General features: G+C 57.5%; 48 protein-coding genes, 2 tRNA genes and 2 riboswitches. Of the genes, 43 read left to right on the top strand and 7 right to left on the bottom strand.

Annotated features, from left to right (window positions below):
• Positions 1–77 precede the first annotated feature (77 nt).
• From ACFFK0_RS28935 to tadA, 3 genes are all read right to left on the bottom strand, one after another.
• A tRNA-Pro gene (locus ACFFK0_RS28935) sits at positions 78–151 on the bottom strand.
• Between the two features lie 297 nt (positions 152–448).
• Positions 449–523, bottom strand: a tRNA-Arg gene (locus ACFFK0_RS28930).
• 79 nt (positions 524–602) lie between these two features.
• Positions 603–1,085 carry a tRNA adenosine(34) deaminase TadA gene (tadA, locus tag ACFFK0_RS28925; protein ID WP_377474592.1) on the bottom strand — a complete coding sequence of 161 codons (483 nt, stop codon included), beginning with the start codon at positions 1,083–1,085 and terminating at the stop codon, positions 603–605.
• A 231-nt stretch (positions 1,086–1,316) separates the two neighbouring features.
• On the opposite strand from tadA, the gene ACFFK0_RS28920 reads away from it, so the two are divergent.
• The 6 genes from ACFFK0_RS28920 (at position 1,317) to ACFFK0_RS28895 (ending at position 8,036) form a co-directional block, all read left to right on the top strand.
• The gene (locus ACFFK0_RS28920; RefSeq protein WP_377474590.1) at positions 1,317–1,988 is read left to right on the top strand and encodes a glucosaminidase domain-containing protein; all 672 of its coding nucleotides are present in this window, start codon (positions 1,317–1,319) and stop codon (positions 1,986–1,988) included.
• A 136-nt stretch (positions 1,989–2,124) separates the two neighbouring features.
• Positions 2,125–2,211: riboswitch (cyclic di-GMP riboswitch) on the top strand.
• A gap of 140 nt (positions 2,212–2,351) precedes the next feature.
• Positions 2,352–3,056, top strand: coding sequence for a flagellar brake protein (locus ACFFK0_RS28915; RefSeq protein ID WP_377474588.1), 705 nt, complete (start codon positions 2,352–2,354; stop codon positions 3,054–3,056).
• A 95-nt stretch (positions 3,057–3,151) separates the two neighbouring features.
• Complete coding sequence (locus ACFFK0_RS28910; RefSeq protein WP_377474586.1) at positions 3,152–4,417, top strand: aminotransferase class V-fold PLP-dependent enzyme; 1,266 nt, start codon at positions 3,152–3,154, stop codon at positions 4,415–4,417.
• A gap of 115 nt (positions 4,418–4,532) precedes the next feature.
• Positions 4,533–5,633 (top strand): redox-regulated ATPase YchF, encoded by a 1,101-nt coding sequence (gene ychF / locus ACFFK0_RS28905; protein ID WP_377474584.1) that lies wholly within the window; start codon positions 4,533–4,535, stop codon positions 5,631–5,633.
• An 87-nt stretch (positions 5,634–5,720) separates the two neighbouring features.
• Positions 5,721–6,794, top strand: a complete 1,074-nt coding sequence (gene prfA / locus ACFFK0_RS28900; RefSeq protein WP_377474582.1) for a peptide chain release factor 1 — start codon at positions 5,721–5,723, stop codon at positions 6,792–6,794.
• Positions 6,795–6,920: 126 nt separating this feature from the next.
• Entirely contained in the window at positions 6,921–8,036 is a 1,116-nt protein-coding gene (locus ACFFK0_RS28895; RefSeq protein ID WP_377474580.1) for a N5-glutamine methyltransferase family protein, read from the top strand.
• 480 nt (positions 8,037–8,516) lie between these two features.
• On the opposite strand, the gene ACFFK0_RS28890 is transcribed toward ACFFK0_RS28895, so the two are convergent.
• From ACFFK0_RS28890 to ACFFK0_RS28880, 3 genes are read right to left on the bottom strand one after another with little or no spacing between them, the layout of a single operon-like run.
• Positions 8,517–9,524, bottom strand: coding sequence for a hypothetical protein (locus tag ACFFK0_RS28890; RefSeq protein WP_377474579.1), 1,008 nt, complete (start codon positions 9,522–9,524; stop codon positions 8,517–8,519).
• Entirely contained in the window at positions 9,521–10,495 is a 975-nt protein-coding gene (locus tag ACFFK0_RS28885; protein ID WP_377474577.1) for a GyrI-like domain-containing protein, read from the bottom strand. Before ACFFK0_RS28885 ends, ACFFK0_RS28890 begins: the two co-directional genes overlap by 4 nt.
• Positions 10,496–10,516: 21 nt before the next feature.
• Positions 10,517–11,335: an RNA polymerase sigma factor gene (locus tag ACFFK0_RS28880; RefSeq protein ID WP_377474575.1), complete on the bottom strand. Its 819-nt coding sequence runs from the start codon at positions 11,333–11,335 to the stop codon at positions 10,517–10,519.
• A gap of 226 nt (positions 11,336–11,561) precedes the next feature.
• On the opposite strand from ACFFK0_RS28880, the gene spoIIR reads away from it, so the two are divergent.
• Entirely contained in the window at positions 11,562–12,407 is an 846-nt protein-coding gene (gene spoIIR / locus ACFFK0_RS28875) for a stage II sporulation protein R (protein ID WP_377474572.1), read from the top strand.
• Positions 12,408–12,464: 57 nt separating this feature from the next.
• Here spoIIR and ACFFK0_RS28870 read toward each other — a convergent pair whose 3' ends face one another.
• Entirely contained in the window at positions 12,465–13,013 is a 549-nt protein-coding gene (locus tag ACFFK0_RS28870) for a GrpB family protein (RefSeq protein WP_377474570.1), read from the bottom strand.
• Between the two features lie 219 nt (positions 13,014–13,232).
• On the opposite strand from ACFFK0_RS28870, the gene ACFFK0_RS28865 reads away from it, so the two are divergent.
• The 36 genes from ACFFK0_RS28865 (at position 13,233) to ACFFK0_RS28690 (ending at position 48,828) form a co-directional block, all read left to right on the top strand.
• Positions 13,233–14,330 carry an L-threonylcarbamoyladenylate synthase gene (locus tag ACFFK0_RS28865; protein WP_377474567.1) on the top strand — a complete coding sequence of 366 codons (1,098 nt, stop codon included), beginning with the start codon at positions 13,233–13,235 and terminating at the stop codon, positions 14,328–14,330.
• 89 nt (positions 14,331–14,419) lie between these two features.
• A complete protein-coding gene (locus tag ACFFK0_RS28860; protein ID WP_377474565.1) occupies positions 14,420–14,983 on the top strand; it encodes a manganese efflux pump MntP in 564 nt (187 codons plus the stop codon).
• A gap of 125 nt (positions 14,984–15,108) precedes the next feature.
• Positions 15,109–15,687 carry a low molecular weight protein arginine phosphatase gene (locus ACFFK0_RS28855; RefSeq protein WP_377474563.1) on the top strand — a complete coding sequence of 193 codons (579 nt, stop codon included), beginning with the start codon at positions 15,109–15,111 and terminating at the stop codon, positions 15,685–15,687.
• 48 nt (positions 15,688–15,735) lie between these two features.
• A riboswitch (ZMP/ZTP riboswitch) is annotated at positions 15,736–15,815 on the top strand.
• Positions 15,816–15,926: 111 nt separating this feature from the next.
• The gene (gene rpiB / locus ACFFK0_RS28850) at positions 15,927–16,385 is read left to right on the top strand and encodes a ribose 5-phosphate isomerase B (protein WP_377474561.1); all 459 of its coding nucleotides are present in this window, start codon (positions 15,927–15,929) and stop codon (positions 16,383–16,385) included.
• Between the two features lie 15 nt (positions 16,386–16,400).
• Positions 16,401–16,997, top strand: a complete 597-nt coding sequence (locus ACFFK0_RS28845; protein WP_377474558.1) for a TIGR01440 family protein — start codon at positions 16,401–16,403, stop codon at positions 16,995–16,997.
• Positions 16,998–17,019: 22 nt separating this feature from the next.
• Complete coding sequence (glyA, locus tag ACFFK0_RS28840; protein WP_377474556.1) at positions 17,020–18,270, top strand: serine hydroxymethyltransferase; 1,251 nt, start codon at positions 17,020–17,022, stop codon at positions 18,268–18,270.
• A gap of 1,168 nt (positions 18,271–19,438) precedes the next feature.
• Entirely contained in the window at positions 19,439–20,068 is a 630-nt protein-coding gene (gene upp, locus ACFFK0_RS28835; RefSeq protein ID WP_377474554.1) for a uracil phosphoribosyltransferase, read from the top strand.
• A 17-nt stretch (positions 20,069–20,085) separates the two neighbouring features.
• Positions 20,086–21,228: a non-hydrolyzing UDP-N-acetylglucosamine 2-epimerase gene (gene wecB, locus ACFFK0_RS28830; protein ID WP_377474552.1), complete on the top strand. Its 1,143-nt coding sequence runs from the start codon at positions 20,086–20,088 to the stop codon at positions 21,226–21,228.
• A gap of 173 nt (positions 21,229–21,401) precedes the next feature.
• A complete protein-coding gene (locus tag ACFFK0_RS28825) occupies positions 21,402–21,635 on the top strand; it encodes an AtpZ/AtpI family protein (protein ID WP_377474550.1) in 234 nt (77 codons plus the stop codon).
• A gap of 1 nt (position 21,636) precedes the next feature.
• Positions 21,637–22,005, top strand: a complete 369-nt coding sequence (locus ACFFK0_RS28820; RefSeq protein WP_377474548.1) for an ATP synthase subunit I — start codon at positions 21,637–21,639, stop codon at positions 22,003–22,005.
• A 25-nt stretch (positions 22,006–22,030) separates the two neighbouring features.
• Positions 22,031–22,789, top strand: coding sequence for a F0F1 ATP synthase subunit A (gene atpB / locus ACFFK0_RS28815; RefSeq protein ID WP_377474546.1), 759 nt, complete (start codon positions 22,031–22,033; stop codon positions 22,787–22,789).
• A 109-nt stretch (positions 22,790–22,898) separates the two neighbouring features.
• Entirely contained in the window at positions 22,899–23,114 is a 216-nt protein-coding gene (atpE, locus tag ACFFK0_RS28810; protein ID WP_377474544.1) for a F0F1 ATP synthase subunit C, read from the top strand.
• An 86-nt stretch (positions 23,115–23,200) separates the two neighbouring features.
• Positions 23,201–23,680 carry a F0F1 ATP synthase subunit B gene (gene atpF / locus ACFFK0_RS28805; protein WP_377474542.1) on the top strand — a complete coding sequence of 160 codons (480 nt, stop codon included), beginning with the start codon at positions 23,201–23,203 and terminating at the stop codon, positions 23,678–23,680.
• A 2-nt stretch (positions 23,681–23,682) separates the two neighbouring features.
• Entirely contained in the window at positions 23,683–24,234 is a 552-nt protein-coding gene (locus ACFFK0_RS28800; RefSeq protein WP_377474540.1) for a F0F1 ATP synthase subunit delta, read from the top strand.
• A gap of 15 nt (positions 24,235–24,249) precedes the next feature.
• A complete protein-coding gene (gene atpA, locus ACFFK0_RS28795) occupies positions 24,250–25,764 on the top strand; it encodes a F0F1 ATP synthase subunit alpha (protein WP_377474538.1) in 1,515 nt (504 codons plus the stop codon).
• A 71-nt stretch (positions 25,765–25,835) separates the two neighbouring features.
• On the top strand, positions 25,836–26,693 hold the full coding sequence (gene atpG, locus ACFFK0_RS28790) for an ATP synthase F1 subunit gamma (RefSeq protein WP_377474536.1): 858 nt from the start codon (positions 25,836–25,838) through the stop codon (positions 26,691–26,693).
• Positions 26,694–26,729: 36 nt separating this feature from the next.
• Entirely contained in the window at positions 26,730–28,115 is a 1,386-nt protein-coding gene (atpD, locus tag ACFFK0_RS28785; RefSeq protein ID WP_377474534.1) for a F0F1 ATP synthase subunit beta, read from the top strand.
• 62 nt (positions 28,116–28,177) lie between these two features.
• Positions 28,178–28,582: a F0F1 ATP synthase subunit epsilon gene (locus ACFFK0_RS28780; RefSeq protein ID WP_377474596.1), complete on the top strand. Its 405-nt coding sequence runs from the start codon at positions 28,178–28,180 to the stop codon at positions 28,580–28,582.
• A 407-nt stretch (positions 28,583–28,989) separates the two neighbouring features.
• On the top strand, positions 28,990–29,376 hold the full coding sequence (locus tag ACFFK0_RS28775; RefSeq protein ID WP_377474532.1) for a GntR family transcriptional regulator: 387 nt from the start codon (positions 28,990–28,992) through the stop codon (positions 29,374–29,376).
• A 14-nt stretch (positions 29,377–29,390) separates the two neighbouring features.
• A complete protein-coding gene (locus ACFFK0_RS28770) occupies positions 29,391–30,782 on the top strand; it encodes a DUF5808 domain-containing protein (RefSeq protein WP_377474530.1) in 1,392 nt (463 codons plus the stop codon).
• 610 nt (positions 30,783–31,392) lie between these two features.
• Positions 31,393–31,761, top strand: a complete 369-nt coding sequence (locus tag ACFFK0_RS28765) for an NADH-quinone oxidoreductase subunit A (protein ID WP_377474528.1) — start codon at positions 31,393–31,395, stop codon at positions 31,759–31,761.
• Positions 31,743–32,264, top strand: a complete 522-nt coding sequence (locus tag ACFFK0_RS28760; RefSeq protein WP_377474526.1) for a NuoB/complex I 20 kDa subunit family protein — start codon at positions 31,743–31,745, stop codon at positions 32,262–32,264. Before ACFFK0_RS28765 ends, ACFFK0_RS28760 begins: the two co-directional genes overlap by 19 nt.
• Positions 32,261–33,385: an NADH-quinone oxidoreductase subunit C gene (locus ACFFK0_RS28755; protein ID WP_377474524.1), complete on the top strand. Its 1,125-nt coding sequence runs from the start codon at positions 32,261–32,263 to the stop codon at positions 33,383–33,385. The genes ACFFK0_RS28760 and ACFFK0_RS28755 overlap by 4 nt, the downstream gene beginning before the upstream one ends.
• Positions 33,386–33,388: 3 nt before the next feature.
• A complete protein-coding gene (locus ACFFK0_RS28750; RefSeq protein ID WP_377474521.1) occupies positions 33,389–34,669 on the top strand; it encodes an NADH-quinone oxidoreductase subunit D in 1,281 nt (426 codons plus the stop codon).
• Positions 34,669–35,685 carry an NADH-quinone oxidoreductase subunit NuoH gene (gene nuoH / locus ACFFK0_RS28745; protein WP_377474519.1) on the top strand — a complete coding sequence of 339 codons (1,017 nt, stop codon included), beginning with the start codon at positions 34,669–34,671 and terminating at the stop codon, positions 35,683–35,685. The genes ACFFK0_RS28750 and nuoH overlap by 1 nt, the downstream gene beginning before the upstream one ends.
• The gene (nuoI, locus tag ACFFK0_RS28740; protein ID WP_377474517.1) at positions 35,682–36,134 is read left to right on the top strand and encodes an NADH-quinone oxidoreductase subunit NuoI; all 453 of its coding nucleotides are present in this window, start codon (positions 35,682–35,684) and stop codon (positions 36,132–36,134) included. Before nuoH ends, nuoI begins: the two co-directional genes overlap by 4 nt.
• Positions 36,127–36,657, top strand: a complete 531-nt coding sequence (locus ACFFK0_RS28735) for an NADH-quinone oxidoreductase subunit J (RefSeq protein WP_377474515.1) — start codon at positions 36,127–36,129, stop codon at positions 36,655–36,657. Before nuoI ends, ACFFK0_RS28735 begins: the two co-directional genes overlap by 8 nt.
• Before the next feature lie 2 nt (positions 36,658–36,659).
• Positions 36,660–36,965: an NADH-quinone oxidoreductase subunit NuoK gene (gene nuoK, locus ACFFK0_RS28730; protein WP_377474513.1), complete on the top strand. Its 306-nt coding sequence runs from the start codon at positions 36,660–36,662 to the stop codon at positions 36,963–36,965.
• Positions 36,966–36,980: 15 nt separating this feature from the next.
• On the top strand, positions 36,981–38,852 hold the full coding sequence (gene nuoL / locus ACFFK0_RS28725) for an NADH-quinone oxidoreductase subunit L (RefSeq protein ID WP_377474511.1): 1,872 nt from the start codon (positions 36,981–36,983) through the stop codon (positions 38,850–38,852).
• Positions 38,845–40,464: a complex I subunit 4 family protein gene (locus tag ACFFK0_RS28720; RefSeq protein WP_377474508.1), complete on the top strand. Its 1,620-nt coding sequence runs from the start codon at positions 38,845–38,847 to the stop codon at positions 40,462–40,464. Before nuoL ends, ACFFK0_RS28720 begins: the two co-directional genes overlap by 8 nt.
• Positions 40,465–40,468: 4 nt before the next feature.
• Positions 40,469–41,980 (top strand): NADH-quinone oxidoreductase subunit N, encoded by a 1,512-nt coding sequence (locus ACFFK0_RS28715; RefSeq protein ID WP_377474507.1) that lies wholly within the window; start codon positions 40,469–40,471, stop codon positions 41,978–41,980.
• A gap of 278 nt (positions 41,981–42,258) precedes the next feature.
• A complete protein-coding gene (locus ACFFK0_RS28710) occupies positions 42,259–44,898 on the top strand; it encodes a S8 family serine peptidase (protein ID WP_377474504.1) in 2,640 nt (879 codons plus the stop codon).
• A 16-nt stretch (positions 44,899–44,914) separates the two neighbouring features.
• Positions 44,915–45,169: a DUF1146 family protein gene (locus ACFFK0_RS28705; RefSeq protein ID WP_377474503.1), complete on the top strand. Its 255-nt coding sequence runs from the start codon at positions 44,915–44,917 to the stop codon at positions 45,167–45,169.
• A 230-nt stretch (positions 45,170–45,399) separates the two neighbouring features.
• Positions 45,400–46,728, top strand: coding sequence for a UDP-N-acetylglucosamine 1-carboxyvinyltransferase (gene murA / locus ACFFK0_RS28700; protein ID WP_377474594.1), 1,329 nt, complete (start codon positions 45,400–45,402; stop codon positions 46,726–46,728).
• Positions 46,729–46,987: 259 nt separating this feature from the next.
• Positions 46,988–48,028, top strand: coding sequence for a stage II sporulation protein D (spoIID, locus tag ACFFK0_RS28695; protein ID WP_377474501.1), 1,041 nt, complete (start codon positions 46,988–46,990; stop codon positions 48,026–48,028).
• Between the two features lie 77 nt (positions 48,029–48,105).
• Complete coding sequence (locus ACFFK0_RS28690; RefSeq protein ID WP_377474500.1) at positions 48,106–48,828, top strand: peptidoglycan DD-metalloendopeptidase family protein; 723 nt, start codon at positions 48,106–48,108, stop codon at positions 48,826–48,828.
• Positions 48,829–48,944: the final 116 nt, after the last annotated feature.

Here is a 48,944-nt window from a genome sequence, read left to right as displayed (position 1 = left end):
CGAAAATCTACTTATTTTCTTGCTGAGGGTGTTCCAAAAGCTGCTTTTGGGACAGCTCCATCCTAAGTAAATCAATATCGAGACGACAGGATTCGAACCTGCGACCTCTTGGTCCCGAACCAAGCGCTCTACCAAGCTGAGCCACGTCTCGGAAGTAAACGTTATTGTGAAGACAATGGATATTATAGCGCGATTTTATTCGCTCGGCAAGTCTGTAAAATAGGCGATAAACGCCGGGATCCGAGAATGCCGGCCTCTACTACAATATCATAGCAAACCGTAAACCGGGGTTAAGGGCTTGCCCATTGCGTGGATCGATTCGCATACAAAAAGCCCTCCCGCATGATCCAATCTGCGAGAGGGCTGTCATTGTCATTGTCATTGTCATTCCAAGCCAACAGTCCGAGTTCATGTCTACAGTTCACGACACAAAGCTTTGTGGGGAACGCGCGCCACGCCGGGACTCGAACCCGGGACGCACAGTTTAGGAAACTGTCGCTCTATCCTGCTGAGCTACGGGCGCATAGCAAAAATAATATAGCACGATTCAAGCGCTGATGCAATAGAGCAAAGCCGGTTGTCGAGGGTAAGGCCCCGCACCTTCAGACTTTGCCCCGCAGCGCTCGAAAGAACCCTGACAGCATCGCCGAGCACTCCTCTTGAAGCACCCCGCCGATGACTTCCGCCCGATGGTTAAACCGGGATTCCTCCAGCAAATTCATCAGCGTGCCGGCGCATCCCGCCTTCGGATCGGGGGAAGCGAATACGACCCGCGGCAGACGCGATTGGACGATGGCCCCGGCGCACATCGGGCACGGCTCGAGCGTGACGTACAGCGTACAGTCGAGCAATCTCCAGGCATCCAGCCGCTCGCTGGCTTCGCGGATCGCTATCATTTCCGCATGCAGCGTAGGATCCTTGGAGGTTTCCCGGAGGTTATGGCCTCTCCCGATAATCGCTCCATTCTTCACGATGACAGCTCCGATAGGTACTTCGCGCAGCGCTTCGGCTTTGCGGGCTTCGGCGATCGCCTCTCTCATCCAAAACTCGTGGTTCTCGTTCTCCACGTGTGGACAACTCCTCATCCTGATTTATCCCCATGTGGATAATCCACGAACAAGCATTCGTTGTTAACATGTTGTGGACAACCTTGTGGATAATCGTTATCAACAGGGTATAATCTTCCACTAATCATAGGGGAAGAGCCGCGGCTGCGCAAGCTTTCAGCTGGGCTGGGCAGCTGCCCGTACGGATTCCGAAGGCTGTGCATAAACTAGCAGGGGATAACTCTAACTCAACATGAGGGGGAAAATGCTATGGCATATGTTGGCAGCGGGACGCCGATCCTTGGCGCACCTACCATGACCGCCGATCAAATGCGCCAATATGTTCGCAGTGTGAACCCATCAGCTCCTGATTATGCAGAATTGTATTTATCCATTGGGCGCAGATACCATGTGCGCGGGGACCTCGCCTTCGCACAATCGATTTTGGAAACGAATTATTGGCGGTTCGGCGGTTCGGTGAACGCGTCGCAGAACAATTTTGCCGGCTTGGGAAGTACGTCGCGTACGGAAGCGGGGGCCTCCTTCCCGACTCCGGAGCTAGGTATCGAGGCTCAAATTCAGCACCTGTACGGGTACGCGACGGCGGCGCCGCTTCCGGCGGGGACGACGCTCGTCGATCCGCGGTTCTCGATTTTGCAATCGGCGGGCCTGCGGGGGACGGCACCGAACTGGGAGGATTTGAACGGCAAGTGGGCCGTACCGGGGACGACATATGGGCAAGATATTTTGCGGATCGGCGAACAAATGCAAGCCATTTCGACAGGTTCGGCCCCGACGGCGCCGGTAACGGATTGGAAGCAGGAGGCTATGCAATGGCTGTCCCGGCAGGGCTTGATCAATCAGCCGCACGACCCGGATGCCCCCTTAACCTGGGCTGAATTCGGCACCGTGCTGCGGAGGCTGACAGGCGGCGGTCAATAGCGCAGCATGCACATTTTATATAGGATCAAATTACTATAAAATTTCTTTGAATCGATTGAATTTGTGACTTGCAGTAGGTATACTTACAGTACAATCTAGTTCAGGATGCCTAATAACTTGTCGAATGAAATATGAATACCGATAATGGCAAACTTACCGAAAGGTAAGGACGCAAAGCCGAGGGTCTAAAGCTCAAACGAGTCATGATCGCCTGGTTACCGAAGTATGGCGTAGCTGCCGTTTCTTCGTAACCGGGCAGATCCTCAACAAGAGGATCTGGTCCGGGTTTTTATTTTGAAGAAGAGAGGTGGTTACCCAATGTCAGCTGTTCCAACCCCACCAATCCAAAGAAGCGTGAAAACTATGTCGGGCAATAAGCCAAATCCGTTCGGAATCAAATTGAACAGCAACACGGTCGTCATGAAGAAGGACTACGTCTCCACAGGCCAGCTGACCTATGTCGAAGGCGATATCATCGAGGTAGAAATGTCCGACCTGAAATCGTTTAATCTTGGCGACAAGGTGAAGATTACGATTTATTCCACCGGGGGCATTCATGTGTTCGAGTCGCATGTCGTGGCGAAGGCCAACGGTTCGCTCATTATCTTGAATCCGCCGGAAAATAATAATAAATTCGCGGAACGCCGGGAGCACCCGCGGATTGAAGTGGCGGAGGAAGGCCTGCTTCAGGCGATTACGGAAGCGAAGTCGCAGGAGCGCCGCGAGCTGGAAGAGCCGGTGAATCTGACGATCAATAACATCTCGATAAGCGGGATCGGGTTCTCCATGTTCGGTCATTTTGAGCTGGCGAATGCGACACAGCTGGAGATGGAGATGAAGCTGAGCAGTACAGTGCCGATCCAGGCGGAAATCGTGCGCCGCGAAAAGAAGGAGTACGGCTACTATTACGGAGCGCAGTTTACGAATATGTCCGCGGATCAGATGAACAGTCTGAGGGCGTATGTGTTGAAGCAGCAGGTGGAGACATATTACCGGACAAAGGAAGAGAACAAGAAGCGGGAAGCGCTGAATCAAGCGAAGGCTCAAGCCAAAGCGGCGCGAGCGTAACGGAAACGGCAGCGATTGCGGTGCATAAGGATAGCCCAGCCCAGGGAAAATAGGTCAGGACATGTGGCGGAACAGCCTTGGGAGGGTACATCGTTATGGAAATCGTTTCTCCAGTTCAGGAGCGGGCAGCAAGGAAAGCGTCGGACGATCACGACGGAACATGGAACTGGGATACGGTTCGTCGGCAATTCGAGCTATCTACGGATTACATACATTTAGGTGCGTCACAATTTATAGCTTCCCACCCGAAGCCGGTGAGGGAAGCTATTGTTCGTTATCGGGACAAGCTGGACAGCGATCCGGTTTCATACGTGCTGGATCACGAGAATCAGTATTCGCAATCGGTGCGGATTGCCGCGGCGCGGTATTTGGGGGTGGACGACCCTGGGCGGATAGCCCTAACCGACAGCACGACCATGGGGCTCGGACTGGTTTACCATGGATTTAAGCTAGGTCCGGGTGACGAGGTCATCGCGACCCAGCATGATCATTACAGTCATCTGGAAGCGATACGGCTGGCAGCGGAGCGGGCGGGGGGAAAACGCCGGTTTGTCGAATTGTACAAGGACTTGAGCCGGTTAACTGAGGAGCTGATCGTTGAATCGGTTACCGGAGCCATTACGGAGCGTACGAAAATATTGGCGTTAACCTGGGTGCATTCCAGTACGGGACTCAAGCTTCCGATTGCGAAAATTTGCCGTGCGGTCAAGGCGATGAATCGGGAGCGGGACGAGGAACGGCGTATCTGGGTCGTCGTAGACGGCGTACACGGCTTCGGAATCGAAACGGAGGAGTTTGGCGAGCTTGGCTGCGATGTGTTTGTCGCCGGCTGCCACAAGTGGCTGTACGGTCCCCGCGGGACCGGCCTGATCGCGGCTACGGAGGAAGCTTGGCAGATGATGCGGCCGACGATCCCGAGCTTTACGTACGTCATGGATGCGATGACATTCGGATTGCCAAGGCCGGAGAAGATGGACGGGCTGCAAATGACCCCGGGGGGCTTTCATTCCCTCGAGCATCGCTGGGCGCTCAAAGACGCTTTCGATTGGGTGGAATCGATCGGAAAGCTCCGCATTCGCAGCAGAGTGGCGGAGCTGCATCGGCAGGCTAAGGAAGGGTTGCGGGAAATTAACGGTGTTACGGTGCATACGCCGATGCAGGGCGAGCTGTCCTCGGGGATCGTCGCGTTCGAGGTTCAGGGGTATACGACCGAGCAAACGGTGAACCGGCTCAAAGAGAAGAAGATCATTGCGACGTCTTCGCCGTATCAGGTGAGCTACGCTCGTTTCACACCGGGTATTTATAATACTCCGGAGGAAGTGGAGCTTGGGCTGAAGGCGGTGCGGGAGCTTGCGAGGTGAGGAGCGCTTCCGGATGCCGGAATCACAGCGAAGGGTGACTTTGCGGCTCAGATACTATATAATTGTGTAGTTGAAGAGAGCAAGATTGCTAATTGGGCTGGGAGCGTGTCTATAGATGGCGTTAAAAGCAGGCATTGTCGGATTGCCGAACGTCGGTAAATCGACCTTATTCAATGCGATTACTCAAGCGGGGGCCGAATCGGCCAATTACCCGTTCTGTACGATTGATCCGAACGTCGGCGTCGTTGAAGTGCCGGACGAGCGTCTGCAGAAGCTGGCGGACATCGTGACACCGGAGCGCATTGTCCCGACGGCATTCGAATTCGTCGATATCGCGGGTCTGGTGGCCGGCGCAAGCAAGGGCGAAGGACTGGGGAACAAGTTTCTGGCGCATATCCGCGAGGTGGATGCGATCGTTCACGTCGTCCGCTGCTTCGAGGATGAGAATATTACGCACGTGGCAGGCAAGGTCGATCCGCTCGGCGACATTCAGACGATCAATCTGGAGCTTATCCTTGCGGACGTCGATACGGTGGAGAAGCGCATTGAACGCTCCCGTAAAAATATGAAGGGCGGAGACAAGAAGTACGCCCAAGAGGTCGAGTGCCTGGAACGCATCAAGGAGGCGCTTTACAACGACCAGCCGGCGCGCAGCGTCGAGCTGACGGACGAAGAGCGGCTGCTCGTGCGCGACCTGCACCTGATCACGATGAAGCCGGTGCTGTTCGCGGCGAACGTCAGCGAGGCCGAAGTGGCATCTGCGGACGACAATCCGTACGTACAGAAGGTGAAGGAGTACGCGGCCGCCGAAGGCGCGGAAGTGGTGCCGATCTCGGCCAAGGTCGAGTCGGAGATCGCCGAGCTGGAAGGCGAAGACAAGGAGATGTTCCTGGCGGAGCTGGGGCTGCAGGAATCGGGGCTGAACCGTCTGATTCGCGCGGCGTACAAGCTGCTTGGCTTGTATACGTATTTTACCGCGGGCGTGCAGGAGGTTCGCGCTTGGACGATTCGTCAAGGAACGAAAGCGCCGCAAGCGGCAGGTGTTATTCACTCCGACTTCGAACGCGGCTTTATCCGGGCGGAGGTTGTCGCTTACGAAGACCTCGTCGCGGCCGGTTCGATGAACGCGGCGAAGGAAAGAGGCCAGCTGCGGCTGGAAGGCAAAGAATACGTAGTGCAGGACGGGGACGTCATGCATTTCCGTTTTAACGTGTAAGATTATGGACGCCCGGGGATATGGACTTCTCGCGGCGTTTTTCATATGATGTAGGAACAGAATTTATCGATTAGAGGTGAACCGAACATGTTGGATCAATTGCAGGCTCTGGCCGACCGGTACGACAAGCTGAGCGAGCTGCTCTGCGATCCGGACGTCACGAGCGATACGAAACGGCTGCGCGAATATTCGAAGGAGCAGTCTGACCTTCAAGAAGCGTACGATGCATATATGGAGTATAAGACGGTACTGGAGCAGTATGACGCGGCAAAGCAGATGCAGCAGGAGAAGCTCGACGACGAGATGAAAGAGCTGGTCAAGATGGAGCTGGAGGAGCTCTCGACGCGGAAAGAGGAGCTGGAAGCGAAGCTGCACGTCCTTATGATGCCGAAGGACCCGAACGACGACAAGAACGTAATCGTCGAGATTCGCGGCGCGGCCGGCGGCGACGAGGCGGCGTTGTTCGCGGGCGATCTGTACCGGATGTATACGAAATATGCGGACGCGCAGGGTTGGCGGACGGAGGTGCTCGACGCGAACTTGAACGATCTCGGCGGCTTCAAGGAGATTGTGTTCCAGGTGAACGGCAAGGGCGCTTACAGCAAGCTGAAGTTCGAGAGCGGGGCGCACCGCGTGCAGCGGGTGCCGGTGACGGAGTCGGGCGGACGCATTCATACGTCGACGTCGACGGTCGTTGTGATGCCGGAGATGGAAGAGTTCGATATCGAGATTAAGGACAGCGATATTCGCGTCGATACGTTCTGCTCGAGCGGAGCGGGCGGACAGTCCGTGAACACGACGAAATCCGCTGTGCGCGTGACGCACGTGCCTACGGGCATTGTGGCGACCTGTCAGGACGGCAAATCCCAGAACGACAACAAGGTGAAGGCGCTGCAGGTATTGCGGGCGCGCATCTTTGACATGAAGCGGCAGGAAGAGGAAGCGAAGTATGCCGGCGAGCGGAAGAACAAGATCGGTACGGGCGATCGCAGCGAGCGGATCCGGACTTACAACTTCCCGCAGAGCCGCGTGACGGACCACCGAATCGGTCTTACGCTGCACAAGCTTGACATGGTGCTGAACGGGGATATGGACGAGATCGTAAATGCGTTGACGCTAGCGGCGCAAACGGATTCGCTGGATATCAAAGAAGAGGTATAAGCTGGGCGTTTGTGGCGCTATAGGGGCTGGGTGCAGTTGGTTTTGTGACGGCTGCTGATAGGCTTCCGGATAGCGGGGAATGGATGATTGGAATAGGGGGCGGCGGAAATCGGCGATTGGTCGGACGTGACGTATTTGAGCGGCCAGGGCGATGCGGATTGGACGCGGTCGAGTGCCGGGGGCGGCAAGACGATTCGCGAGGCATACGCCGAAGCGTGTACGTGGCTTGCCGGCCGCGGAGTAGCGGAGGCTGCCGCTAATGCTGAGCTGCTGCTGCAGGAGCTGTTAGGCTGGAGCCGGACAAAAATGCTGCTGAACTGGAGCGAGCCGTTTCCCGAAGATGAGAAAGGCCTTCAATGGCAGCAGTGGCTTGGCCGCAAAGCGATGGGCGAGCCGGTGCAGTATATTATCGGCGAGCAAACGTTCTATGGGCTGGATTTTCGTGTAGGGCCGGCGGTGCTGATCCCGCGGCCGGAGACGGAGCTGCTGGTCGAGCGGGTATTGAAGCTGGGCGCGCAGCTATGGCCGGACGCTCCCCGGGATGATGGTGCCGGCGGTGCGGCTGGCAGCAGCCGGGGTGCTGCGGTGGCGATGAGCGATGCAGGCGACGGAGAGCAGAGTAATGCGGCGGCGACGAGCGGCGGGGCTGCTGGAGGCGCGACGGCGCCGACGGTCGGCGGCGCTGCGGGCGCAGTCGCGGAGGAAAGTCCGGCGGCCCGGCGGCCGGTGCTCGGCGATGTCGGCACGGGTAGCGGTGCGATCCCGGTGACGATCGCCGTCAAGCGCCCGGATTGGCGCGTGTACGGCTCGGACATCTCCGCGGCGGCGCTGGAGATGGCCCGCGGCAACGCGGCGCGGCACGGCGCGCGCGTGGAATGGCTCGAGGGAGACCTCCTCGAGCCTTACATCAGCGGCGGGGTCGACCTCGACATCCTCGTGTCGAACCCGCCGTATATCCCGGCCGGCGACATGGCCGGGCTGCAGCCGGAGGTGCGGCTGTACGAGCCGCAGCTGGCGCTCGTCGGCGGTGAAGACGGGCTCGTCTTCTACCGCCGCCTGGCGGACGAGCTGCGGCGCCTGCCGCGCCTGCCGCAGCTCGTCGCCTTTGAGGTCGGCCAAGGCCAGGCCGACGGGGTGCTGGCGCTGCTGCAAAGCGTGCATGCGTGGCAAGAGAGCGAGATCGTGCTGGATCTCGCCGGCATTTCGCGGCACGTGATCGTGTACGACCGCGTCAGAGCATAGCGGAGAAGCCGTCTCGTCGAGAACGGCCGTTACGGTTAGGTAAATGGACCTCGGATCCCGCGGTGATATGGGAGACGAGGCCCTTTTTTTGATTTTAAGCGCTATGATTTATACCGCTTCGTTAAGTAAGTTGGCAAATATTTTACTGGGGAACACCGCCTGTGCAGTGAGGACGGCGAAAGCTGGTTCCTCTTCATACATCATATACGCTCGCAAAGTGACGAGATGCTCCGCAATGGGGTTCCTAGCGAACTCTCCAAGCCGATAACGATGTTTTACATCGTTACGGCGGCCACTCCAACGGCTCCAAGGAGGGTTAACGATGTTCCACATCGCTAACGGCTTGGAACTCTTGCCCTGCGACACAGTTCCATTCCTAAATGGAAACCGCGGCACCGGAATGTTTTAACGAAACAAACCCGGCCCCCTCCCTGCCGACAGCAGCAAAGGCGGACCGGGTCTCCTTTTTACTAGATGCCCCTAGTTAACCCACACCTCGGACCAATACGCCTTCATAAAACCAAGCAAGCGCTCCAGCACGGCGACACCCGCCGTCTCCGCATCGCGAGCCCGCCGCAGCAGCTCCACCGCGCGGTCGGCCACGGCCGGCTCCTTCGGCGAGCCGCCTTGCGGGAAGGGGAACATGCCCCGCAGCTCCACCAGCGCTCCCGCCACAACCCCATAGTGCTCCGCCGCCTCCGCCGCCAGCTTCCTCACCGTGCGCTCAACGACGTTATCGCCGTTCCAGCGGACGACGAGCTCGCGCAGAAACTGTGCCGCAAATTCCCGCGCATCCGAGACGACTTCGGTATTATACGCATTCCCGTACTCGTCGGCCGCACGCCGTTCCATGACGCCGATCCAGGCGTCGTAGCCGGCCAGGCCATGGACATAGCGGTCCTTAAACACATGCGTCCATTCCCGGCCGCGGGCGTGGTCCACAATCATATCCAGCGCCATACGCAGCATTTCGTACTTGGAGTGGGGCAGACTTTCGCTGATCGTCGTCACGAATACGATCCCTTTCCCATCGGCGAACTTGGCGTAGCTCAGCTCTCCGTCCTTGGACACATCCTTGGCGTAAAATACCTGCTTGTCGTCGTCATAACCGTATATAAGTCCGAATTCCGGAATAAACAGGTCCCAGGCGATGGCCGGTACACCGCGGTCTATCGATTGCTGCACCAGCTCGATTGTCCGCTCCAGCTTATCCGGGGGAATCGGCGTCATCGCATCGGCCAAACAGCTGATAAAACCGAGATTGCAAAGATTCCGCCGCAAAATGTACCCGCCCGGGAAAGACGTCGGACCGGCGATATTCACTTCCTTCGGATCGATATTGATGCGGAAGGCGTGGCCGGTAAAGCCCATGACATCGACCAGGGACAGGTGGCGTTTGTCCGTGTATTGAACCGCGCCATAGATCGCTCCTGCAGCTGTAGTGAACGTGCGGCTCCAGTCTTTGACAGAGGAGGGGTTCGTCGTCATGAACGGGCGATGCCCTCCTTCTCTCCATCAGCCGCAGACGCGTAATAGGCCTCGAGCAGCTTGGAAATATCGACGCCGTTAATGCGCAGTCCGCGAATATCGCAATCGTCCAGCTGCACATTGACCAGCTGGCAGTGGCGGAACGTGCTGCCGTTCAGATCGCAATGCTCGAAGCGCAGCGGACGCTGCACGGCATTAGGATCGTAGGCCGGATGGCCGGCAGGCGGCATGCCGATGGAATGAATGTAAGCGCCGCCGAGCTGGGCGCCGTCAATCTCGAGGTCGCTCAGGTTCGCGTCGGTGATTTTCAGCCCGTACAGATTCACGTTCTCAAAGCGAAGCTTCTCTGCGGATACGCAGCGGAATTGGGAGCCGGTTAAGTCGGAAAATTCCGCATGAATCGGCTGCCGTGTATGCTTCAGATACAGCTTGTCGGAGCCGGTTACGCTGTCGGTCGGTGCTGCCGGCTTGTTGACCTCCGGACCGCTGAGAATGGGAGCATGGATGTGGTAATCGAACCAAGCGATCTCGTCGGCCGAAATATCGAACGGATTGACCGGATGGAGCGAATTCGCCTCATAGGAGAAAGACCCTTCCCCGGTATTGCGTGTATAACCGCTGCGGCCGAACCAGGCGTCGAGCTCTCCGTAAGCGCGCTGCATCGTATCCCGGTTGCCGTACACGTGAACGACCGCGTAGCTGCATGCCGGCAAAGTCAGGGCCTCCACGCCATCCGGCAGCTGCAGGCCGTCCAGCGACTCGACCTCGACACCGACCCACAGCTCCTTCACGCCATCCGCCCATTGCCACTCCGGTACGAATACATGACCGACGCCAGGCTTCACGCCGGGTAACCGGGCGATCCGCTCCTGCAGCTCCCGCCAGCCTCGGCGAACCTCATGTCCGTTTTGCGGGACTTTAACGACAAGCGCTTTCATTTCCGCTTTGTCTACGACGTTAACTTGAATCATTCGTCACAACACCTTCCTTGATTAGTAATCTGGAGGAGGGGCCAAAATGCGGCGTTTGGGAAGACCGAGCGCGGCGCGCCGCTGAACATAAAGGCAAAGGGAAACACGGATGCGCTCCTTCTGCACTTTGGCCCGGGAACGGGACAGCAGATTGTACACGTTCGCCTTGGAGGTGCCGAGCAGGGAGGCGATCTCCTCCGGCGGCAGCTCCCCGAAGAAGTGCGCTTCGAACACGCTTCGTTCCCGCGCGCTTAGACAGTGCAGCAGCTCATGCAGCCCCCGCAGCATCTCCTGACGGAGCAGAGCTTCGGTCGGGTCGCCCCGTCGCTGCGCTTCGTCCGCGGCATGCCGCGACAGGTGGAACAAGATGCGGTCGATATCGCCCCAATCAGCGGGATGGGGGTCGGAGTCAGCCTGCTCCTTCGCCCGGCCGGCGCTTCGCGGGAGGCTCGTCATCGGCTGTTCCTTGGCGTAAGGTCCGCCTCGCCGCAGCCGTGTGTAAGCCTGGTTGCGGACAATCCGGTGCAGCCAGGGCAAGAATCGGCCGCTGTCCATTAAGGACCCGAGATGCAGGAACGCGCGAATGAGCGCATCCTGGACGATGTCCTCGGCCAAGTACGTATCCTGCGCCAGCGCATGCGCCCAGCCGAGCGCCTGTGCCCGGTGCATCCGCACGAGCTCCCCGAACGCTTCATGGTCGCCGGAGCGGGCCCGCTCGACAAGCGCCCGCTGTGCCCGTTCGCGGTCGGCTTCGGAAGGGAGCAGCATACCGCTTTCGGCCGTCCGTCCGGCGAGCAGATTCGGTTTAGTGTCGATATTGATGTCGGTTCCCTTACGCACGATGCTGGAACGTCCCTCCTTGGAACGCGCTGCGTGGAGTCGCTTGGCGCCCCATATCGATATAGATGCCGGAGATAGGGGAAACCTATCGCGGTATCGGAATTATTTTCCATGTACGATCTAGTATACACGATTCCGCGAGAAAAAAATCAATAGATTGATAGGTTTAGAGACGGCCGGAGCGGGACATACTGAAGCTATCAGGATCTGGAAGGGGCTGCTTCAAATGATCTTAAACCGACTGCAATCATCCTCTCGTTCTCGTTTATTTATTTATTTGACTCTAGCACTATTTATATTAATGGCGTCTTGGGAGGCGAACCGCGGCGCGGCTGTTTTTGCCGCCGGCGAAATTCCGCAGGAGGCGATCCGGCTGCGTATTCTGGCAAATTCCGATTCCGCTTCCGATCAATGGATCAAGTATAAAATCCGCGACGCGATCGTTGAGCAGATGAACGGCTGGGTGACGGGGCCGCAAACGCTGGACGAAGCGCGGGAGACGATTCGCGGGCATTTGCCGGAGCTGAAGGCGCTGGCGGACGATTTGCTGGAGAAGTATGGCTATGATTATGAAGCGTCGGTTGAGCTCGGTGTTGTGCCGTTCCCGACCAAGATGTATGGAGAACAGGTTTACCCTGCCGGAGATTATGAAGCGCTGCGCGTTTCGCTCGGTAACGCGGAAGGGCAGAACTGGTGGTGCGTGCTGTTCCCGCCGCTTTGCTTCGTCGATGCCGTCACGAATGAAGCGGTAGCGAAGGATGACAAGAAGAAGGATACGGCTGCCGGTGAAAATGACGCGACGCCTGCAGCGGCTGCAGCGCCCGAAGCGAAGCCTGCCGGAGCAAAGCCGGTCGCGCTCGGCAAAGCCGGTGACGGGAAGGCCAGCGTTAAAGAGACGTCCGTGAAGAGCGAGAAGGCCGGCAAACCGGCTGCCTTGGGTACGGCTAACGCAGCGAAAGCGGCGGTGGATGGCGAGGGCGTAACAGCCGCCGAGAAGCAGGCGGAGGGCGAGACGGAGTATAAATTTTTCCTGTGGGAAATGCTGAAGAAGCTGTTCTCGTTGTTTAAGTAGCATGGCGGAAGAGACTTGCGGTGTGAGGTAAGGGCCATGAAGCGGTCAATGATCCGGCTATTCCCATACCTTCTGTAGAGGGAGTCCCTTTGCGGTTCGAGCCAGGTCGACAACACGTTGAATAAAGTCGGTTTTGGCACGGGTATAGGCCTCATGGTCGGTGGGATACGTTTCGGCCAGCATCCGTTTCAGATCGCCGTATTCTTTGACGAGCTGGGGATGGCTGCGCAGGAAGTCGCGAAATAGCAATTCGTTTCGTTCGTAAAATCCGCCGGCCGGCAAAATATGCAGATGATGCGTGCGCTCGCCGTCCGTTTCCTTGATGAATAAATGCCGTCCGGCCATGCCGGTTGTCACGTGCCGGTAACCCGAAGAGCTGAGCAGCTTCTCATAGACCTGCTCATGAAGCAGCGCAGGGACGGCGGCGAACATATCGATGATCGGTTTGGCTTCCTGGTTGGGGATCGAGGTGCTGCCGACATGCTCGATGGTTACGATGCGGGGGGCGAGGATACCAAGCAGGCGCTCTTTCTCTTCTGCGAATTTCTTTGCCCACATGGAGCTGTATGGAACTACATGGATTGCATATCGATTTTGCTCGGACATTGGCTTCAGCTCCTTCCGAATTCGGACGACAGATGGCGATGAGCATGATTTGAAACTACCATTTGAATGTCGCACTGTCAATTATTACCTGACGGCCGTTGGCCTGTCCTAAGGAACGTGGTTGCCCGTGCAGATGCGGAAGGCTATAATGGCTGTAAACTATGTGGCTGCCGGATGATAACCGGCTCCAACGACCACCTTACAGAAGGATACGTAATCATGATGCAAACTTTTACGAAATTCTGGACAATCCCACCGGGGACGCTCGACATGCCGGCCTCTGAGCAGGCTGTGACGGAAGCGGCCCTTTTGCTGCGGCAAGGTGGAATCGTCGCTTTCCCGACCGAGACGGTGTACGGACTCGGCGCCGATGCGACCCGGACGGAAGCGGTGGGGCGCGTGTTCGAGGCGAAGGGACGGCCGTCGGACAATCCGCTGATCGTGCATATTGCCGATCCGTCGCAGCTGGCGGCGTTCGTCGACGCGGACGCCGTAGGCGAGGCCGAACGCCGGCTGATGGCGGCGTTCTGGCCCGGGCCGCTCACCGTCGTCCTGCCGGTGCGGCCCGGCGCGCTGTCCCCGCTCGTGACGGCGGGGCTGACGACGGTCGGGGTCCGTATCCCCGACCACCCGCTGGCGCTCGCGCTGCTTCGCCGCGCGAACGTGCCTGTTGCGGCGCCGAGCGCCAACCGCTCCGGCAAGCCGAGCCCGACGTCCGCGCAGCACGTCGCGGACGATCTCGCAGGCCGCATCGACGGCCTGCTGGACGGCGGCACGACCGGCGTCGGCGTCGAGTCGACGGTCGTGCGCGTGGACGCCGGGGCGCTGCATGTGCTGCGTCCCGGCGGCGTGACCCGGCAGCAGCTGGCCGCCGCGCTGCCGGAGCTGCCCATCCGCGACGCTACGGCGGCGGATGCGGAAGTGCCGCGCGCGCCGGGCATGAAATATGCCCATTACGCGCCGCAAGGCCGGCTGACCGTCGTTCAGCCGGCTCAACCCGCGGACCGCAGCGCCGTCCGCGACTACATCCGGGCGCAGCTGCGCGCTGCCCGCGAGGCCGGCGAACGTTCGGGCGTCCTCACGTTCGACGAGCACGTGCACGACTTCGCCGCCGAGGCGGACGTCGTGCTCAGCTACGGCCCGCTCGGCGCGCCCGAGCAGGCGGCGCAGCGCCTCTACGACGCGCTGCGCGCCTTCGACGCCGCCGAAGCGGCCTGCATCCTCGCCGAAGCCGTGCCGGAGGCCGGCGGCGGCATCGGCGAAGCCGTCATGAACCGGCTGCGCAAGGCGGCCGGTCACCGCATCGTCTTCGTGTAAACTCCGTTCGAATGAATGCCAGTCATGTTCCCCGTCTTGTCCGCATAGGTTAGGAAAGAACCAGCGGACAAGACAGGGGGGCATATGCCATGATGGCGGCAGTTCCGGCCTTCGGGCAAATTATTACGATTACAATCATGGCGATTGCCCTCGGTATGGATGCGTTCTCGCTTGGCCTCGGCATGGGCATGAGAGGAATTCGGCTTCGCGACATCCTCAAAATCAGCCTTGTGATCGGATTTTTTCATGTGATCATGCCGCTGATCGGGATGTTCATGGGCCAATATGTCAGCGCTTTGCTCGGGAATGTGGCTACGGCCGCAGGGGGCACGCTCCTGATCCTGCTCGGCGCCCATATGGTGTACAGCTCGATTAAGGGCGAATCCGTCCAAAGCTTTGACCACCGTACGCTCTGGGGTCTATTGGTGTTTTCGCTCAGCGTCAGTATCGATTCCTTCTCCGTCGGCGTGTCGCTGGGGATGTTTTCGGGCGATCAGTTCTTGACGGTAATGGCGTTCGGGCTGTCCGGGCTGGCGATGTCGATGGCGGGGCTGCTGCTGGGCCGCAATGTGGCGAACTGGATCGGCGAGTGGGGCGAAGCGATTGGCGGCGTCATTTTGCTGGCGTTTGGATTGAAATTTTTGTTCTTATGACTTTGGCACGCCCGCTAGCTTCGCATTGCTCTACCGCATTTCCGCCTTGCGGGGTTTGGAAACGGCCCCGAAAGGAGTAAAATAAACTCATCGACCTCAAACCACAGCAAAGGCAGGGAGGACGTATGCGCATCCTATTCGTTTGTACCGGTAATACGTGCCGCAGTCCGATGGCCGAAGGGTTGTTCCGCGACCTGGCGCGTAAAGAAGGGCTCGAGGCGGAGGTTCGTTCGGCGGGCGTAGCCGCTTTCGACGGCGACCGCATCTCCCGCCATTCGGCGACCATTCTGGAGCAGCGGGGCATCCCCGCGGACATGAGCTCGAGTGCGCTGACGAAGGAGCATATCGCTTGGGCGGATCTCATCCTGACGATGACCCTCAGCCATAAGCGGGCCGTTGTGCAGCGGCACCCCGACGCCATTGACAAAACCTACACGCTCCGCGAATATGTCGAGCAAGGCGGCGGGTCGGACGATGCGCTGCAAGCGCAAGAGCAGCTCATCGCCGAGATGGAGCTGAAGCGCGCCCTCGGCCAAACGATTCCTGCGGACGATTATTCGAAGCTGCGCGACCTGCAGCGGCGTGCGCCGGAGACCGACATCGCCGATCCGTTCGGCGGCTCGCTGAGCACGTATCAGGCGGCGGCGCAGGAGATCGAGGCCAGCCTGCGCAAGCTGATCGCCAAGCTGCGAAATCAGCAATAACCGGCTTTACAACAGCCGAATGTTCAGCTATCATGGAAAGTAAGGAATACGCCTCGATGTAACTGGCGACGAAGTGGGATACCACGGTGGAGCATCGAGGGATACGGCCGGTCGCCTGGGCAGAAGAGCAACGCTACGGAACCATCCGTGCGTCCTGCTCTTTTTTTCATTTCTCGGCGCGGCAGCTGGGTACACTACCTTCCATAAACCAATTCATTCTAGGAGGTCGGCACATCGCTATGAAAATCGCAATCGGAGCAGATCACGCAGGCTATCGACTGAAAGACGTACTCGTCCCTTTCCTTAAGGAGCTTGGTCATGAAGTGATCGACGTAGGCAGCCACGGACCGGATTCGGTCGACTACCCGGATTACGCGTTCAGCGTCAGCGAGAAAGTCGTATCGGGTGATGTGGACAAAGGCATTTTGCTGTGCGGCACAGGCATCGGCATGTGCATTGCGGCGAACAAAGTGCCGGGCGTTCGCGCCGCACTCGTTCACGATCTGTTCTCCGCCAAAGCGACGCGCGAACACAACGATACGAATGTGCTGGCTATGGGAGAACGCGTAGTCGGCCCCGGCGTCGCGCAGGACATCGTCAAGGTGTGGCTGGAGACCCCGTTCTCCGAAGGAGAGCGCCATCAGAACCGCATCAACAAAGTAAAAAGTATCGAAGAGCGTCAACTGCTGCATCCTTAAGGCGGTGACCGGACTATGAGCGAGCAGCCGCTGGACCTGCAATTGTTGACGAGTCAAGCCGACGTTTTGCTCCGCGAGCTCGCCGCTGTCGGCAGCCTCCGCCGCGGACACATCGTCGTTATCGGCACCAGCACGAGTGAAGTAGCCGGAGCGCGGATCGGCACCGCCGGTGCGGCGGATGTCGCCGCTGCGTTATTCGCAGGCTGGAAGCCGGCTGCGGACGAGCTGGGGCTGCACCTCGCCTTCCAATGCTGCGAGCATCTGAACCGCGCGTTGGTCGTGGAGGAGGCGCTGCTGGAGCGCTACCCGCACTTTGAGCCCGTCAGCGTCGTGCCGGTCCCGAAAGCGGGCGGGTCGATGGCCTCTCACGCATACCGCCGACTGACGGCCGCGCGGGTGATCGAGACGATTGAAGCGCATGCGGGTATCGACGTCGGCGACACGCTGATCGGCATGCATCTCCGGCGCGTTGCCGTACCGGCGAGACTGTCCGTCCGCGCCATCGGCCACGCGCACGTTACGGCGGCGTACACGCGGCCGAAGCTGATCGGCGGCGCCCGCGCCGTCTATGAACCGGAGCATGAGCCCGATTCATCGGGAAACTGCAACTAAACCTAATGGGGAGGAACCATACATGTTAGAGAACCTGAACAAGCAAGATCCGAAAATCGTTGAAGCACTGAACCTCGAGCTGGGCCGCCAACGCGACAAAATCGAGCTGATCGCCTCCGAAAACTTCGTCTCCCGCGCCGTTCTGGAAGCCGCAGGCACCGTCCTGACGAATAAATATGCGGAAGGCTATCCGGGCAAGCGCTACTACGGCGGCTGCGAATACGTCGACATCGTGGAAGATATCGCCCGCGACCGCGCGAAGGAGCTGTTCGGCGCCGAGCACGCGAACGTGCAGCCGCACTCCGGCGCGCAGGCGAACCTTGCCGTTTACCTGGCGGCTCTGAACCCTGGCGACACCGTTCTCGGCATGAACCTGGCGCACGGCGGTCACCTGACACACGGCAGCCCGGTTAACGCTTCCGGCTTGCTCTATAACTTCGTCGCATACGGCGTAAGCGAGACCGATTTCCGCATCGACTACGAAGACCTGCGCAAAGCGGCGTTCAAGCACCGCCCTCGCCTGATCGTAGCGGGCGCTTCCGCTTACCCGCGCGTGATCGATTTCGAAAAGATCGCTTCGATCGCTAACGACGTCGGCGCTCTGTTCATGGTCGACATGGCGCACATCGCCGGCCTCGTTGCTGCAGGCCTGCACCCGAATCCGGTGCCGCATGCTCACTTCGTGACGACGACGACGCACAAGACGCTACGCGGTCCGCGCGGCGGAATGATCCTGTGCCGCAAGCCGTGGGCTGCTGCCATCGACAAGGCTGTGTTCCCGGGCACGCAAGGCGGTCCGCTGATGCACATTATCGCCGCGAAGGCCGTTGCTTTGGGCGAAGCGCTGCAGCCGGAGTTCAAGACATACGCGCAGAACGTTGTGCACAATGCGAAGGTGCTGTCCGAAGGCTTGCTGGCGGAAGGCATTAACCTGGTGTCCGGCGGTACGGACAACCACTTGATGCTGATCGACCTGCGTAATCTGAACATTACCGGTAAAGACGCCGAGCATGTTTTGGACGAAGTTGGCGTAACGGTGAACAAAAACGCCATTCCGTTCGACCCGACGAGCCCGTTCATCACGAGCGGTGTCCGCGTCGGTACTGCAGCCGCTACTTCTCGCGGTATGAATGCAGAGGCGATGAAAGTGATCGCCAAGATCATCGCCCTGACGCTCAAGAATCCGAAGGACGAAGCGAAGCTGGAAGAAGCGCGCGGCATGGTTCGCGACTTGACCGCTCAGTTCCCGCTGTACGCAGGTCTCGGTTATTAATCTGCATAGCAATGTTAGCCCCGCGCAGGTGTACTGCGGCGGGGCTTTTTTATGGGCCGCCTTGCCAGCGCAGAGCCGCCACAGCAGCTCAAGACCGCCCCAAAAGAGCCGTCTTTACGGCACCGTGCCACCGCAGCAGCCCAAGATCGCCCAAAAAGGGCCGTCATGCCAGCATTGATCCACCATAGCAGCCCAAGACCGCTCAAAAAGGTCCGTCTTGGCAGCGCTGAGCTACCACAGCAGCTCAAGACCGCCCAAAAGGGGCCGTCTTGCCGTCACCGAGACACCACAGCAGCCCAAGACCGCTCAAAAAGGGCCGTCTTCGCGGCGCTAACCCGCCACAGCAGCCCAAGACCGCCCAAAAAGGGCCGTCTTCGCAGCGCTGAACCGCCACAGCAGGTCAAGACCGCCCAAAAAGGTCCGTCTTGGCAGCGCTGAGCCGCCACAGGAGCCCAAGACCGCCCAAAAGGGGCCGTCTTGCCGTCACCGAGCCGCCACAGGAGCCCAAGACCGCCCAAAAGGGGCCGTCTTGCCGTCACCGAGCCACCACAGCAGCCCAAGACCGCCCTCAAAGGGCCGTCTTGCCGTCACCGAGCCTCCACAGTCGCCCAAGGCCGCCCTTGAAGGGCCATCCCCCCGGCGCTAAAATGGCGGCATTTCACATCTACTCGTTGATGTTCTCTGCGATACATGACGTTAAAGCGAAGGAAGAGTGACCTGTGCATCAATTGTTTAACTTCCTGTTGATCTTGGTTACACCTGTTGCCGTGGCGGCGGGGTTATAGTTTCTCTACAAGCGGCTGACAAAATCCCGTAGAAACCCCGTTTCCGATGCAAACGCCGCCCAAGCCGCGAGGGAAGCAGGGTTATTTTGCATGATGTCCTTGAGGAAATGGAATGGGAGAACTGTCCGGCGCCTTTCCGGGTGAGCTGTCGAGAACTACGGCTATATTTTCGCCTTTATTTCTCTGACGGTTTGACAACGAAGCAGCTGCAACATTATGAAGTGTTGTTCCGTTTCGTAATCGCATGGAAAACAAGATGCGAAGGAGGAGTAGGATACCGCCAACTATAAATTTACGGGGGGACAAGCCCCGTTAGGACTTGCTCCCAAGGTATGCTATAATAATCAACGTTTACCGATTACCGCCAAGATGGGGGCTACCTTATGGGGAAAGTATACATAACCGACCACCCGCTGATTCAGCACAAGCTGACTTACATCCGCGACGAAGCGACGAAGACAAAGGACTTCCGCGATCTGGTCGACGAAGTCGCCACATTGATGGCGTACGAAATTACCCGCGATCTCCCGCTCGAGAACATACAGGTGAGGACACCCGTCGCTACGGCGGACAGCCGCATCATTTCCGGACGGATGCTCGGGCTCATTCCGATTCTCCGCGCCGGTCTGGGCATGGTTGACGGCATTCTGAAGCTGATCCCGGCAGCGAAGGTCGGGCATATTGGCCTCTACCGCGACCCAAACACCCTGCAGCCTGTGGAATACTATGTAAAGCTGCCGACTGACGTGCAGGAGCGGCTGCTGATCGTCATCGACCCGATGCTCGCTACCGGCGGTTCGGCGAACATGGCGATTGAAGCGCTCAAGAAACGCGGTTGTACGCAGATCAAGCTCATGTGCCTGATCGCGGCTCCCGAAGGCATCCAGGCCGTGCAGCAGGAGCATCCAGATATCGACATCTACGTAGCGGCGATTGACGATTATTTGAACGATCATGGCTATATCGTACCGGGATTGGGAGATGCCGGCGACCGATTATTCGGTACTAAGTGAGGGGGAAACCGTAACCAATGAACCGTTTGAAAATCATGACGATCTTCGGCACACGCCCCGAAGCGATCAAGATGGCTCCGCTCATTAAGGAGCTGGAGAAGCGGCCCGATCAGATCGAGTCGCTTGTTTGCGTGACCGCACAGCACCGGCAGATGCTCGATCAGGTGCTGGACATATTCAGTATTAAGCCGGACTACGACCTCGACGTCATGAAGGACAGACAAACGCTGAACGAAATTACGATCCGCGTGCTGCAGGGGCTCGATCCGGTATTCCGCGAAGCGAAGCCGGACATGATTCTGGTGCACGGCGACACGCTGACAACGTTCGTGGCAAGCTATGCGGCGTTCCTGCAGCAGATCCAGGTGGGCCATGTCGAGGCGGGACTGCGGACGTGGAACAAAATGTCCCCGTATCCCGAGGAGATGAACCGCCAGCTGACGGGTGTGCTCTCGGATGTGCATTTTGCCCCGACGAATCAGTCCGCGGACAATTTGCGCAAGGAGAACAAACCGGAGGAACGCATCTACATTACCGGCAATACGGTGACCGACGTGTTCCAGTACACAGTGAAGAAGGAATTTGCTCATCCGATGCTGGAATGGGCGCAAGGCAAGCGCCTCATTCTGATGACGGCGCACCGCCGCGAGGCGCAGGGAGAACCGCACCGCCGCATTTTCCAAGCGGTTCGGAAGCTGGCGGACGAGTTCGAGGACATCGCCATCGTGTATCCGGTGCATCTGAGTCCGGCGGTCAGGGAGCCGGCGCACGAGCTGCTCGGCGGCCACCCGCGCATTCAGCTGATCGAGCCGCTCGATGTGTTCGAGTTCCATAATTTTTACCCGCATGCCTACATGATCTTGACCGATTCCGGCGGTTTGCAGGAAGAGGCGCCTTCGTTCGGCGTACCGGTGCTCGTGCTTCGCGATACGACGGAACGTCCGGAGGGCATTGCCGCAGGAACGCTGGAGCTCGTCGGTACGGACGGGGAGAAGGTTTACGAGCGGGCGAAGGCGCTGCTGACGGACAAGAATTTGTATGAGAAAATGAGCAACGCGGCGAATCCTTATGGGGACGGCAAAGCGTCCGAACGCATCGTCCATGGGATTTTGCACCATTTCGGCAGGTCGTCCGACCGTCCGGCACCGTTCCAACCGTGACAAAATCATGACAAACGTTGCACCATACAGTTGCACTGTTTGGTTTGCAGCGCCGCAAACCCTTGGCACACAAGGGTTTTGCGATTTTTCGAGAGAAATTGAAAAATGCGCTTCAATTGACAAACGAAGTAGGTCTTCGATAAAATTAGTGAGGGTTGTGAGGGAATCGGCTTATGCAGCAGAAGGATCCGAACAATCAATCGCCTTGGCGGGCCGCCGGATTGGTGACCGCTCTGGGTCTGGACATTGTAGTGTGCACGATGATCGGGTATTTCGCGGGCAGCTATGCCGGGAAATATTTCGGCAGCCCGACAGCTTGGACGGTCGGAGGGGTTCTGGTCGGATTTGCGATCGGAATCATAACGGTCGTGCTGATGCTGAAGAAGTTTCTGGAGGACAATGCCTAAGATGAACGTCCACATGAAGCCCATCGTAAGAGCCGTGCTGCTGGCGATGTCTGTGAGCCTGGTGATCTGGGCGGTATTCCCCGCTTACCGGAGTTATGCGACCGGTTTCATACTAGGAATGATGGTCAGCCTGATCAACGCCTGGCTGCTTATGATCAAGATTGAAGCGATTTCCAAAATGGTTGCCGAAGGAACAAAGAAACGCGTCAATCTTGGTTTCGTATCCAGAGTTTGTATGGCAATTCTCGCGGTGATGGTCGCCGTGAAGCTGCCGCAGGTCGATCTTGTTTTTACCATCATTGGATTATTTTCCGTCCAATTGGGGACACTCGTGATGGGTCTCGTTACAAAGAAAGGCAATCATCCTTAGTACATGGAAAGGAGGGGAAAGTTTCATGCATGGATTTCCTACGCTCCACATCGGTTCGCTGAACATCGACGTTTCGACGTTCCTCGGGATTATCGTATCCTGTTTGGTGGTGTTCATTCTAGCGATGGTATCCGTACGGAATTTGTCGGTAACGAATCCGTCCAAGATGCAGAACTTCTTGGAGTGGGTTGTCGAGTTCGTACATAACATCGTGGCGAGCGCGATGCCGATTAAGAAAGCGAAGCCTTACGTGTCGCTGGGCATGACGCTGATTATGTTTATCTTCGTCTCGAACTTGCTCGGTTTGCCGTTCGGTATCGTAACGGAGCATCATGAGCCGGTCAAATTGTTTGGTTTCGAAGTCATTTCGGCTGAGATGATCAGTCATCATCATGAGTACGCTTGGTGGAAATCGCCTACAGCTGACGTATCCGTCACTTTCGCTCTGGCTTTAATCGTAATCGTTTTGGTCCACTTCCTGGGCCTGACGCAGAACACCAAGCACTACCTGAAACACTATTTCGAGCCGTACGTGTTCTTCTTCCCGCTGAACGTCATCAAGGAGATTTCCAAGCCGCTAACGCTCGGTCTTCGTCTGTACGCGAATATTTTCGCAGGGGAAGTACTGATCGCTACAATCTTGATGGCAGGCTGGGCCGGTATTCCGCTGCTCGCCGCTTGGCAGGGCTTCAGTATTTTCGTCGGTGCGATTCAGGCGTTCCTGTTTACGATGCTGACGATGGTTTACATTTCGCAGGCTACCGTTCACGAAGAGCATCACTAAGCTTCATCTGAATTATTCCTTGCCCGCGCAAATGCGCGAAAGCGGGGTTAAGATCAATACAGGCAAGTAAAATATTAATCCAAAAGGATCTTTGAGGAGGATTTCTACAATGGAATTTTTGGCAGCAGCTTTGGCAATCGGTCTGGGCGCACTTGGCGCAGGTATTGGTAACGGTATGATCGTAAGTAAGACAGTTGAAGGTATCGCTCGTCAACCAGAGCTTCGCGGTACGTTGCAAACGACAATGTTCATCGGTGTTGGTATCGTCGAGGTCGTTCCGATTATCGGTGTCGTAGTCGGCTTCCTGATCTTCTTCGGAGCTTAATAGCGGATGATGACAGGTATGGCGCGGAAGGCCTACAGCCATCCACGCCTTCGTTTTGCTTGAACTGACCGAAAGGAGTGACTGGGATGAGTTGGCATTGGGAATCGTTTGTATTTGCGATGATCGCATTTCTGATTCTGTATTGGCTCCTTAGCAAGTATGCCTTCGGACCTCTGATGGGCATCATGGAGCAGCGCAGACAGCACGTACAAGAGCAGCTGCAAACTTCCGAGCGCAGCCGCAGCGAAGCGGAAGAGCTTCTGAAGCAGCAGAAGGAAGCTCTGCAGCAAGCGCGCAAGGAAGCTCACGATATTATCGAGCAAGCCAAGACGACGGCTGCCCGTCAAGCGGACGATCTGGTTGCTCAGGCGAAGGCCGAAGCAACCCGTCTGAAGGACGAAGCTGTTCGCGATATCGAGAACGAGAAGAACAAGGCGGTTGCCGCACTGCGCAGCCAAGTGAGCGCGATGTCGGTATTGATCGCTTCGAAGATCATCGAGAAGCAAATCGATGAGAAGACGAACGAGGAGCTCATTAACCATTACCTGAAAGAGGTAGGGGGCTGAGCATGAGCAGTGAGTACACAGTAGCCAAGAGGTATGCGAAGGCGCTGTTCGATCTGGCTCAGGAGCAGGGGATCGTTTCGCAGGTGGAAGAGGATCTCAGCGCCGTTATTACGATTATCAAGGAAAACGTCGAGCTGAACCAGCTGCTCCTGCACCCGAACATCGAAAGCAGCGCAAAGACGAACATGCTCAAGCAGCTGTTCGAAGGGCGAGTATCGGAAGCCGTGCTGGGCACGATTATTCTGCTCGTTACCCGCGGACGCGAGGAAGTGCTTCCTTACGTGCTGGCGGATTATGTACAGATCGCAAGCGAAGCGTTGAACCAGGCCACTGCATACGTTACGGCTCCCTACGAGCTGTCGGACGCGGACAAGGCGTCAGTCGCCGAGCATTTCGGCAAGCTGAGCGGGAAAACGATTCGTGTTCATACGACCATCGACAAGAGCCTGCTAGGCGGCATCAAGGTCCGGATCGGCGATCGTCTGTATGATGGAAGCTTGTCCGGCAAGCTGAACCGGCTGGAGAAAAAATTGACTGAAACTCAAGCACTGTGATAGGGGTGAGGTTCGTTGGCTATTAGACCTGATGAGATCAGCACGCTGATCAAACAACAGATTGAACAATATAAGTCCGATATTCAAGTTGTCGAGGTAGGTACGGTCATCACAGTCGGTGACGGTATCGCGCGCGCGCACGGTCTGAGCAACGTTATGGCCGGTGAGCTCTTGGAGTTCTCGAGTGGCGTTCTCGGTTATGCGTTCAACCTTGAAGAAAACAACGTCGGTATCGTTATCTTGGGCCCTTACACGGACATTCGTGAAGGCGACCAAGTGAAGCGTACGGGCCGCATTATGGAAGTACCGGTAGGCGAAGCGCTGCTGGGCCGCGTTGTCAACGCGCTGGGCCAGCCGGTTGACGGCCGCGGTCCGATCGAGACGACGCACAGCCGTGCGGTTGAGTCTCCGGCACCGGGCGTTATGGCTCGTAAATCGGTACATGAGCCGATGCAGACGGGTATCAAAGCGATCGACGCGATGGTACCGATCGGCCGCGGACAGCGCGAGCTGATCATCGGCGACCGTCAAACAGGTAAAACTTCCGTAGCGATCGACACGATCATCAACCAGAAGGGCAACGGGGTAAAATGTATCTACGTTGCTATCGGCCAGAAGCAATCGACGGTAGTAGGCGTCGTTGAGCAGCTCCGTAAAGCTGGCGCTCTCGATTACACGATCGTCGTTACGGCATCGGCATCCGAGCCGTCCCCAATGCTGTGGCTGGCTCCATATGCAGGCTGCGCAATGGGCGAATATTTCATGTACAAGGGCGAGCATGCCCTGATTATCTATGACGATTTGTCCAAGCAAGCTGCAGCTTACCGCGAGCTGTCCTTGCTGCTCCGCCGCCCGCCGGGCCGCGAAGCGTATCCGGGCGACGTATTCTATCTGCACTCCCGTCTTCTCGAGCGCGCAGCGAAGCTGAGCGACGAAATGGGCGCAGGCTCGCTGACGGCGCTGCCGTTCATCGAGACGCAAGCCGGCGATATCTCGGCATATATTCCGACGAACGTAATTTCGATTACGGACGGCCAGATTTTCATGGAGACCGACTTGTTCTACTCCGGTCAGCGTCCGGCCGTAAACGTCGGTAACTCGGTATCCCGCGTAGGCGGATCCGCACAGACGAAGGCAATGAAGAAGGTTGCCGGTACGCTCCGCGTCGACTTGGCGCAGTACCGCGAGCTGGCTGCATTCGCAGCGTTCGGCTCCGACCTCGACAAGGCGACGAAAGCTCGTCTCGACCGCGGTATCCGTACGCTCGAAATTCTGAAGCAGGGTGTTAACCAGCCGCTTGCGCTGGAGCGCCAGGTTGCGTCGCTCTACACCGTTGTTAAGGGCCACCTTGACGATCTGCCGGTGGAAGACGTGCGCCGCTTCGAAGCCGAGTTCCTTGCATACCTTGACTCGAACCGCGCTGAGATCCTCGCGAGCATCCGCGACACGAAGGATCTGACCGCCGACAATGAGAAAGCACTGATCGAAGCCATTCAGCAGTTCAAGAAGAGCTTCGCTCGTTCGGAATAAGAATCAGGGTCGCGGGCTTCTCACCCTTGAGGAGCTCCGATCATTTCGTCTCGAAAGAGAGGTGAGCACGAATGGCTAAAGGGATGCGCGAGATTAAGCGCCAGATCAAATCGACGCAGAATACGAAGCAGATTACGCGGGCGATGGAGATGGTCGCTGCCGCCAACCTGAGAAGAGCTCAGCAGGCTGCCGAAGCGGCTAGGCCTTATGCGGATAAATTGAAGGAAGTTATCGGCAACATTGCAGCAGGCACGAAGGGTGTGAGCCACCCGATGCTGCAAAGCCGGACCATCAAGAGAACCGGCTACCTGGTTATCACGTCGGACCGCGGTCTTGCTGGCGGCTACAACGCGAATATTTTGCGTAAAGTCGCTACCGAGATCAAGGAGCGGCATAAGAGTCCGGACGAGTATTCGATCATGGTAATCGGCCGTAAGGGCCGCGATTATTTCCGCCGCCGCAATATGCCGATTATCGAAGAGATTACCGGTCTGCCGGATCAAGTGAATTTCTCGGATATCAAAACCATCGCATCGACGGCCGTTTCGAACTTTGAGAGAGGCTTGTACGACGAGCTGTACTTGTTCTACAACGAGTTCAAGAATGCGATGACCCAGGTTCCGACCATGAAACGCCTGCTTCCGATGGAGGACGTTACGGTTCAATCGGCGGCAAGCTACGAATACGAACCGTCTGCAGAAGGCGTGCTTGAGGTGCTGCTCCCGAAATATGCGGAGACACTCGTATACAGCGCGGTACTGGACGGCAAGGCAAGTGAGTTCGGCGCACGGATGACGGCGATGAACAGCGCCACGAAGAATGCGACGAAGATGATCAACACGTACACGCTGGCCTACAACCGTGCGCGTCAAGCTTCGATTACTCAGGAAATTTCCGAGATTGTCGCAGGGGCGAACGCACAGGCCTAATTTTCGCTATCGGGCGAAATCTATAAGGAGGGAAACATGAGCAAAGGTCGCGTAGTTAATATTACAGGGCCGGTTGTCGACATTGAGTTCGAACGTGGACACCTCCCTGATATCCTTAATGCTATTCGCATCCAATCGGGCGAGATCAGCCTCACGGCTGAAGTAGCCATTCACCTTGGCGACAACCTCGTTCGCTGCATTGCGATGTCTTCCACGGACGGACTTGTCCGCGGCATGGAAGCCGTTGATACAGGTGCGGCTATTACGGTTCCGGTAGGACCGGCAACGCTCGGCCGCGTATTCAACGTACTGGGTGACCCGATCGACGGAGTCAACGAAGTGGACCGTTCGATTTCGAGCCCGATCCACAAACCGGCTCCAGCGTTCGACAACCTGTCGACGAAGGCTGAGATTCTGGAAACCGGCATCAAGGTTATCGACCTGATGGCTCCGTACGTTAAGGGCGGTAAGATCGGCCTGTTCGGCGGTGCGGGTGTAGGTAAGACGGTAACGATGCAGGAATTGATTCACAACATCGCTCAAGAGCACGGCGGTATTTCCGTATTCGCCGGTGTAGGCGAGCGTACCCGTGAAGGTAACGACCTGTATCACGAGATGAAAGACTCCGGCGTTATCGCGAAGACGGCGATGGTGTTCGGTCAGATGAACGAGCCGCCAGGCGCGCGTCTGCGCGTTGCGCTGTCGGGTCTGACGATGGCCGAGTATTTCCGCGACGTCGAGGGCCGTGACGTTCTTCTGTTCATCGACAACATCTTCCGCTTTACTCAAGCGGGTTCCGAAGTATCCGCCCTGCTCGGCCGTATGCCGTCCGCGGTAGGTTACCAGCCGACGCTGGCAACCGAGATGGGTCAGCTGCAAGAGCGGATTACATCGACGAAGAAAGGTTCCGTAACTTCCATTCAGGCGATCTACGTACCGGCGGACGACTACACCGACCCGGCTCCGGCAACGGCGTTCGCTCACTTGGACGCTACGACGAACCTGGAGCGTTCGATCGCAGCTGCCGGTATTTTCCCTGCGGTAGACCCGCTTGCATCGACATCCCGCGCTCTGGCGCCGGAAATTGTAGGCGAGGAGCACTACCAAGTCGCACAAGGCGTGAAACGTATTCTGCAGCGTTATAAAGAGCTGCTGGATATCATCGCGATCCTGGGTATGGATGAGCTGTCCGACGAGGATAAAATGGTCGTACACCGCGCTCGCCGCCTCCGTCTGTTCCTGTCCCAGCCGCTTCACGTAGCCGAGCCGTTCAACGGCTTCCCAGGCTTGTATGTATCGGTTAAGGACACTGTGCGCAGCTTCAAGGAAATTCTTGAAGGCAAGCACGACCATCTTCCGGAGGTCGCGTTCCACAACGTCGGCTCTATCGAAGGTGCCATCGAGAAAGCGAAGACGCTGTAATTGGACTATAACGCAGGCCATGCCCGTTCCCCTCGGGGTACGGGAGGAGGAGGGGAATGCAAGTGAGCAGCTTCCTGCTGGAAATCGTTACTCCGGACCGTAAAGTATTCGGTGAAGAAGTGTCGATGATCGTAGTGGAAGGCGTTGAGGGTCAGCTTGGCATTCTGCCGAACCACATTCCACTGGTCACTCCGTTGAAGATCGCCCCGATTACTGTCAAGAAGCAAGGTCAGAAAGACCAGCTTCTCGCGGTACACGGCGGGTTCATGGAAGTGCGCAAGGACAAGGTGGTTATTCTGGCGGAATCCGCCGAACTGCCTGGCGATATCGACGTCGATCGCGCCAAGCGGGCCAAAACCCGTGCCGAAGAACGTCTGAAGCAAGCCAAACGCGACGAATTCGATTTTCGCCGTGCCGAGCGTGCGCTGCAGCGTGCAACGGTTCGTCTGGACGTATCAAATAAATAGCATGTGTAAGAGAAGGGCTGACCTGATTATCGCTTAGGCGATGAAGGTCGGCCCTTCTTTTTGCATGCCAGACGTATAAGCTTCGCTCATATCTTGGCTGTGATTCGGCTAAGAGTTGAGTAGGGCGATTGTGAATGACATGTAGGAAGTCGTCAATCCTTTGCCCAGTTAAGCTGAAGGTAGGCCTATACTTGATGTTTGAATAACTCGGTCTCCCCTGGGAAATATGCCCCAATCGACGGTGGGCAAATCAAAGGGGGGTTCCCGGTATTAAGGTGCTGGAGCAGCTTGTCCCGGTATTTTCAGCAGCAGGCCAGTGCCACTGTCATTGTCGTTAAGTATTATATGTATTATAATAGATAATACAAAACAAGAAACGTTAGAAGGTATTAGGAGTTGATAAGCATATGGTCATTACCTTACAATTGGACAGCAGCACTCCGTTGTATGAACAGCTGCGCAATCAGATCGTCATCGGCATCGCAACGGGTGAGTTAAAACCGGAGGAGAAGCTGCCGACTGTTCGTCAGCTGGCCGATGATCTAGGCATTAATACGATGACCGTCAACAAAGCTTATGCGCTCTTGAAGCAGGAGGGTTATATTGTCATCGATAGGCGGCACGGCGCAAAAGTCAGAATCCCCACGCTTCCCGCAAGTTCCGATCCGTCTCCTCAAATCGAAGAGCAGCTGCAGCTCATCATTGCGCAAGCGACGATTCAAGGCGTCGATCAATCCCGGTTTCAAGCGATCTGTTCCCAAATTTTCGCCAAAATGGTTTATCGGCTTCCCTAGATTGAAGAATCGAGGTGATCATCGTGATAACCGTCATTTTGCTCATGACTGGTTTGCTTTGTTTCCTTGTAGTTGTGCTTACCTATAATAGCCAAGCGAGATATAAGAACGGTATGTTGTTTGCAGTGACGCTGCCGGAGCAAGCTGCGAATTATGAGGATGTCCGGCTGATTCAAAACCAATTTCGCAGAAGGTTTACGTTAACATGGATAGGGATGTTAATCTGCGCAGCGCCTGTAGTCTTGTTGCATGAGCGGCCGGCATATCAAATCATCTATTTTTTCGTATGGCTGGCTGTATTATTTACTGTTATAGTTGTCCCGTTCCGTCACGCGTTCCGCGATACTTTGGCGTTGAAACGCAAGAATGGATGGTATGTCGGAGTGAAGCGTGTGATCCGGAGCGATCTGCATGCGGTTCAAGCCAAGAATCGAAGGGCCGCTCCGTTCTGGTTATTTGCGATTCCATTCGCAATGTCCGGCGGCATAACCATGGTGGCGGCTCGTCAAGGGGAGCTGCAGTGGGTAGTATCTGTCAGCGGCATCGCCGTGACGCTCCTTTTCATGCTCGTCTCCGTTTCCATGCGTAGAACGAAAGCCAAAGTGTACAGCATGAACAGTGAGTTAAACGTCGCGCTGAATCAGGAGAGCCGCCGGGCCATTTCCTACATGTGGCTATGGCTGGCGATTTTGGAGAATATTCATCTGCTGTTTGTAAACTTGATGATGTCTAACGAGAATGCCGAGCTGTTCGGCTTGTGGCTGTCTTGCGCGTTGCTATTTACCGCAGCACCGGTAGGCTGCGTGGTGTATACGTACCGGAGCATTCATGCCCGCGAGCAGGAGCAGCTGTCGAACGATGGCAAAGTGATTTACTCGGACGATGACGAATACTGGGCGAACGGGTTTACTTATCACAATCCGAATGACAAGAGCGTTTGGGTGAGTAAACGAATCGGGGTAGGAGAGACGATCAATACGGCGACTACAGCTGGAAAATGGATGGTGGGGAGCATTATCGGGCTTATGGTTATCGTTGTGTTCTTTGTATCTTTCATGCTGATTCGCGCGGAGACGACATCGCCGAGTCTCAGCGTCACACCGGAGCGAAGCATCCGAATCGACTATCCCATGTATTCGTATGACTTCCGGATCGAAGATGTTGAGCAGCTGGCACTTGTGGATCAAATCCCTTCGGGAACCAAGACAAATGGCGAAGCAACCGGCAAGTATGCAAGAGGGCATTTTCGCTTGAAGGAGCTCGGTAAGGCTAGAATGTATATCTTTCGAGACAGCCCGCCATATATTCAAATCAAATTGAAGGATGGGTACATCTTCTACAACGAGAAGGAAGCGTTCCAGACCGAGCGGATATTCAAGGAGCTGAAGGAGTTGGATACAAAATAACGAAAAAGCGGGCCGGGGATTACTTCGGCCTCTTTTTCCGCAGAACGCATTTACACCGGGTTTATCCGGAGTCCAAGAGATTTCCTTCTACTTCGCCGAACTGAGCGATCTTGACGCCGGTATTCATCTTTCAAGACTTTCACGATACGAGCGGTCTCTCGAGCGGCCGCATTCGTAACCCGATCAAGCAGTACGGGGCCTGGCTTCTCAGTCACGACATCGCCGCAGAGAGAGTTGCAGTTCACGAATTCGGCAAAGTAAATTTGAATGGAAACCGTTTGCGTAAACGTATGACTGTTACGGAGACCTCCTTTATAAAATGACAATGGCATGTAGGCAAGAAAGGGAGCAAGCAGGCAAAAGGTTTGAAACGGGGACGAAACAGATGTTCCACGGGGAACATTTTTACGTATAGGGAGTGGTCCGTTGAGGTATGCTAAGAGGTAGCCTATTGGAGCGCGTAGGCGTCAAAGCCAAGCGGAGCGCGTGATACACGCATTTTGCGAATAGACGGTATGAAGGTGTTTTGATATAATGGGGGTCGGACCTAAGTACGAGGTGTAGGAATTCGGTCACCAAAGAAAACAAACATGGAGGCGGTTACATCCCAATGTATACCAACAACTATGTGATTGTGGCGATTTTCATCGGGCTTGGGATTTTGCTGCCTGTCGCCGCGCTCACGATCGGCAAGCTGCTGAGACCGAGTAAGCCGATCGATCCGAAGCTGACCACGTACGAGAGCGGAAACGAGCCGGTAGGCGAAGGGCAAATTCGGTTTAACATTCGGTACTATTTGTTCGCTTTAATGTTCGTTATATTCGATGTGGAGACAGTATTCTTGTATCCGTGGGCCGTAGCTTACCAGAAGCTGGGGCTGTTTGCGCTTGTGGAGATGCTGATTTTCGTTGCACTGCTTGCTGTCGGATTACTCTATGCCTGGAAGAAGAAGGTGCTGCAATGGACCAACTCCAATTAGAAAATATTACGCTCGAAGAACGACAAGAGCTCGAGCGCAACGTGTTCATGACGACGCTGGAGGAGCTGAAGGCTTGGGCGCGCAGCAATTCGCTGTGGCCGCTGACGTTCGGTCTGGCCTGCTGTGCCATTGAGATGATGGGGACGGGTGCATCGCACTACGACCTTGACCGGTTCGGGGTCATCTTCCGTACGTCGCCGCGGCAATCGGATGTGATGATTGTGGCGGGCACGGTAACGAAGAAAATGGCGCCGCTGCTGCGCAGATTGTATGATCAAATGCCGGAGCCGAAATGGGTAATCGCTATGGGCTCCTGCGCGACGGCCGGCGGACCGTACGTGAAGTCGTATGCGGTGGTGAAGGGCGTCGATCAAGTCGTTCCTGTCGATGTGTATATCCCGGGCTGTCCGCCGAATCCGGCGGCGCTTATTTACGGCATCAACAAGCTGCAGGAGAAGATTCGCTATGAGGCGAAAACCGGGAAGCAGGTGACCAACCGATGAGCGAAGAGGGGAAGAAGCCGGAGGACGGCGCCGAAGCGGGAGCTGAAGCTGTGGATGCTGCAGGGAAGACCGGGAAAGAGACGGGCGAGAGCGGTGAAGCGGCAGGCGCAGGTGCAAGTGCAAGTAATGCCGGCGCGGACGCAAGCTCGGGTGAAGCCGGCACAGCCGGCGCGAGGGAAGGCGGCGCGGGCGATACGACCGAAGGCGTCAAGTCGTCGGTCGGCGAGCAGCCGGCGGCGGCGGACATCGGCGAGGGGAACGCGAGCGAGCAGGCGGCCGAGGCGAAGCTGAACGCCGAGGATGCGCAGGGCCGCGGCGTGAACGCCGATCCCGGCGCGGTCGCGGAAGCGGTGAAGGAGCTGGCGTCAGACGCTCCTGCACCGGCAGGGCAGGCGGCGGCCGAAGGCGCGCCTGCAGCGGCGGCTCCGGCGGCGGACCCGGAGCGGGAAGCGAAGCTGCGCGCGGCTGCGGAAGCGCGCGCGGCACGGGCGGCGGCGAAGGCAGCCGCCGAAGGGAAGGCAGCGACGGCCGAGGGCGCTGCCACTGGCGACGGCGCTGCAGCGGCGCCGTCAGGCGAGCGCCCGGCGCGGACGCCGCGCGCGGCGAAGGCCGCGGCCGAGGACGCCGGGCCGAAGGAGCCGTCGCCGAACCAGCCGCTGCTCGACAGGCTTGTCGAGATTCTGAAGGAATCGGTCGGCGACGATGTGATTGCTGAAGCATACATTAACGAGATGGATAGCCATCGGCCATGCGTCGTCATCAAGGGCGAGCTGTGGCCGGAAGCGGCCAAAGTATTCCGCGATCATACGGAGCTCAAGTGCGATTATCTTCGCAACTTGTCCGGCGTCGATCAGGAAACGCATCTCGAAGTCGTATACCACCTGCTGTCGATTACGTCGAAGCGGGAATACGGCGTGAAGGTCAAGACGGACCGGGAGCATCCGAGTGTACCGTCCGTAACTTCGATATGGGAAACGGCCAACTGGAACGAGCGGGAAGCGTACGATCTGCTCGGCATCGATTTCCCCGGACATCCGAACCTCACCCGGATTATGATGCCGGACGATTGGGTCGGCCATCCGCTGCGTAAAGATTACGAACCGCTGGACCCGGAGGTGTAGGCTGTGGCACGACTAGAACGAATGGAACCGGCATCGGCGGAAGGCGGCCGGACGGACGGCGAGGGCAAGCTGCGGGATACGGTCGACCCGACGGTCGACTTCTTGAATCCGCCGGGAGCGGGTGACGAGCACGAAGCGACGGCAGGCGGTCTGCGCGAGGTGAAGCAAGGAGCCGGCCAAGGCGGTTTGCGTACCGAGGAGCTGCTCCTCAACGTCGGACCGCAGCACCCGAGCACGCACGGCGTATTCCGCGTCATCGTCAAGCTGGACGGAGAAGTGATCCGCGAAGCGATTCCGGTCATGGGTTACCTGCACCGCGGTACCGAGAAGCTGGCGGAGAACCTCAACTACACGCAAATTATCCCTTACACGGATCGTATGGACTATGTATCGGCGATGACGAACAATTACGTGCTGGTCAATGCCGTGGAGAAAATGATGCAGCTCGAAATCCCCGAGCGGGCCCAGTACTTGCGTCTGATCGTGATGGAGCTGCAGCGCGTCGCATCCCACCTCGTCTGGTGGGGCACGTACCTGCTCGATATCGGCGCGATGAGCCCGTTCTTGTTCGCGTTCCGCGACCGCGAGATCATCATCGACCTGTTCAACGAGCTATGCGGCGCGCGTCTGACCTACAATTACATGCGGGTCGGCGGGGTGAAGTGGGATGCGCCGAGCGGCTGGATCGAGAAGGTGCGCGACTTCGTGCCTTATATGCGGAAGCGTCTCGACGAATATAACAACCTCGTCAGCGGCAACGAAATTTTCCTGGCGCGGATTAAAGGAATCGGCAAGTACGACGCGCAGACGGCGATCAATTACGGCTTGTCCGGCGCCAACCTGCGCTGCACGGGCGTCGATTGGGATTTGCGCAAATCGCAGCCGTACTGCATCTACGACCAGTTCGATTTTGACGTACCGGTATCGCATAACGGCGACTGCTACGACCGGTACTTGCTGCGTATCGAAGAGATCCGCCAATCACTCCGCATTCTGGAGCAGGCGGTAGCACGCTTCCCAAGCGAAGGCGAGACGATGGGCAAGGTGCCGCGCGTCATCCGCCCGCCGGAAGGCGAAGTGTATGCGGCGATCGAATCGCCGCGCGGCGAGATCGGCTGCCACATTATTTCGCGCGGCAAGCAGGAGCCGTTCCGTCTGAAATTCCGCCGTCCGTCGTTCGTCAATTTGCAGATTCTGCCGAAGCTGCTTGTCGGCGAGACGATGACGAACCTGATCACGATTCTTGGCGGCATCGATATCGTAGTCGGGGAGGTTGACGCCTGATGTTGGATCTCCTCCAGCAGCAGCTGACGCTGACGAACTTCTTGATTTTCCTGGCGATCGGTATCGTGATGCTGCTGATCGTGCTAGGCTTCGTCACGTACGCGATCTACTTCGAGCGCAAAGTCATCGGCTGGATGCAGCTTCGGGTCGGCCCGAACCGGGTAGGCCCCCTGGGACTGCTTCAATCCGTAGCCGACGTTGCGAAGCTGCTCATTAAGGAAGACACGATCCCGCGCAAGGCCGAACGCCATCTGTTCATTCTTGCGCCGGTCATTACGTTCATTCCTTCGTTCGCCGTCATTGCGACGCTGCCGTTCGCCGGCAACCTGTTCCTCGCGGACCTGGACGTCGGCATTCTGTACTACGTGGCGCTGTCCGGCATTTCCACGCTCGGCATCGTGCTGGGCGGCTGGGCGTCCAACAACAAGTACGCTCTGCTCGGCGGGATGCGTTCGGCGGCGCAAATGATTTCGTACGAGGTGCCGCTGGTCATCTCTGTCGTCGGCATCGTGATGATGAGCGGAACGCTGAACCTGCGCCTCATCGTTGAGGGGCAGGCCGGCGGCATCTGGCATTGGAACTTCATCCCGCAAATTATCGGCTTCGTCGTATTCGTCATTGCCGGCATCTCCGAGCTGAACCGGACGCCGTTCGACTTGCCGGAGGCGGAGTCGGAGCTCGTGGCGGGCTATCACGTCGAGTACAGCGGCTTCCGCTTCGCGTTCTTCATGCTGGCGGAGTACGTGTATGTGTTCGCGATCGCTTCGCTGACAACGGTGCTGTTCCTCGGCGGCTGGCATGCGCCGCTGCCTTTCCTTGATTTTATCCCGGGAATCATCTGGTTCCTGCTCAAATTCTCGTTCATCGTGTTCTTCTTCTTCTGGCTGCGCGCGACGCTGCCGCGAATCCGCATCGACCAGCTGATGGGACTCGGCTGGCGGGTGCTGCTGCCGCTCGCGATACTGAATATTTTCGTCAGCGCCATTCTAATTGCACTGGGGGTCGGCAAAGCATGAAAGGGATCATGAAAGGCCTCGGCGTTACGTTCAAAAATTTGACCCAGAAGAAAATCACTTATGCGTACCCGGATGTGCCGCTTCAGATGCCGGACCGGTTCCGCGGCATACAGCATTTCGAGCCGGACAAGTGCATTGTCTGCAACCAATGCGCGCGCATCTGCCCGACCGAGTGCATCACGCTGACCGGCAAGCCGAACCCGGACCCGGAGAAGAAGGGCAAAGTGATCGACACGTACGACATCAACTTCGAAATTTGCATTCTGTGCGATCTGTGCACCGAGGTATGCCCGACGGAAGCGATCGTCATGACGAATAACTTCGAGCTGAGCACCTACAGCCGCGACGACTTGTTTAAGGACATGAAGTGGCTGAGCGAAAACAACAAGAACGTGCGCCAGGATAACAATTCGGCGATGCCGAAGGGGGGCGCCAAGGCGAATGCTTGACAACCTCCTTACGTTCATGAGCTCGGGGGAAAATCTCGTGTTCTTCGTGTTCGCCTTGATGGCGATCTGCGGAGCGATCTTCATGATCTCGCTGACCCGAGTGGTGCATATGGTGGTGGCGCTGTCGCTCACCTTCCTTGCTCTCGGCGGCATCTACATTACGCTGGACGCGGAGTTCGTCGGCTGGGTGCAGGTGCTGATCTACGCCGGCGCAATTACGATTCTGATGGTGTTCGGGATTATGATGACCCGCCATCACGGCGAAGCCGAAGAGGAGCCGAACCGGCCATGGCATAACGGCTTGCTGCTGGTCGGTGCGCTCGGCTTGTTCGGAATTTTGTTCTACGCGATTCAGAATGCGGCCATAAAGCCGTCCGGCGAGCCGATTCAGGCGAAGGATAATACGCTGCAAATCGGCCAGCTGCTGTTCAACCAATACGTAATCCCGTTCGAAATCATGTCCGTGCTGCTGACGGTCGCCTTTATCGGCGCGATTGTCGTCGCGAAGAGGGAGGAGGATTGAAGATGGGCATTACTCCTTACTTGACGCTTGCGGCGATTTTGTTCTGCATCGGCTTGTACGGCGCGCTCTCGAAGAAAAATGCCGTCATCGTGCTGCTCTCGGTAGAGCTCATGCTGAATGCGGTCAACCTCAACCTGGTTGCGTTCGCCAAGTACGGCGCGGTGCCGTCGCTGACCGGGCAAATCTTTTCCTTGTTCAACATTACGATCGCTGCGGCTGAAGTGGCTGTAGGCATTGCGATTTTGATGAATTTGTACCGAAGCCGGGGGACGACCGACGTCACCGATATGGACTCAATGAAGCGATAGGAGGGTGACTCGGACATGGATTCCGTATATACGTCGTATGCCTGGCTCGTTCCGCTGTTCCCGCTGCTCGCCTTCCTTGTGCTCTTGGCGGGAGGACGCCAGCTTCGCGAATTCGGCGCCTACATCTCGATTGGAGCGATGCTGGCCTCTTTCGTGCTTGCGGTACTGATCTTCGTAGAGCGGCTTGGCCATACGCAGGATTTTACATGGGCTCAAATCAACTGGCTGCGCATCGGAGATGTCCAGCTGAACATGGGCTTTGAGGTGACGAACCTCAACGCGCTCATGATGGTCGTCGTCACGCTGGTCAGCCTGCTGGTCAATTTGTATTCGAAGGGCTATATGCACGGCGACGAGCGGATCAACGTATTCTTCAGCTACATTCAGCTGTTCTCGTTCTCGATGCTCGGGCTTGTCATTTCGGTCAATTTGCTGGAGCTGTATATTTTCTGGGAGCTGGTCGGGGCTTGCTCGTTCCTGCTCGTCGGCTTCTGGTACCATAAGCCGGAAGCGCGCGCCGCGGCGAAGAAGGCATTCATCGTAACGCGCGTCGGCGACGTCGGGCTGTTCCTGGCGATTCTGCTGCTGTTCTGGTATATGCCGGGGCATTCCCTGGATTTCAGTGCGATTCATAACGCGTTCTCCCAGGGTAAAATCGATCCGGGCATCGCTACGCTCATCGCGATCCTGATCTTCGTCGGCGCCGCCGGCAAATCCGGCCAATTCCCGCTGCATACGTGGCTGCCTGACGCGATGGAAGGCCCGACGCCGATTTCCGCGCTCATTCACGCGGCGACGATGGTTGCGGCGGGCGTCTATTTGGTGGCGCGGACGATGGATATTTTCGCAGCGTCCCCGGATGCGATGCTCGTTGTCGCTTATGTGGGCGGCTTCACGGCGATCTTCGCGGCTACGATCGGTACGGCGCAGAACGATATTAAGCGCGTGCTCGCTTATTCGACCGTGAGCCAGCTCGGCTACATGATGATGGCGCTGGGCCTCGGCGCATCAACGGCGGGAATTTTCCACCTGTTCACCCACGCCTTCTTCAAAGCGTTGCTGTTCCTTGGAGCGGGCTCCGTCATTCATGCGGTACATACGCAGGATATCCGGGAGATGGGCGGACTGTCCGGCAAAATGAAAGTGACGACCATAACGTTCGCTATCGGCGCATTGGCGTTGTCCGGCATTGTGCCGCTGTCGGGCTTCTGGTCGAAGGATGCGATTCTCTCGGCCGCTTATGAGCACAACCAGCCGCTTTTCTGGGTCGGGCTCGTTGCGGCGTTCTTCACGGCATTTTACATGGCGCGGCTGTTCTTCCTCGTCTTCACCGGGAAGCAGCGCTCCGACTATCACGCGCACGAGTCTCCGGCTTCGATGACGCTTCCGCTCATCGTCCTTGCGGCGCTGGCGGTCGCCTCCGGCTTCGTCTTCACGCCGTTTAACGGCTGGCTGGGCACCTGGCTGAGCGGCCATGCCGAAGCGGAGCATGCGAACTGGCCGGTTATGATTATGTCGACACTCGCCGGATTGCTGGGCATTGGCCTGGGTTACGTGATGTACGCGCGGGGCACGGCGAGGGGCAGTGCGGTGGCCGGCAAGCTGCCGTGGCTGCACACGCTCGTATACCGCAAGTATTATATCGATGAACTGTACAACGCGGTGTTTGTCGGCGGACTCCGCCTGATTGGCTCGATCCTGCAGCTGATCGACGTGTACGTCGTGGACGGTATCGTTCGGCTCGTCTCCGCTGCTGCGGTGGGGATCGGCCGAGTAGGCCTGCGCCTGCAGAACGGGCAAGTTCAGACTTACGGACTCATTACGCTGCTGGGTCTGTTGATCCTGGCGCTCGCCTTGGCGGGAAGGAGGTTCTTCCAACTTGGATAATCTGCCGATATTAACGTTAATCGCCTTCACGCCGCTGCTGGGCGCGCTGCTGCTGATGTTCGTGCCGAAGGAGCGGGGCGGCCTGATCAAGACGATCGCCCTGATCGCTTCGCTCGTATCGCTGGCGCTGGCCGGTTCGATGTATGCCGGTTACCAATCCTCCGCCGATCCGCTGCAATTCAAGGAATCGTACAGCTGGATTCACGTCCCGCTGAATAAGGAAGGCCTGGAGCAAATTACGTCGTTCTACTTCGATTTCAAATACAGCTTAGCCGTCGACGGCGTATCGCTGCCGCTGGTGTTCTTGACGGCGCTCGTCTCGGCGATGGCCGCGCTGGCGTCGTTCCAAATCAAGAAGCGCTGGAAAACCTATTTCATCTTGTTCCTGCTGCTGCAGACCGGGATGTATGGGGTATTCATGGCGCAAGATTTGTTCCTGTTCTTCGTGTTCTTTGAGATTACTCTCGTTCCGATGTTCTTCCTGATCGGCATCTGGGGGTATGTCGACCGCGAGCGGGCGGCGAACAAATTCTTGATATACAACGGTATCGGATCGGCGATCATGCTGATCGCGTTCCTGATCCTCGTCGCTACGGCCGGCTTCTCGCTCACGCAGACGAACAACGAAGTCATCCTCTCCTACAGCGGGGATATCGCGACCATTACCGGCAATCTGCTCCAGAACGCGGAATCGTTCGTGAACCGCGCGGAGCAGGGCAACCCGTTCTACCTGACCGATACGATGAAGTGGACGCTGTTCGGCATGCTGCTCGTTGCGTTCGGCATCAAGCTGCCGATCTTCCCGTTCCATACGTGGATGCTCCGCGTGCATACGGAAGCGCCGCCCTCCATCGTCATGATTCACTCGGGCATTCTGCTCAAGATGGGCGCCTACGGTCTCATCCGGTTCGGCATATTGCTGTTCCCGGCGCAGGCGAAGGAAGCGGCGCTGCTGCTTGCCGTTCTCGGCGTCATCAATATTTTGTACGGTGCCGCTCTAGCCTTTGTGCAGAAGGAGTTCAAGCTGGTGCTGGCTTACTCCAGTATTTCGCACATGGGGATCGTGCTGCTCGGCATCGCGTCCTTTAACGTAACCGGCTTGGAAGGCGCGGTGTTCCAGCTCGTTTCCCACGGTCTGATCTCGGCGCTGCTGTTCCTGCTTGTCGGCAGCATCTACGAGCGGACGGAGACGACCGAGCTCGGCTCGCTCGGCGGCTTGGCCAAGTCGGTTCCGTTCATGAGCGGTATGCTGCTGGTTGCGGGTATGGCCTCGCTCGGACTGCCGGGCTTGTCCGGCTTCGTCAGCGAGTTTCTGGCGTTCCTCGGCCTGTTCGCTACGTACCCGGCGCTGACGGCCGTCGGTGCGCTGGGCATTGTGTTAACTGCTGCATATGTGCTGCGCGGGGTGCTCAGCATCACATTCGGACCGATGCCTGACGTCTACAAAGGGATTCGCGATGCGAGGCTGAGCGAGGCGATCCCGATGATCGCGCTCGTCGCCTTCATTCTGCTGCTCGGCATCTATCCGAGCGTCCTGAGCGAGCCGCTGCTGCATACGCTGAACGGCATGAATCAGCTGCTAAGCGGCGCTGCCGGGAAGGTAGGAGGATAGAGCCATGGAAGCTATACGTTTGCAACTGTCCGATCTGGGGTACTTGGCTCCCGAGCTGACGCTGGTCATAACGGCCATCGTGGCGGCGCTGCTCGATCTGGCGCTTCCGCGTACGGTCAGCCGGCAATTCGCCGCCTGGCTGTCTCTCGCCGGCGTCGTCGTCGCGTTCGTGTTCACGGCGCTGGCGCTTAATCCGGCCGAGCCTATCGCGCTGCTGGGGCAAAGCTATCGCATTGACGATTTCGGAAGCTTGCTGAAGCTGGTCATTCTCGGCGGCACCGGGCTGATCTTGTTCATGAGCCTCGGCAGCACGGAGCGGGAAGGCATCCAGCATGTCGGCGAGTATTATTACTTCTTCCTTCCGGCGGCGCTCGGGGCGATGATCATGGCATCTTCGGGTGACCTGGTCACTTTGTACGCCGGGTTGGAGCTTCTTAGCATTACATCTTATATTCTGGTTGCGATGCGCAAGCGGAGCATGAATGCGAGCGAGGGCGCCTTCAAATATTTGGTGCTGGGCTCCATCTCGTCCGCCGTCATTCTGTACGGCATGTCGTTCCTGTACGGCATTTCGGGTTCTACGAACCTGCTCGAAATCAATCAAGCCATTGCCGGTTCGATAGAGTCGGCGCCGGCGCTTATCTACATCGCGTTCTTCCTGCTGCTCGCCGGGTTTGGCTTCAAAATCGCCGCCGCCCCGTTCCACGCTTGGGCGCCGGATGTGTATCAGGGTGCCCCGACGCCGGTGGCCGCTTTCCTGGCCGTCGTATCCAAGGGTGCGGGCTTCGCGATCCTGTTCCGCACGATGTACTGGGTGTTCGGCGCCTTCACCCTGATGAACTCCGAGCTGCAGAAGGACGCGCTGCTGTCGCTGTCGGTCATGGCGGCGATAGCAATGGTCGTAGGCAATACGATGGCGCTGCGGCAGACGAACGTGAAGCGGCTGCTGGCGCTGTCGGGCATCGCGAATGCCGGCTATCTGCTCGTGCCGATTGCCGCGCACTTCTCGCTTACGCATTATGCGAACTATTCGGAGTTCCTGTATTACCTGATCGCCTACCTGTTCATGAACATCGGCGCGTTCGCGCTGCTGATGATCGTCGAGCGCAGCTCGGGCACGGAGGAGCTGAAAGGCTTTGCCGGGCTGTATTACCGCGCTCCGCTTACGGCGGTAGCCGCCGTACTGATCGTCTTGTCGCTTGCCGGTATTCCGGTAACGGCCGGCTTCTTCGGCAAGCTGTTCATTATTCTCGGCGCGATGCAGACGCAGCTGTACTGGCTTGGGGCCGTCATGATCGTGACCAGCGTGATCTCGTTCTACTATTACTTCGGCTGGATTCGCCAAATGTTCATGCGCAGCGATTACGAATCCGATGAAGTCAAAGTAGCGTGGCCGCTCGGCATTACCGTCTGGGTGTGCGCTCTCGCGGGAGTCGCGCTCGGCGCTTATCCGCAAGGGCTGCTCAGCGCGGTGGATCGCATTTTCAGCCTGGCGAAGGATATGTTCGTCATGTAAACGAAGGGAAGCAGGTCCGGCTCGCGTACATCAAGGTGTGCGGGGGCCGGACTTTTTTTCAACTTTCCAGATTCATCTTGGAGGTTTTTAGCGGCATTGACGCGAATACAATAGAGATGCAGCACTATGAAAATGATGGTGACAGAGCAAAAAAGGGGAGATTGTGAGGGGGACGATCGCATCGATAGACAACTTGTGAACGATCCCGAAGCACTTGCAAGACTTCGAAGCTAGTGCAGAGGCTTGCCGCTACTCACTGAAGAAAAGGGAAAGCTGATATGAAACGAATTCCAATCTGGAGCACAAGTGCAAGCGTCTGTCGCGGCGGAGACGATAGGCCCGCTTCGCGTCCGGTCCGCACCGCCGGGTGGCGCAGTATGCTGCGCCGTGCAGGCATGCTGTTGGCGGGGCTGGCGTTCAGCGCCATCGTCGCTGCAGCTCCCGCATCGGCTGCCGATCCGGCACAGCCTAACGATCCGCTTCGATCCAAGCAGACGTACCTGGATCAAATTCATATGCCGGAGGCATGGGCCTCCGGGACCGTGCCCGCAGCAGCGGCGCCAATCGTCGTAGCGCTCGTCGATACCGGCGTCGACCTGACGCATACGGATTTGCAGGGCAAGCTCGTCGACGGATTCAATGTGCTGAATCCGAGTCTGCCGCCTCAGGACGATAACGGCCACGGCACGAATGTAGCCGGGATTATCGCTGCCGTCAATAACAATGACAAAGGCATCGCCGGGATCGCCTCGGGTGCGGTTCGCATCATGCCGATCAAAGCGCTGGAAGCGGACGGGCGCGGCGATGAGAACAAGCTTGGCGAGGGTATCCGTTATGCCGTCGATCACGGGGCCCGGATCGTCGTCCTATCGCTGGGGCTGAATCGGGACAATGAGGAGCTCGCCAAAGTCGTCCGCTATGCCGAAGACCGCGGCGTGTTGTTAGTAGCGGCCGTAGGCAACGAAGGGAACAGCGTCAATTACCCCGCCGCTTATCCGACCGTACTCGCCGTTGGCGGGGTCAATCCGTACAATCAGGCGGAATACCGTTCCAATGTCGGGCCCGAGATTGATTTGGTTGCACCGTATGACGTATATACGACGGCGCTGGGAGGCGGTTACGAGTCCAAGAACGGGACTTCGATGGCGGCACCGCAAGCGGCGGCGGTCGCCGCCCTGGCATGGACCAAATATACGTGGATGCAGCCGTACCAGCTGCGCAGCCTGCTGCAGCAAACGGCCGAAGATCTTGAAGAAGCCGGATGGGACGAACTGACAGGCTATGGCTTGCTGCGCGCCGACCGGGCGCTGCGGCAGACGTACCGCGAAGACCCGTTCGAACCGAACGATCAGGCGGATACAGCCAAAGTCATCCCGGTGAATACGGCGGTCAGCGCCGAATTGGCCGGAGGTCAGGACACCGATTGGTTCAAGCTGGTCAGTCCTTACAGCGGAACGCTTCAAGTCCGATTGGACTTGAACGATCCGGGGGCTGCCATCGCCGTAACGACGTACACGAATAGTCTTGTAACGAAGCAAGCCGCTTCCGTCACTCAAGGGGAAACGTTGGCCGTTCCGGTGGATGCAGGCGTCACGTATATTCGTCTGCAGGCAGCCGACAGCCGGTTCAAAACATCCGTCAGCTACAGGCTGACGACAGCGCTGCGCATCTATGAAGACCCGTACGAACCGAACGACAAGCAATTTCAGGCCTTTTCCCTGCCCGCACAGAGCCAAGTCGTGAAGGGGACCTTCGATCATGCGAACGACGTCGACTGGTATGTGCTGCAGATCGACCAATCGGGACGGCTGGCCATACGGCTCTCGACCGATACGGCCCGCATCGATCCTGTGCTCCTGCTCGAGAAGCGCGGAGAGAAGGGCGTCACGTACGATCAGGCCGGCAACGGAGCGGAAGAAGCAACCGCGCTGGATGTATTCCCGGGCCAGTACTATTTGAAAGTCAGCAATCTGAACGGGGCCAAGAATGCGATTGTAGGCGAATACACGCTATCGATTACGTATACGCCGAAGTGGCTCGATCCGAACGAGCCGAACGATAAGCCGTACCAAGCTTCCGCCATCGATCCCGGCACAGCGGCGATCGGTACGTTCGAAACGGCTGCCGATACCGACTGGTTCCAGCTGGGCGTGCCGGGGGACAGCTTGGCGGCATTCACGTTGACGGGGGTTCCGGCCGACCGGACGGTTACGCTGACGCTGGCCGATTATCAGCTCAAGCCGCTCGGCGAGTACCGTACGGAAGCTCAAGGAAACGACGGTGTTCTCCAGATCGAGCAATATTTGACAAGCGGCACCTATTATATTAAGCTTTCAACGGATTATTCTTTCACGAATCGGCCCTATCGGTTTGAAGCGGGGCTGAAGCCGCTCATTTCCGGCTATACAGATATTGCGAATCACTGGGCGCAAGCGACGATAAGCCGGCTTAGCGAACAGCATATCATCGAAGGTTACGGCCACTATTCGTTCCGTCCCGACGGGGCGATTACGCGCGCCGAAGCCGCCGCTGTCTTGACCCGCGCGTTTCGGTGGTCGAAGGAAGATCCTTTGCATTTTACCGACGTACCGGTTTCGTATTGGGCCTATCCTTACATCGCGAAGGCGGCGCAGGCGGGCATTGTCGACGGTTATGCCGACGCCAGCTTCCGGCCGGACCTTCCGATTACGCGTATGGAGATGGCGTCTATGTTCGCCAAGAGCTTGAACCTGGCGGGCAAACGGCGGGGCGGACCTCCCTTCACCGACGTCGGTGAGAATTATTGGGGGGCGGGGATTCTCAAGCAGCTGAAAGCGGACGGCTGGCTGACCGGCTTCCCGGACGGTACGTTCGGGCCGGAGCGGCAGGCGTCGCGGGCGGAATTCCTGACTATTCTCGAGAAAATTCTGAATCGCTAGGAGGCTCGGAAGAACGATGAACGTAGCGGATCCGGGCCTTCCGGCGGCTGCGCCTTATATGGGGCTTATCAGCATTACGATTTACTTGCTGTTCATAGGGCTATCGTGGTGGTGTTTGCAGGAATTCCGTTTCGATGTGCTGCTGCGCCGCCCGAAGAGTCCGCAGGCGAAGCTGCTGCAGATTTTTTTATCGATCGCGCTAGGGTATCAGCTCGCAAGGTTTTTCCTGGATTATCTAGAAGTTTCGCTAGGCCTTCAACGTATGTTTTGAGCCCTGATCGAATAACCCGTCCTAATCTTGTCAACAATGGTAGTACAACCGTACGAAAATAGCGACCGTCTCCGAACGATATGTACCATGGCTGAAAAGTAGGGGAGTCGCCTTGCGGAAGCATGGTAAAATATCACAGTTGAGCGGCGGAACGGCTCGATGCTACACTAGGGAGCGGGGCTGCCGCGTCATCGGCAAGTCGGAGAATATCAATACGCGGAGGGACCATGATGAGCAAAATTATCGTCCGCGGTGGCCGAAAATTATCGGGGCGCGTTAAAGTAAGCGGCGCGAAAAATGCGGTGCTGCCGATTATCGCTGCTTCTATTTTGGGGGAAGAGGGAGAAAGCGTCATTCACGATGCGCCCCCTCTTGACGATGTAATTGTCATTAATAAAGTGCTGCAGAGCCTCGGCATTCAGATCGATTACAAGAACGAAACGATTCGGGTTCGGGCGCAGCGAATTGATACTTGTGAAGCCTCCTACGAACTGGTGCGCAAAATGCGGGCGTCTTTCCTCGTCATGGGACCGCTGCTTGCGCGGCTCGGTCATGCCCGTATTTCGCTTCCCGGCGGCTGTGCGATCGGAACGAGGCCGATTGACCAGCATCTGAAGGGCTTCGAAGCGATGGGCGCGGATATTGAGCTCGGCCAAGGCTATATCGAGGCAAGAGTTCGGGGCAAGCGGCTCCACGGCGCGAAAATTTATTTGGACGTCGCTTCTGTCGGCGCGACCGAGAATATCATGATGGCCGCGACGCTGGCTGAAGGCACGACGATCATCGAGAATGCGGCGAAGGAGCCGGAAATTGTTGACCTGGCGAATTATCTCAATGCGATGGGCGCCGTCATTCGCGGAGCGGGTACGGGAATTATCCGCATTGAAGGGGTCGAGCGTTTGCGAGGCGCCGTACATACCGTCATACCGGACCGGATTGAAGCCGGTACGTATATGATCGCCGCGGCGATTACGGGCGGAGATCTGTATATCGAAGGCGCAATCGGAGATCATCTGGCGCCGGTCATCTCGAAGCTGCAGGAGATGGGCGTTACGGTCGATGAGGATGAGAACGGACTGCGCGTGCGCGCGGGCAAGGCGCTGAAGTCGGTCGACGTAAAGACGCTGCCGTACCCGGGCTTTCCAACCGATATGCAGTCGCAGTTTATGGCGCTCATGATGGTCGCGGACGGAACGGGCATCGTGACGGAGACGATTTTCGAGAACCGGTTCATGCATGTGGAACAATTCGTGAATATGAACGGGCAAATCAAGGTCGACGGGCGCACGGCGGTCGTCAGCGGCAATACGAAGCTGAAGGGCGCGAAAGTGTGCGCTACGGACCTTCGCGCGGGAGCTGCACTGGTGCTCGCGGCGCTAGCCGCGGAAGGCGACACCGAGATCAGCGGGGTACACCATATCGACCGGGGCTATGTCGAGCTGGCGGAGCGGCTGCGTTCGGTCGGTGCGGATATTTCCCGTGTGGAGCCGGAGCCGATTCCCGAGACGTCGGTCGAGCCGGATTTGCCGATTTTCGCGGTACAACCCACTTGGGCATAACCTACAGAAGCCAACTTCCTTTTGCGGGAGGTTGGCTTTTTGCTTTGGCCGGCAGCCGGCTGCGTCTACCATTTTGCAAGGAGTGAATGCTCTAGCGGAAGTGGAAGCCCCTCCAGCTAGCAGCCTTGTTCGTTATGAGATATTTTCTCGCAGAGAGAGTGCCGGGTTCTACCCTACTAAAATTCCTCATATGCTGGTACTATCTACGGGCCGATCTAAGAGACGCCGCTACGACATCGCCGCATATGGAGGAACGTACATGAATATGACGCACAAGCAACTGCTGGGCTGGGCTTCCGCATGGCTGGCGGTATTGAGCTTTCTGGCCGTATTGATTCCCGGATTCCTTGTGAGGCGCGGCGACGCTTCGCAGTTAACCATCGCCCCTAGCGCGAATGTGTCGAATCCAGATGGCGGGGGCAAGCACCTGTTAATACCGGTTTATCTCAGCAAAACGCAAACTATCGAGACGGTCCCGCTGGAAGACTATGTGCGCGGCGTCGTCGCCGCCGAGATGCCGGCGGATTTCGAGCTGGAAGCGATGAAGGCGCAGGCGATCGCCGCTCGCACTTATATCGTGCGGCGTATTCTGGAGCGAGACTTCAGCAACGTTCCCGTGAACGACGCTTGGGTCACCGATACGATCACCCACCAGGCGTATCTGAGCGAGGAGGAGCTGCGTAAGCGCGCCGATGCGGCGTCGCCGGAGGCTGCGGCCGGCTGGGACAAGCTGAACCGTGCCGTACGGGAGACGAACGATCTAATTTTGACGTATGGCGGAAAACCGATTCAAGCGACATTTTTCTCGACGAGCAACGGGTTTACGGAAAATGCCGCGGATTACTGGGGAGACGATATCCCTTATCTCCGCAGCGTGGCCAGTCCATGGGACGCGAAGCTGTCTCCCCGCTATAAAGAAACGGTCACGATTCCTTATAAAGTGCTGATCGCCAAACTGGGCGTGAAGTCGGTCGCGACGACTTCCGGGAAGCCCACGTCGCTGAAGGTGCTCAGCTGGACCGATAGCAAGCGCGTCAAGTCGATTTCCGCCGGCGGACGGACGTTCAGCGGCAAGGAGTTCCGCGAGCGGCTCGGCCTGAATTCCTCCCAGTTTGCCTGGACGTGGCGCGGCGACCAGCTGGAGATGACGACGACCGGCTACGGCCACGGGGTGGGAATGAGCCAGTGGGGGGCTAACGGGATGGCCCGGGAAGGCAAATCGGCCGAAGAAATCGTCAAATATTTCTATCAGGGCGTTGCCATAGAGCCCGCTGCCTCCTATCTCACAACAAAATCTTAAAAACCTGTAAACTTTCAATTGGTAAAATGTATAAATCTTCTCTTCTTGTCAACAATGGTTGATGAGGTGATAACCATATGAATGACAAGAAGCAAGATTTGCAGAAGGATGAAGCTCTCAAAACGGTTACGGGAGCGCAAGGTCAATCTTCATGGAAGAAGCTGCTGGCGAAGAAGTGGGTATTTCCTGCGGTGTATATGGCAGCGGCGGCAATTATCTTAACCTTAATGTGGGTCTATCAGGACGCGGCGACCAACAAAAGTGCTGCGACTGAGCCCAAAGGCGGACTCGAGGTGAGCTCGAACGATACCGGCGCCAAAGGCGGACAAACCGCGGTACCGGTCAACGCAGCTGCCGAAACGATGCAATGGCCCGTTAAGGATAAGAATGCAGTAACGACAGGCATGCAGTTCTATGACGCAAGCGCAACGAATGAAGTAAAAGCGGCGGCTACCGTGCATTACAATCAGCAATTCACGCCGCACACCGGATTGGATTTCACGGCGAAAGACAACCAGCCGTTTGACGTTGTAGCGGCACTGAGCGGTAAAGTGACTGCTGTCGAAAACAACCCGGTTGTCGGTCACCTTGTCGAAGTCACTAGCGACAATGGGCTCGTTACCGTGTACCAAAGCTTGGCTGATGTGAAAGTGACGAAGGGCGCCGATGTGAAGAAGGGCGATGTTATCGCCAAAGCCGGCCGCAACGAACTGGAAAAGGACGAAGGTGTCCATCTCCACTTCGAAGTTCGCCAAGACGGCAACTCCGTCAACCCGCAACAATTCCTGAACGATAAGTAATCCATTGCCGAGCGGCCCGCCCCCCGGGACGCCGAGCTCCCGCCACCCCCCTTGATGATATGCTCCCCATTAGGTAGACAGGTGAAATAATAAAACCTGTCTACCAAGGGGAGTTT

Origin of the sequence: Paenibacillus chartarius, assembly GCF_042432825.1 — a bacterium.
Lineage (GTDB): Bacteria > Bacillota > Bacilli > Paenibacillales > NBRC-103111 > Gordoniibacillus > Gordoniibacillus chartarius.
Note: the sequence above shows the minus strand (reverse complement) of the source record. Positions and strands in the feature narration are given on the sequence as shown.

Coding starts and splice junctions, on each gene's coding strand:
- tadA (WP_377474592.1), bottom strand. CDS start 1,085: ATGAGGAGTTGTCCACACGTGGAGAACGAGAACCACGAGTTTTGGATG.
- ACFFK0_RS28920 (WP_377474590.1), top strand. CDS start 1,317: ATGGCATATGTTGGCAGCGGGACGCCGATCCTTGGCGCACCTACCATG.
- ACFFK0_RS28915 (WP_377474588.1), top strand. CDS start 2,352: ATGTCGGGCAATAAGCCAAATCCGTTCGGAATCAAATTGAACAGCAAC.
- ACFFK0_RS28910 (WP_377474586.1), top strand. CDS start 3,152: ATGGAAATCGTTTCTCCAGTTCAGGAGCGGGCAGCAAGGAAAGCGTCG.
- ychF (WP_377474584.1), top strand. CDS start 4,533: ATGGCGTTAAAAGCAGGCATTGTCGGATTGCCGAACGTCGGTAAATCG.
- prfA (WP_377474582.1), top strand. CDS start 5,721: ATGTTGGATCAATTGCAGGCTCTGGCCGACCGGTACGACAAGCTGAGC.
- ACFFK0_RS28890 (WP_377474579.1), bottom strand. CDS start 9,524: ATGACGACGAACCCCTCCTCTGTCAAAGACTGGAGCCGCACGTTCACT.
- ACFFK0_RS28885 (WP_377474577.1), bottom strand. CDS start 10,495: ATGATTCAAGTTAACGTCGTAGACAAAGCGGAAATGAAAGCGCTTGTC.
- spoIIR (WP_377474572.1), top strand. CDS start 11,562: ATGATCTTAAACCGACTGCAATCATCCTCTCGTTCTCGTTTATTTATT.
- ACFFK0_RS28870 (WP_377474570.1), bottom strand. CDS start 13,013: ATGTCCGAGCAAAATCGATATGCAATCCATGTAGTTCCATACAGCTCC.
- ACFFK0_RS28865 (WP_377474567.1), top strand. CDS start 13,233: ATGATGCAAACTTTTACGAAATTCTGGACAATCCCACCGGGGACGCTC.
- ACFFK0_RS28860 (WP_377474565.1), top strand. CDS start 14,420: ATGATGGCGGCAGTTCCGGCCTTCGGGCAAATTATTACGATTACAATC.
- ACFFK0_RS28855 (WP_377474563.1), top strand. CDS start 15,109: ATGCGCATCCTATTCGTTTGTACCGGTAATACGTGCCGCAGTCCGATG.
- rpiB (WP_377474561.1), top strand. CDS start 15,927: ATGAAAATCGCAATCGGAGCAGATCACGCAGGCTATCGACTGAAAGAC.
- ACFFK0_RS28845 (WP_377474558.1), top strand. CDS start 16,401: ATGAGCGAGCAGCCGCTGGACCTGCAATTGTTGACGAGTCAAGCCGAC.
- glyA (WP_377474556.1), top strand. CDS start 17,020: ATGTTAGAGAACCTGAACAAGCAAGATCCGAAAATCGTTGAAGCACTG.
- upp (WP_377474554.1), top strand. CDS start 19,439: ATGGGGAAAGTATACATAACCGACCACCCGCTGATTCAGCACAAGCTG.
- wecB (WP_377474552.1), top strand. CDS start 20,086: ATGAACCGTTTGAAAATCATGACGATCTTCGGCACACGCCCCGAAGCG.
- ACFFK0_RS28825 (WP_377474550.1), top strand. CDS start 21,402: ATGCAGCAGAAGGATCCGAACAATCAATCGCCTTGGCGGGCCGCCGGA.
- ACFFK0_RS28820 (WP_377474548.1), top strand. CDS start 21,637: ATGAACGTCCACATGAAGCCCATCGTAAGAGCCGTGCTGCTGGCGATG.
- atpB (WP_377474546.1), top strand. CDS start 22,031: ATGCATGGATTTCCTACGCTCCACATCGGTTCGCTGAACATCGACGTT.
- atpE (WP_377474544.1), top strand. CDS start 22,899: ATGGAATTTTTGGCAGCAGCTTTGGCAATCGGTCTGGGCGCACTTGGC.
- atpF (WP_377474542.1), top strand. CDS start 23,201: ATGAGTTGGCATTGGGAATCGTTTGTATTTGCGATGATCGCATTTCTG.
- ACFFK0_RS28800 (WP_377474540.1), top strand. CDS start 23,683: ATGAGCAGTGAGTACACAGTAGCCAAGAGGTATGCGAAGGCGCTGTTC.
- atpG (WP_377474536.1), top strand. CDS start 25,836: ATGGCTAAAGGGATGCGCGAGATTAAGCGCCAGATCAAATCGACGCAG.
- atpD (WP_377474534.1), top strand. CDS start 26,730: ATGAGCAAAGGTCGCGTAGTTAATATTACAGGGCCGGTTGTCGACATT.
- ACFFK0_RS28775 (WP_377474532.1), top strand. CDS start 28,990: ATGGTCATTACCTTACAATTGGACAGCAGCACTCCGTTGTATGAACAG.
- ACFFK0_RS28765 (WP_377474528.1), top strand. CDS start 31,393: ATGTATACCAACAACTATGTGATTGTGGCGATTTTCATCGGGCTTGGG.
- ACFFK0_RS28760 (WP_377474526.1), top strand. CDS start 31,743: ATGGACCAACTCCAATTAGAAAATATTACGCTCGAAGAACGACAAGAG.
- ACFFK0_RS28755 (WP_377474524.1), top strand. CDS start 32,261: ATGAGCGAAGAGGGGAAGAAGCCGGAGGACGGCGCCGAAGCGGGAGCT.
- nuoH (WP_377474519.1), top strand. CDS start 34,669: ATGTTGGATCTCCTCCAGCAGCAGCTGACGCTGACGAACTTCTTGATT.
- nuoI (WP_377474517.1), top strand. CDS start 35,682: ATGAAAGGGATCATGAAAGGCCTCGGCGTTACGTTCAAAAATTTGACC.
- ACFFK0_RS28735 (WP_377474515.1), top strand. CDS start 36,127: ATGCTTGACAACCTCCTTACGTTCATGAGCTCGGGGGAAAATCTCGTG.
- nuoK (WP_377474513.1), top strand. CDS start 36,660: ATGGGCATTACTCCTTACTTGACGCTTGCGGCGATTTTGTTCTGCATC.
- nuoL (WP_377474511.1), top strand. CDS start 36,981: ATGGATTCCGTATATACGTCGTATGCCTGGCTCGTTCCGCTGTTCCCG.
- ACFFK0_RS28715 (WP_377474507.1), top strand. CDS start 40,469: ATGGAAGCTATACGTTTGCAACTGTCCGATCTGGGGTACTTGGCTCCC.
- ACFFK0_RS28710 (WP_377474504.1), top strand. CDS start 42,259: ATGAAACGAATTCCAATCTGGAGCACAAGTGCAAGCGTCTGTCGCGGC.
- ACFFK0_RS28705 (WP_377474503.1), top strand. CDS start 44,915: ATGAACGTAGCGGATCCGGGCCTTCCGGCGGCTGCGCCTTATATGGGG.
- murA (WP_377474594.1), top strand. CDS start 45,400: ATGAGCAAAATTATCGTCCGCGGTGGCCGAAAATTATCGGGGCGCGTT.
- spoIID (WP_377474501.1), top strand. CDS start 46,988: ATGAATATGACGCACAAGCAACTGCTGGGCTGGGCTTCCGCATGGCTG.
- ACFFK0_RS28690 (WP_377474500.1), top strand. CDS start 48,106: ATGAATGACAAGAAGCAAGATTTGCAGAAGGATGAAGCTCTCAAAACG.